At 32.8% G+C, this 57671-nt stretch carries 64 protein-coding genes; 17 read left to right on the top strand and 47 right to left on the bottom strand.

Going from position 1 to position 57671, the window contains the following annotated elements:
• Positions 1 to 120: 120 nt before the first annotated feature.
• The 9 genes from ACWNT5_RS18755 to ACWNT5_RS18795 form a co-directional block, all read right to left on the bottom strand.
• A complete protein-coding gene (locus tag ACWNT5_RS18755; protein WP_456518238.1) occupies positions 121 to 1284 on the bottom strand; it encodes an acyl-CoA dehydrogenase family protein in 1164 nt (387 codons plus the stop codon).
• Positions 1285 to 1401: 117 nt separating this feature from the next.
• Positions 1402 to 2181 carry a ComEA family DNA-binding protein gene (locus ACWNT5_RS18760; RefSeq protein ID WP_456518239.1) on the bottom strand — a complete coding sequence of 260 codons (780 nt, stop codon included), beginning with the start codon at positions 2179 to 2181 and terminating at the stop codon, positions 1402 to 1404.
• Positions 2182 to 2284: 103 nt separating this feature from the next.
• Positions 2285 to 3886, bottom strand: coding sequence for an alanine/glycine:cation symporter family protein (locus ACWNT5_RS18765; RefSeq protein ID WP_299610006.1), 1602 nt, complete (start codon positions 3884 to 3886; stop codon positions 2285 to 2287).
• A gap of 99 nt (positions 3887 to 3985) precedes the next feature.
• Positions 3986 to 4993, bottom strand: coding sequence for a potassium channel family protein (locus ACWNT5_RS18770; protein WP_299610009.1), 1008 nt, complete (start codon positions 4991 to 4993; stop codon positions 3986 to 3988).
• Positions 4994 to 4995: 2 nt separating this feature from the next.
• Entirely contained in the window at positions 4996 to 5217 is a 222-nt protein-coding gene (locus ACWNT5_RS18775; protein ID WP_299610011.1) for a PspC domain-containing protein, read from the bottom strand.
• Positions 5218 to 5240: 23 nt separating this feature from the next.
• On the bottom strand, positions 5241 to 6527 hold the full coding sequence (locus ACWNT5_RS18780; RefSeq protein ID WP_456518240.1) for a DUF2851 family protein: 1287 nt from the start codon (positions 6525 to 6527) through the stop codon (positions 5241 to 5243).
• A 480-nt stretch (positions 6528 to 7007) separates the two neighbouring features.
• On the bottom strand, positions 7008 to 7988 hold the full coding sequence (locus ACWNT5_RS18785) for a helix-turn-helix domain-containing protein (protein WP_299901231.1): 981 nt from the start codon (positions 7986 to 7988) through the stop codon (positions 7008 to 7010).
• 160 nt (positions 7989 to 8148) lie between these two features.
• Positions 8149 to 9510: a pyridoxal-phosphate dependent enzyme gene (locus tag ACWNT5_RS18790; protein ID WP_299610018.1), complete on the bottom strand. Its 1362-nt coding sequence runs from the start codon at positions 9508 to 9510 to the stop codon at positions 8149 to 8151.
• Between the two features lie 98 nt (positions 9511 to 9608).
• On the bottom strand, positions 9609 to 10850 hold the full coding sequence (locus ACWNT5_RS18795; protein ID WP_299610021.1) for an ABC transporter permease: 1242 nt from the start codon (positions 10848 to 10850) through the stop codon (positions 9609 to 9611).
• A gap of 8 nt (positions 10851 to 10858) precedes the next feature.
• On the opposite strand from ACWNT5_RS18795, the gene ACWNT5_RS18800 reads away from it, so the two are divergent.
• The 14 genes from ACWNT5_RS18800 to ACWNT5_RS18865 all read left to right on the top strand — a co-directional run bounded on the left by ACWNT5_RS18800 (position 10859) and on the right by ACWNT5_RS18865 (position 23200).
• A complete protein-coding gene (locus ACWNT5_RS18800; RefSeq protein WP_456518241.1) occupies positions 10859 to 12193 on the top strand; it encodes an exo-beta-N-acetylmuramidase NamZ family protein in 1335 nt (444 codons plus the stop codon).
• A gap of 124 nt (positions 12194 to 12317) precedes the next feature.
• Positions 12318 to 14534, top strand: a complete 2217-nt coding sequence (locus tag ACWNT5_RS18805; RefSeq protein ID WP_456518242.1) for a tetratricopeptide repeat-containing sensor histidine kinase — start codon at positions 12318 to 12320, stop codon at positions 14532 to 14534.
• Positions 14509 to 15153 carry a response regulator transcription factor gene (locus ACWNT5_RS18810; protein WP_299610029.1) on the top strand — a complete coding sequence of 215 codons (645 nt, stop codon included), beginning with the start codon at positions 14509 to 14511 and terminating at the stop codon, positions 15151 to 15153. Before ACWNT5_RS18805 ends, ACWNT5_RS18810 begins: the two co-directional genes overlap by 26 nt.
• Before the next feature lie 293 nt (positions 15154 to 15446).
• Complete coding sequence (locus ACWNT5_RS18815; protein ID WP_299610031.1) at positions 15447 to 15869, top strand: hypothetical protein; 423 nt, start codon at positions 15447 to 15449, stop codon at positions 15867 to 15869.
• A 124-nt stretch (positions 15870 to 15993) separates the two neighbouring features.
• Complete coding sequence (locus tag ACWNT5_RS18820; protein ID WP_299610033.1) at positions 15994 to 16335, top strand: zinc-ribbon domain-containing protein; 342 nt, start codon at positions 15994 to 15996, stop codon at positions 16333 to 16335.
• A 32-nt stretch (positions 16336 to 16367) separates the two neighbouring features.
• Entirely contained in the window at positions 16368 to 17057 is a 690-nt protein-coding gene (locus ACWNT5_RS18825; RefSeq protein ID WP_456518243.1) for a Lipl32 family lipoprotein, read from the top strand.
• Positions 17058 to 17184: 127 nt separating this feature from the next.
• Positions 17185 to 17385 (top strand): hypothetical protein, encoded by a 201-nt coding sequence (locus ACWNT5_RS18830; protein WP_299610039.1) that lies wholly within the window; start codon positions 17185 to 17187, stop codon positions 17383 to 17385.
• A 25-nt stretch (positions 17386 to 17410) separates the two neighbouring features.
• Positions 17411 to 18178 carry a hypothetical protein gene (locus tag ACWNT5_RS18835; protein WP_456518244.1) on the top strand — a complete coding sequence of 256 codons (768 nt, stop codon included), beginning with the start codon at positions 17411 to 17413 and terminating at the stop codon, positions 18176 to 18178.
• A gap of 20 nt (positions 18179 to 18198) precedes the next feature.
• Entirely contained in the window at positions 18199 to 19248 is a 1050-nt protein-coding gene (locus ACWNT5_RS18840) for an SPFH domain-containing protein (protein WP_299610043.1), read from the top strand.
• A gap of 28 nt (positions 19249 to 19276) precedes the next feature.
• On the top strand, positions 19277 to 20377 hold the full coding sequence (locus ACWNT5_RS18845) for a DUF6620 family protein (RefSeq protein ID WP_299610046.1): 1101 nt from the start codon (positions 19277 to 19279) through the stop codon (positions 20375 to 20377).
• A 189-nt stretch (positions 20378 to 20566) separates the two neighbouring features.
• On the top strand, positions 20567 to 21154 hold the full coding sequence (locus ACWNT5_RS18850; RefSeq protein ID WP_456518245.1) for a hypothetical protein: 588 nt from the start codon (positions 20567 to 20569) through the stop codon (positions 21152 to 21154).
• Between the two features lie 2 nt (positions 21155 to 21156).
• Positions 21157 to 22026: a hypothetical protein gene (locus ACWNT5_RS18855; RefSeq protein WP_456518246.1), complete on the top strand. Its 870-nt coding sequence runs from the start codon at positions 21157 to 21159 to the stop codon at positions 22024 to 22026.
• A gap of 50 nt (positions 22027 to 22076) precedes the next feature.
• A complete protein-coding gene (locus ACWNT5_RS18860; protein WP_456518247.1) occupies positions 22077 to 22721 on the top strand; it encodes a hypothetical protein in 645 nt (214 codons plus the stop codon).
• A 2-nt stretch (positions 22722 to 22723) separates the two neighbouring features.
• Complete coding sequence (locus ACWNT5_RS18865; protein WP_299610055.1) at positions 22724 to 23200, top strand: hypothetical protein; 477 nt, start codon at positions 22724 to 22726, stop codon at positions 23198 to 23200.
• Positions 23201 to 23222: 22 nt separating this feature from the next.
• Here the strand turns inward: ACWNT5_RS18865 and ACWNT5_RS18870 are convergent, their stop codons facing one another.
• Positions 23223 to 23741, bottom strand: coding sequence for a YkgJ family cysteine cluster protein (locus ACWNT5_RS18870; RefSeq protein ID WP_299610056.1), 519 nt, complete (start codon positions 23739 to 23741; stop codon positions 23223 to 23225).
• Positions 23742 to 23793: 52 nt separating this feature from the next.
• Here ACWNT5_RS18870 and ACWNT5_RS18875 point away from each other — a divergent pair, with 52 nt between their 5' ends.
• A complete protein-coding gene (locus tag ACWNT5_RS18875; protein WP_299610059.1) occupies positions 23794 to 24516 on the top strand; it encodes a class I SAM-dependent methyltransferase in 723 nt (240 codons plus the stop codon).
• On the opposite strand, the gene ACWNT5_RS18880 is transcribed toward ACWNT5_RS18875, so the two are convergent.
• Entirely contained in the window at positions 24494 to 25024 is a 531-nt protein-coding gene (locus ACWNT5_RS18880) for a DUF2059 domain-containing protein (RefSeq protein WP_299610061.1), read from the bottom strand. The two genes, ACWNT5_RS18875 and ACWNT5_RS18880, sit on opposite strands and share 23 nt — an antisense overlap.
• A 42-nt stretch (positions 25025 to 25066) precedes the next feature.
• Between ACWNT5_RS18880 and ACWNT5_RS18885 the strand changes: the two genes are divergently transcribed.
• Positions 25067 to 25837: a hypothetical protein gene (locus ACWNT5_RS18885; RefSeq protein WP_299610064.1), complete on the top strand. Its 771-nt coding sequence runs from the start codon at positions 25067 to 25069 to the stop codon at positions 25835 to 25837.
• Between the two features lie 73 nt (positions 25838 to 25910).
• A complete protein-coding gene (locus ACWNT5_RS18890) occupies positions 25911 to 26594 on the top strand; it encodes a VOC family protein (protein WP_299610066.1) in 684 nt (227 codons plus the stop codon).
• 22 nt (positions 26595 to 26616) lie between these two features.
• On the opposite strand, the gene ACWNT5_RS18895 is transcribed toward ACWNT5_RS18890, so the two are convergent.
• The 36 genes from ACWNT5_RS18895 to ACWNT5_RS19070 form a co-directional block, all read right to left on the bottom strand.
• Complete coding sequence (locus ACWNT5_RS18895) at positions 26617 to 28242, bottom strand: amidohydrolase (RefSeq protein WP_456518248.1); 1626 nt, start codon at positions 28240 to 28242, stop codon at positions 26617 to 26619.
• A gap of 155 nt (positions 28243 to 28397) precedes the next feature.
• On the bottom strand, positions 28398 to 28880 hold the full coding sequence (locus ACWNT5_RS18900) for a hypothetical protein (protein WP_299901283.1): 483 nt from the start codon (positions 28878 to 28880) through the stop codon (positions 28398 to 28400).
• 136 nt (positions 28881 to 29016) lie between these two features.
• Positions 29017 to 29370, bottom strand: a complete 354-nt coding sequence (locus ACWNT5_RS18905; RefSeq protein WP_456518249.1) for a hypothetical protein — start codon at positions 29368 to 29370, stop codon at positions 29017 to 29019.
• Entirely contained in the window at positions 29363 to 31786 is a 2424-nt protein-coding gene (locus tag ACWNT5_RS18910; protein ID WP_456518250.1) for a penicillin acylase family protein, read from the bottom strand. The genes ACWNT5_RS18905 and ACWNT5_RS18910 overlap by 8 nt, the downstream gene beginning before the upstream one ends.
• Before the next feature lie 86 nt (positions 31787 to 31872).
• Entirely contained in the window at positions 31873 to 32784 is a 912-nt protein-coding gene (locus tag ACWNT5_RS18915) for a helix-turn-helix domain-containing protein (RefSeq protein WP_456518251.1), read from the bottom strand.
• 7 nt (positions 32785 to 32791) lie between these two features.
• Positions 32792 to 33304: a hypothetical protein gene (locus tag ACWNT5_RS18920; protein ID WP_456518252.1), complete on the bottom strand. Its 513-nt coding sequence runs from the start codon at positions 33302 to 33304 to the stop codon at positions 32792 to 32794.
• 10 nt (positions 33305 to 33314) lie between these two features.
• Positions 33315 to 34265, bottom strand: coding sequence for an SDR family oxidoreductase (locus tag ACWNT5_RS18925; RefSeq protein WP_456518253.1), 951 nt, complete (start codon positions 34263 to 34265; stop codon positions 33315 to 33317).
• Positions 34266 to 34510: 245 nt separating this feature from the next.
• On the bottom strand, positions 34511 to 35083 hold the full coding sequence (locus ACWNT5_RS18930) for a hypothetical protein (protein ID WP_456518254.1): 573 nt from the start codon (positions 35081 to 35083) through the stop codon (positions 34511 to 34513).
• 117 nt (positions 35084 to 35200) lie between these two features.
• Positions 35201 to 35839: an alpha/beta hydrolase gene (locus ACWNT5_RS18935; protein ID WP_456518255.1), complete on the bottom strand. Its 639-nt coding sequence runs from the start codon at positions 35837 to 35839 to the stop codon at positions 35201 to 35203.
• A gap of 64 nt (positions 35840 to 35903) precedes the next feature.
• A complete protein-coding gene (locus ACWNT5_RS18940) occupies positions 35904 to 36347 on the bottom strand; it encodes an acetyltransferase (protein ID WP_456518256.1) in 444 nt (147 codons plus the stop codon).
• 64 nt (positions 36348 to 36411) lie between these two features.
• Complete coding sequence (locus ACWNT5_RS18945) at positions 36412 to 37005, bottom strand: thioredoxin-like domain-containing protein (protein WP_456518257.1); 594 nt, start codon at positions 37003 to 37005, stop codon at positions 36412 to 36414.
• Positions 37006 to 37085: 80 nt separating this feature from the next.
• Positions 37086 to 37610: a hypothetical protein gene (locus tag ACWNT5_RS18950; RefSeq protein ID WP_456518258.1), complete on the bottom strand. Its 525-nt coding sequence runs from the start codon at positions 37608 to 37610 to the stop codon at positions 37086 to 37088.
• Positions 37611 to 37822: 212 nt separating this feature from the next.
• Positions 37823 to 38344, bottom strand: coding sequence for a MepB family protein (locus ACWNT5_RS18955; RefSeq protein ID WP_456518259.1), 522 nt, complete (start codon positions 38342 to 38344; stop codon positions 37823 to 37825).
• Positions 38334 to 38756, bottom strand: a complete 423-nt coding sequence (locus tag ACWNT5_RS18960) for a hypothetical protein (RefSeq protein WP_456518260.1) — start codon at positions 38754 to 38756, stop codon at positions 38334 to 38336. Before ACWNT5_RS18960 ends, ACWNT5_RS18955 begins: the two co-directional genes overlap by 11 nt.
• A 184-nt stretch (positions 38757 to 38940) precedes the next feature.
• Complete coding sequence (locus ACWNT5_RS18965) at positions 38941 to 39486, bottom strand: NADPH-dependent FMN reductase (protein WP_456518261.1); 546 nt, start codon at positions 39484 to 39486, stop codon at positions 38941 to 38943.
• A 5-nt stretch (positions 39487 to 39491) separates the two neighbouring features.
• Positions 39492 to 39944, bottom strand: a complete 453-nt coding sequence (locus tag ACWNT5_RS18970) for a DoxX family protein (RefSeq protein ID WP_299901319.1) — start codon at positions 39942 to 39944, stop codon at positions 39492 to 39494.
• 22 nt (positions 39945 to 39966) lie between these two features.
• Positions 39967 to 40611 carry a hypothetical protein gene (locus tag ACWNT5_RS18975; RefSeq protein WP_456518262.1) on the bottom strand — a complete coding sequence of 215 codons (645 nt, stop codon included), beginning with the start codon at positions 40609 to 40611 and terminating at the stop codon, positions 39967 to 39969.
• A gap of 53 nt (positions 40612 to 40664) precedes the next feature.
• Positions 40665 to 41258 carry a Crp/Fnr family transcriptional regulator gene (locus ACWNT5_RS18980; RefSeq protein ID WP_456518263.1) on the bottom strand — a complete coding sequence of 198 codons (594 nt, stop codon included), beginning with the start codon at positions 41256 to 41258 and terminating at the stop codon, positions 40665 to 40667.
• Positions 41259 to 41389: 131 nt separating this feature from the next.
• Positions 41390 to 42043, bottom strand: a complete 654-nt coding sequence (locus ACWNT5_RS18985; RefSeq protein ID WP_456518264.1) for a CPBP family intramembrane glutamic endopeptidase — start codon at positions 42041 to 42043, stop codon at positions 41390 to 41392.
• 133 nt (positions 42044 to 42176) lie between these two features.
• Positions 42177 to 43013, bottom strand: coding sequence for a LytR/AlgR family response regulator transcription factor (locus tag ACWNT5_RS18990; RefSeq protein ID WP_456518265.1), 837 nt, complete (start codon positions 43011 to 43013; stop codon positions 42177 to 42179).
• 133 nt (positions 43014 to 43146) lie between these two features.
• The gene (locus ACWNT5_RS18995; protein ID WP_456518266.1) at positions 43147 to 43599 is read right to left on the bottom strand and encodes an N-acetyltransferase family protein; all 453 of its coding nucleotides are present in this window, start codon (positions 43597 to 43599) and stop codon (positions 43147 to 43149) included.
• 260 nt (positions 43600 to 43859) lie between these two features.
• Complete coding sequence (locus ACWNT5_RS19000; RefSeq protein ID WP_299901339.1) at positions 43860 to 44312, bottom strand: nuclear transport factor 2 family protein; 453 nt, start codon at positions 44310 to 44312, stop codon at positions 43860 to 43862.
• Positions 44313 to 44784: 472 nt separating this feature from the next.
• The gene (locus tag ACWNT5_RS19005; protein WP_456518267.1) at positions 44785 to 45354 is read right to left on the bottom strand and encodes a DinB family protein; all 570 of its coding nucleotides are present in this window, start codon (positions 45352 to 45354) and stop codon (positions 44785 to 44787) included.
• A 56-nt stretch (positions 45355 to 45410) separates the two neighbouring features.
• Positions 45411 to 45947, bottom strand: coding sequence for a Crp/Fnr family transcriptional regulator (locus tag ACWNT5_RS19010; RefSeq protein WP_456518268.1), 537 nt, complete (start codon positions 45945 to 45947; stop codon positions 45411 to 45413).
• 370 nt (positions 45948 to 46317) lie between these two features.
• Positions 46318 to 46668: a hypothetical protein gene (locus ACWNT5_RS19015; protein WP_456518269.1), complete on the bottom strand. Its 351-nt coding sequence runs from the start codon at positions 46666 to 46668 to the stop codon at positions 46318 to 46320.
• Between the two features lie 142 nt (positions 46669 to 46810).
• Positions 46811 to 47257 (bottom strand): GNAT family N-acetyltransferase, encoded by a 447-nt coding sequence (locus tag ACWNT5_RS19020; protein WP_456518270.1) that lies wholly within the window; start codon positions 47255 to 47257, stop codon positions 46811 to 46813.
• An 84-nt stretch (positions 47258 to 47341) separates the two neighbouring features.
• Positions 47342 to 47752 (bottom strand): hypothetical protein, encoded by a 411-nt coding sequence (locus ACWNT5_RS19025; protein ID WP_456518271.1) that lies wholly within the window; start codon positions 47750 to 47752, stop codon positions 47342 to 47344.
• Between the two features lie 87 nt (positions 47753 to 47839).
• Positions 47840 to 48580, bottom strand: coding sequence for a hypothetical protein (locus tag ACWNT5_RS19030; RefSeq protein ID WP_456518272.1), 741 nt, complete (start codon positions 48578 to 48580; stop codon positions 47840 to 47842).
• A gap of 181 nt (positions 48581 to 48761) precedes the next feature.
• The gene (locus ACWNT5_RS19035; protein WP_456518273.1) at positions 48762 to 49841 is read right to left on the bottom strand and encodes a toll/interleukin-1 receptor domain-containing protein; all 1080 of its coding nucleotides are present in this window, start codon (positions 49839 to 49841) and stop codon (positions 48762 to 48764) included.
• 161 nt (positions 49842 to 50002) lie between these two features.
• Positions 50003 to 51694, bottom strand: a complete 1692-nt coding sequence (locus tag ACWNT5_RS19040) for a DUF262 domain-containing protein (RefSeq protein WP_456518274.1) — start codon at positions 51692 to 51694, stop codon at positions 50003 to 50005.
• Positions 51695 to 52474: 780 nt separating this feature from the next.
• The gene (locus ACWNT5_RS19045; RefSeq protein ID WP_456518275.1) at positions 52475 to 53068 is read right to left on the bottom strand and encodes a hypothetical protein; all 594 of its coding nucleotides are present in this window, start codon (positions 53066 to 53068) and stop codon (positions 52475 to 52477) included.
• Positions 53069 to 53308: 240 nt separating this feature from the next.
• Complete coding sequence (locus ACWNT5_RS19050) at positions 53309 to 53713, bottom strand: DUF6326 family protein (RefSeq protein WP_456518276.1); 405 nt, start codon at positions 53711 to 53713, stop codon at positions 53309 to 53311.
• Between the two features lie 30 nt (positions 53714 to 53743).
• Positions 53744 to 54388, bottom strand: coding sequence for a hypothetical protein (locus ACWNT5_RS19055; RefSeq protein ID WP_456518277.1), 645 nt, complete (start codon positions 54386 to 54388; stop codon positions 53744 to 53746).
• A gap of 451 nt (positions 54389 to 54839) precedes the next feature.
• Positions 54840 to 55538: a LytR/AlgR family response regulator transcription factor gene (locus ACWNT5_RS19060; RefSeq protein WP_456518278.1), complete on the bottom strand. Its 699-nt coding sequence runs from the start codon at positions 55536 to 55538 to the stop codon at positions 54840 to 54842.
• 60 nt (positions 55539 to 55598) lie between these two features.
• On the bottom strand, positions 55599 to 56624 hold the full coding sequence (locus tag ACWNT5_RS19065; RefSeq protein WP_456518279.1) for a sensor histidine kinase: 1026 nt from the start codon (positions 56622 to 56624) through the stop codon (positions 55599 to 55601).
• Positions 56625 to 56834: 210 nt separating this feature from the next.
• The gene (locus ACWNT5_RS19070) at positions 56835 to 57371 is read right to left on the bottom strand and encodes an SRPBCC family protein (protein WP_456518280.1); all 537 of its coding nucleotides are present in this window, start codon (positions 57369 to 57371) and stop codon (positions 56835 to 56837) included.
• Positions 57372 to 57671: the final 300 nt, after the last annotated feature.

Raw genomic sequence — 57671 nt, forward strand, 5'->3', positions numbered from 1 at the left:
TGAAAACCATTTTCGCCAAAATACAAATCTCAGTTAGGCCTCTACAGCTGGTTTGTACTCCTTCTTATCGATTACCATTTTGGAAAATGAAAACCATTTTCGCCAAAATACAAATCTCAGTTAGGCCTCTACAGCTGGTTTGTACTCCTTCTTATCGATTACCATTTTGGCGATAATCTCTCTTAAGATTTCAGAAGTACCACCTCCAATAGGACCTAATCTACTGTCTCTAAAAAGTCTAGCCAAAGGATATTCTTCCATATACCCATAACCTCCTAATAACTGCAGACATTTATAGATAACTTCATCAGCTATTTTTGTAGATAATAATTTAGACATGCTAGCTTCCTTAACTACATACTGACCATCGTTTAATCTTTTGGCAATAGAATAATTGAATTCTTTACACATTTCAACTTCACTAGCCATATCTGCTACCGAATGTCTAAGTGCTTGAAACTTATCAATGGTTCTTCCAAAAGCCTCACGCTCTCCCATGTATTGTATAGCATAATCCAGAGCAAACTCCGCTCTAGCATGTGCATTAATCCCCATAATTAATCTTTCTAACGCAAAATGTTGCATGATATAGGAAAAACCTTTATCCTCATCACCCATCAGGTTTGCTAACGGGATTTTTACATTATCAAAAGCAATTTCTCCAGTATCAGAAGCTCTCCAACCGAGTTTATCTAATTTAGTTGCCGAAATTCCAGGAGTATCTCGATCCATTATAAAGATACTAATCCCTTTATTTCCTAATTCTGGAGAAGTTTTAGCAGCAACCACCAAGTAGTCACTATACACTCCATTGGTAATAAATGTTTTTGATCCATTAATTATATAGGAATCTCCATCTTTTACAGCTGTGGTTCTCATACCTGCTACATCAGAACCTCCGAATGGCTCTGAAATGCATAAGCATCCTATTTTTTCTCCTGAAATACTAGGTCTTAGATAGGCTTGTTTTATTCTAGCATCGCCTTCTTTATTTACATGAGTCATCGCTAGGTACACATGAGCCCACATTGCTGCAGCAAAACCACCTGAATTGATTTTCTGTAATTCTTCTAAAAATATAACTGTATAAAAAAGATCTAGTCCCAATCCTCCATACTCTTCAGGATAGGCAATACCAAAATACCCCATTTCGCCAAATTTCTCCCAAATAAAGCGTTCGATATCTCCAGTTTTTTCCCACTTCTCAATATGTGGAACTACTTCTTTTTGTAAAAAGTCTTTCAGACTCTCTCTAAATAATTCGTGCTCTTCTGTAAAATACATGTTGTTTAAATGATAACTTTGATTTATATAGCTAACATATCACTGTAAATAGAAGATATTTAAAATTTGCAACCAAATTCACATATTATCAAAATTCACAGCAATTTTTTCCGATTTTTAATTTAATGTCAAATATAATGCTATTCTATCTATTTTTTCTAAAGAAAACCCTTCTATTTTTCCTAATTCCTCAAAATTAGACACGCCATTGTTCTCATCTATAAAATCTTTTATTTCCAAAGCGGTTTCAAAGTCGAAATATGGTACCTCCATTAATTGCTTTACCGATGCTCTGTTAATATTGATTTTTGTAATTTTCTTCGATGTCTTCACAGTATATAGCGATAGTATTTTTTGATATTGATTATCATACAATCCTTTAATATCCTTCAATTGTATATCATTTACAAAACCTTCTAGTCGATCTCGATACTTTATAATTCTTTCAGCAATAAAATCTGGAACTTCTATTTCTTCCTGAAGTTCTTTGGATGTAACCAGGTTTAGATCCTTTTTCTGCTCAAAGGACCTTTTGGGATATTTTGATTTATAGGATTTATATTTTTTTGGTGTAATAATCCATTCAGGAAATTTAAATAACGGAGAAATTACTTTTAGTAAAGAGTCGGAGACTCCTGTAACCTTTTTAAAATCTGATGTAGAATTGATCCATTTCCCCTTTTTTCTATATTCATATAATTTCCTAAGCTCCTCTGTAGATAACCCCAAAACATACCCTTTATATTCAGTTATAAAATTGGGATTAAAAGGTTTTGATTGATATGATATTTTCTTTTCATCCGCTTTCTTTTTTAACTCATCCAATTGTGACTGGTATTCTGTTAAAGCAACAAAATTAGTTGTTGCATCCCCTTTAGTAGGAAAAAAGTATATCAATAAAATTAGACTAAATATTAATAACGCTAAAAGCAAAATCCCATTCCGGAACCTTTTATGTATCTCGAAATGGGATTTTATAAATTTCATATTTGTAAAAGTCTTATTCTTTAGATGCTTTTATAGCATCAAAATACCTTGTCAATTGTTTCTTAACTACTGGGAATAAGAAATACAATCCTATCATATTTGGAAATACCATCGCAAAAATCATCGCATCTGAAAATGCCCATATAGAATTCATACTAGCAGCAGCACCAATAATGATGAACGTTAAGAACAACAGTTTATATACTAAATCAGCAGTTTTACCTCTACCAAATAAAAACTTCCATGATTGTAATCCATAATATGACCAAGAGATCATGGTAGAAACAGCAAATAACACTACCGCTATCGTTAAAAAGACATTAGAATAAGGTATATACTTAGCAAATGCTTGTGCTGTGATTCCTGCTCCTTCGTATGAAACTCCATCGATTAATACTGATCCACTTCCGTCTCCTCCATATTGAAAAGCTCCTCCAGAGTTAAAAATGATAATTACTAAAGCTGTCATTGTACATATTACTACGGTATCAATAAAAGGCTCTAATAATGCAACCAGTCCTTCTGATGCAGAATATTTTGTTTTTACTGCAGAGTGCGCAATCGAAGCAGAACCCGCTCCTGCTTCATTTGAAAAGGCCGCTCTTTTAAATCCAACTAATAAAACTCCAATAAGTCCTCCAACTCCAATTGCTTTTGGGTTAAATGCCTCGGTTACTATCATTCCAATAGCATCATCAATAAATGAAAAATTACTGAAGATAATATATAAACAAGCTAAGATATACATTACGGCCATAAGAGGAACTACTTTTTCCGTAACAGAAGCAATTCTTTTGATACCACCGATAATAATAATACCTACTAATACTGCTAATATAACTCCAATCACAGTACCCGCTCCTGTGCTCTCAAGTCCCATTAATTCTTTTAGAACGATTGTTGCTTGATTGGATTGTGCTGCGTTACCACCTCCGAAAGATCCTCCGATACAAAAGATAGCAAAAATAACGGCTGCAATTTTACCTAATGTAGCAAACCCCTTATCTTTCAATCCTTTACTTAGATAGTACATTGGTCCTCCATATACAGTTCCATCCTCTCCAACATCACGATATTGAACACCAAGTGTACATTCTACAAATTTTGTAGACATTCCGAGTAATCCACAGATAATCATCCAAAAAGTTGCTCCAGGCCCTCCTAATGCGATAGCTAACGCCACACCAGCAATATTACCGTTTCCAACAGTTCCAGAAACTGCGGTTGCTAATGCTTGAAAATGCGAAACTTCTCCTTCTTTACTCTCGTCTCTAATAGTATCTCTAATATCTCCATCGACTCCAGCATCAGGGTCTCCTAAACTATGATTTTCTAGGTCATCATACTTACCTCTAACTACGTTAATTGCTTTACCAAAATATCGAATATTAGGAAATCCAAAATAAATCGTAAAAAACAAAGCACTTAGTACCAATAATATAATTACAAAAGGAGCTCCAGAAAAGACTTCAAAAAATATAACCTTTGAGAAAAAGTCAGATACAGGTTGAAACGCCTCATCTATTTTTTGATCCAGACCTTTTTCTGCTGTCTCTTGTGCAAAAGTTAAAAATGGAATTGTTATTGCTAAAATTGAAAGAAGAATTCTCTTCATAATGTGTGAGTTAATTGAATTTAATTTTTTAGAAGTGAGCAAGATGCTAAAAAAAACAATTGTTTACAATAATTTAACGGTTAAATCTTAGGTAATCATCTAAATATTAAATTCTTTATTTAGTTGATTTACTTGTTCCGGTCGCCCTAAAACAACAACCTTAGAACCGGGCTTTAGCACAGTGTCAGCTTCAGGGTTAACGATATATTCACCTTCAGGAGATTTATAACCAATGATTGTGCATCCTGTTCTAGATCTCATTGCTATTTCTCTGATAGTCCTTTCCTTATTATCATCAAACAAATCTTCAAATGAAACTTCTTCGATATTTATGGATCGCTTACCAACAATAGATAAATTATCTAAAAACTCAATCAAATCTGGGACTACTACTAGCGATGCCATGTGATCACCTCCTATTCTATCTGGCATGATTACATTATCCGCTCCTGCCAATCTTATTTTTTTATAAGACGCATCTTGCGATGCTCTACTAATAATCTTAAGATCCTTATTTATTTGTCTAGCGGATAATACAATGAACAAATTATCCGCATCTTCGGGCAATGTACAAATTAGACATGATGCTTTTTTTATTTGTGCTTCTATCAACACGCTATCTTCAGTAGCATTTCCTTCTAAAAAGAAACGTTCATCACTCTGATATTTTTCGATAACCGCTTTATCATTTTCAATAATTAAGAATGGTTTATTGTATGCCGATAATTTATCAGCAGCTTGCTTACCATTACGTCCATATCCAACAATAATGATATGATTTTCTAATTTACTAATCATTTTTTGCAGTTTTCTATATTGCACTCTTTCGGGATCACTCTTCCCGACGATATATTCGGTAATTACAGATAAAGAATATCCTAATATTAAAGCACTTGTAGTTATTAAAAATACGGTAAACAACTTTGCTGTATCGTCCAGTGGTTGTACCTCGCCAAAACCTACAGTAGATACCGTAATGACAGTCATATACAAGGCATCTGTCCATGAATAATCTGAAAAAAAACGAAAACCTAGTACTCCAACAGCTATAACCGTTACTAGTAGTGTTAAGGCTATATATATTTTAGACCCAAACCTTTTGAACATACTTATAAATCAAATACTGAAGTTCTTTTTGTATATACCAAATCTTTTATTTTTAACCAAAAAGCCATATTCAGGTATATTACAAAACCTAACCCTGCAGTTGCGAAGGTTAAATAAATAAAAAACAGTCGTACATTTTTTGCACGCATTCCAAAACGATCTGCTAGTCTGCTTGAAACATAAAAACCGTTTCTTTCTAAAAATTGTCTTAGATTATAAAGCATAATGCAAAATAATTATATTCTCTTTAATTACCTCTTCTATTCAACAAATAATTACCAATAGCACATTTTAAGCAGGCTTTTTGGTTACAATAATTCATCTTTAAATGAATCATCGCCTGAGAATGCAAAGCATCTTCCATAGGTACTTGTAATGATATAAATTTGTTTACAATGGTATTTCTTTCATAAGGCAATTGTGATATTAAACTAAAAATATCTTCTTCTCTATCACACCCTAACTTTTTAGCATACAAAAATTTAAGTGGAATTACCGTATTAATTAAAATTAGATGGATAAAAGACTTTGTCAACTTCTTGTTTCTAAAGGTAGATTCTTTATCAAAAGTATAATGTGTTTTCCAAAAATCAGTAGCACTTACATCAAATAACTCGTAGAATGTTGTAAGAGTATTAGTTTTTATGATATCACTAAAAAGTTGTTTATTCTTTACATAAAGGTTCGCTAGCTGAGATATGCGAATAGTTGGAAAGTTTGATGGTCTTAATCCATAGAAATAAAAAGGAGATACACCATGATTTTTTAGAGTGTATTTATGCTTCAGGAATTCATATTTTTTGACTAACCTTTGTTGATAAGGGTTATCAAATTTCTCATCTAATAGATTTGCTTGACCGAATAACAAAGCTTCCATATTTTCAACATCCTCACTACATTTTCTTACTATTTTAAACTCAAAAGAATTAGCAAGACTTAGAAAAGCATCGTTGTTAACATTCAATCCAAAACTTCTTGCCAATAATTTAAAAAGTACTGCTTCCCAGTCATTAGAAGAAGAGATCAACAGTTTATGAATTAGTTTAGATTTCTGTTCTAATCTTTCAATATATAATCGCTCTTGCCAGTTTGCTATTGTAAAAGCAGAAACTTCGGGCAATAACTTTTCGCATTGTATCCAATTGGACTCTTTATGAAGAAAAAATTTTCTAAACTTATGTAATAAATCTTTTTCTGTATAATCTTTTAATTGTAAGGTTGGTATTTTGGAGTTATCTCTTCTAAAAACTTCTACATCATGTTCCCAAACTACGTGTAAGATCACATTATCATATGCTGGATCTATCTCATGATGATGCACATACCAATCACTTGATTTTAAATGAATTTCTACATTTCCTGCCCATTTTTGATGATCAATAATTATTTGTGAATTAAAAAAGTCCGGACCAGATCTAGTAAGATTATGATCTCCTACCCTTTGTATGACCAATCTCTGGGAATTAGTGGTGAGAAGTTGTAAAAAATCTATTTTTTTATATTTCCAGAGATAATGCAGAAAATCTTCATTCATAAGAGTAACAATTTTAATATACTGATCAAAAACATCTAATGTGTTCCTATCATATTGTGTTTCTGGAAACCGAATTGTTACCTCTAATTAGTGAATATTTAAAATATTCACACAACTATTGCTTATTGTTTTAGAACTTTGAAAATTAATGACCTAGATGGTATTTTACCCAAAAACTGGAAGAATTCCCTAAAAAAACTACTTTTTTCACATAGAAATAGTGCTATTTTCTCCATTTTATTCTTAAAAAAGCCTTAAAAACAGTAAAAATGTACTATTGGTAAGATTTTATGTATTAATGGAAATTATTTCAACGTTATCATTTCTTTACTTTGTTCTAACAAAAGGGAAGAAAATTTTTCAAAAACATATATAAAGATTTTAAAATCCTAAGCTTAGTTGAGTTTGTGTTAGGTTATAGATGGTTGTCAGATGACAACCATCTTTATTTTATATATGAAATAAATGATTTACAGTATTTTAAATTTGGATATCAGGATATATATCAAATTTATTGAAAAACGCTTTTTTGAATTTTGAGGAATTAGAGTAATTAAGATTATCCATAACTTCTTTAATTGATAGTCTTTCGGTAAAAATCATATTATACGAGCTTTCTAATTTTTTATTATTAAAAAATTCTAATGGAGTCTGGTTATGAATCTCCTTAAACATATTAAAGAAATTAGTTCTACTCATATGTGCCATGGAGGCTAAATGATCCACACCTACAAAAGGCTCGTGTAAATTATCTTCTAAATAAGTACTTACCTTATATATATTACCTACCTGTGTACTATTAATATTAAATGGATTACTTTCTGTTTCCCACATAAGAACATCTTTCCAGAACGTCTCTAATAACCGAATACCTCTGGCAATAAAAAACAGGTAGTTTTCTACTTTATTTATATTCGGAGAAACAATTTGATCAAACAAAATTGATTGTTTGTAAGATAGATAAAACTTATTGATATGTTGATGAGAATGTCGGATATACCGATCCATCTTTTCAGCCATATCATTGTTTTTAAGGAAATATGGTTTTGTGTACTTACTTTTTAGAACAATCATAATAGATTTTACAACTGCTCCTTTGTTAATATACACTCTTTCGCCTTGTTGAGAATTCATACACCTCATATTACCAGGTGTATATCCATCGGAATAGGAGCTTATGATTTCATTTTTCTTTATCTGATGATCTAGGGAATATTTTCTAAAATGGAGGATAATATCTTTTTCTTCAATAGGTTCTCTTACATATTCGATATCCACATGAGCTTTATAGTTATTTATAAAAAGGAATACCTCTGGTGAGATTTTATAATAACAAAGATATCCCTCACCGATATGTGGTGGAAAATAAATACGATCTGAAGTTCCATCAGGATCTAATTGGGATCTAAAGTAGTTCCTTAATACATCTATATCAGAAAAGTCAAATGAATATTTTTGCATAACCCTTCGATTTTATACGATTCTTCTTCTTAAAGATCCCATTTTCGACAAAAAGTTGCGTTAAATAATTCTTTAATCAGAATAAAGTATAAAAACAACCCCTGTATTAGCTATTAAAACTAATAAAGGGGAAACCTTTAATGATATAAATATAAATAATTTATTTTATATTGCTGATCACATCATATTTCGTAATGATATGATACTTACCGTTTTCAAGTTCAACTAGTACCGCAGGATTACCATTTTTGATCATCCCAGAAATTTCATCTAAAGAGGTTGTAGCTTTTACTATTGGAAAAGGATCCTTCATAACATCTTTAATCGGTGTGTCTGCACTATTCTTATCTTCTAAAAAAGCGGAAAACAATGCACTTTCGTCTACTGACCCTACAAAACCTTCACTATCCGTTACAGGAATTTGCGATATCTGAAACTTACGCATACGCTCTATTGCATGAGAAACTAGCTCCTCGGTTTTTACTGTTACCAACGGTTTATCAATATGGTTCTTTACCAAATCTACGGCTGTAGAAACTTCTTCTTCTAAGAATCCGCGTTCTCTCATCCAATCATCATTAAACATCTTACCTACGTATCTACTTCCGTGATCATGGAAAAGCACAACTACTACATCATCTTTTGTAAAATGATCTTTTAATTGCAGTAACCCTTTTATAGCGGCTCCCGCACTGTTACCAAGAAACATTCCTTCTTCTTTTGCCAACCGTTGTGTATATACAGCTGCATCTTTATCTGTTACCTTAGTAAATCCATCGATAATAGAAAAATCAACATTTTTTGGTAAAATATCCTCTCCGATACCTTCTGTGATATAGGAATATATTTCATTTTCATCAAATATACCTGTCTCATGATACTTTTTAAAAACAGATCCATATGTATCAATTCCCCAAACTTTTACATTAGGATTTTGCTCTTTTAAATATTTTCCAACACCTGAAATAGTTCCTCCAGTTCCAACTCCAACAATAAAATGAGTTACTTTACCATCCGTTTGTTCCCAAATTTCTGGTCCTGTACTTTCATAATGTGCTTTTGCATTCGAAGGATTATCATATTGATTAACATACCAAGAGTTCGGAGTTTCTTCTGCTAATCGTTTAGACACTGAATAGTAAGATCTTGGATCTTCTGGTTCTACGTTAGTAGGACAAACCATTACTTTAGCACCAACAGCTCTTAGAATGTCCATTTTTTCTTTGGACTGTTTATCTGCCATTACGCATACCAACTTATATCCTTTTACAATGGCAGCTAGGGCTAGTCCCATCCCTGTATTTCCTGATGTACCTTCTATGATGGTTCCTCCAGGTTTTAATCTTCCATCTGCTTCAGCGTCTTCTATCATTTTTAACGCCATTCGATCTTTTACAGAATTTCCTGGGTTAAACGTTTCATATTTAGCTAATACCAAAGCATCTACATCTTCAACTAAAGCATTCATTTTTACCATTGGAGTATTTCCAATAGTTTCTAAGATATTATTTGCGTACTTCACAAGCTTACTAATTTATATAGTCTTAATATATGTTTTTTATGCCGTGCAAAGATACGAATACAAAGCTATTTAGTAATGGTAAGATTTAGTATTTCATATTACTGAAAACGAATCGCTTTAGAAGGAGAGATCTTCGCAATTACATAAGAAGGTATCAGCAACATTAATAAACATAAAATCATAGTTCCGATATTAAGCAACAGTATATACCCAATGTTTATATAAACTGGAGCTGTACTAACATAATATGTTGCCGGATTAAGACCAATAATCCCATAATGCTTCTGCAAGAAAAGTAAGCCAATTCCTATGAGATTTCCCCAAAACAAACCAATTAGTATTAGATAACCAGCATTATATAAGAACACTTTTCTAATGGACCAATCATTAGAACCCAATGATTTAAGTATACCAATCATTGATGTTCTTTCTAGAATTAAAACCAATAATGCTGTGATCATATTAATTCCTGCAACTAGTATGATAATACTAATAATACCAATAATATTAAGATCAAATAACTTTAACCATTCAAAAATGCTTCCATATTTTAATGTGATCGTAACAGCTTCTAAATCGGAAGGTATATTTTCAAAAATCTGTAATCCTTTTCTATCAATTTGATTAAAATCGTCTATAAACACTTCGAAACCTCCAACTTCTCCATCTTTCCATTTATTCATTTTTTGGATGTGCCTAATATCTGCTAGAATAAACTTCTCATCAAATTCCTGAAAACCTGAATCATAAATACCTACAATTTCAAATGCTCTAATATTAGCAGGTATTTTAGAACTAGAGTTTTTCTTTAAAAAAACAGTATTTGCCTTATCGCCTATCCCTAAACCTAATCGGGAAGCAGTATATGCTGAAATCAGTATCTGATTATTTCTTGGATCTGTAAAATCTGGTAGGGTACCTTCTATAATATATTCCTTAAAGTAAGACCAATCATAATCTTCACCAACACCCTTAACTACTACTCCTTCAAAATCGTTCTCTGTCCTTATTAAACCACCTTTTGTAGCAAATACCTGAACATGCTTAATTCCTGTAACATCCGTGAAATTGGGATAAAAATGTTGCTCTTTCTTAATTGGTATCAAGGATTCCAAGCTATTGTTATTATCATAACTCGTAATAATCACATGTCCATTAAATGCGGCAACTTTTTCTCTAATTTTACGTTGTAATCCTATACCAGTGGCAACGGTAATTAACATCATGATCATTCCTATGGCAATCGCAAATATTGCAATTTTTATGATCGTAGATGAGATGCTACTTTTATGTTCCTTACCTTTGATAAGGCGTTTGGCAATAAAATATTCGAAATTCAATGTTACTTATGGTTTTAATAAGAAATACATTCAAAAATACGTTTTTATTCCTTTTTATTCTGTTTATTTCTTGTGGAAGCGGAACAAAACCTTCTTCTACTCCATCACAAGAGGATGAAAAATCGATCATAAATCAAAAAAGTGTAATTGCCGAAACTCGCATTCAAGATTCTCTAGATGTTCTTACACCAGTAATAGTAGGGGCAAATCAGACTGATTTATATATCCCATTATTACAAAACAAAAAGGTAGCTATCGTTGGGAATCAAACTTCTGTAATTTTTAAATACCCAAATTTAAAACCTCTGTTACAAACGGAGGAAGTTGCTCCGAACTCATTAAGCCAATACACACATTTGGTAGATTCTCTACTAGCACGAAAAATTGATATACAAAAGGTATTTGCCCCAGAACATGGGTTTAGAGGTAAGGCGGATGCTGGAGAATTGGTTGCAGATGAAAAAGATATCAAAACAGGGTTACCTATTATCTCTCTACATGGTAAAGACAAAAAACCATCAGCTTCGTCACTTAAAGATCTGGATATTGTAGTGTTTGATATCCAAGATGTAGGAGCTCGTTTTTATACCTATATTTCTACATTACATTACGTAATGCAAGCTTGTGCAGAGAATAATATTCCTTTGTTAATATTGGATCGCCCTAATCCTAATGGTCATTATATCGATGGTCCTACATTAAAACCAGAACATAGTAGTTTTTTAGGAGTTCATCCCATTCCATTAGTTCACGGAATGACTATAGGAGAATATGCTAAAATGGTCAATGGTGAAGGTTGGTTAGGAAGTGATCTAAAATGTAAATTAGATATTATCCCAGTTAAAAACTATACACATCAAACCTACTATAGTTTGGCCATAAGACCGTCTCCAAATTTACCAAACGATCGATCCATAAATCTATACCCAAGTCTAGGTTTTTTTGAAGGCACTACTATCAATGCAGGAAGAGGTACAGAAATGCAATTTCAGATTTTTGGATCACCAGATTTTCCAATAGAGCAATATGACTTTGCGTATACGCCACAACCCAATTTTGGTGCTAAATATCCTAAGCATAAAGGAGAGGTATGCTATGGAAAAGATCTTAGAGAAACAAAAAGATTATCCAGTATTCGATTACAATGGCTTATCGATGCTTATCGAAACTCTAAGAACAAAGAAGGCTTTTTTAATACCAAGTCATTCACCTCTCATGCTGGAACTAAAGACCTGCAAGAACAAATTATCCAAGGGTATACAGAACAGGAAATCAAAAAAACGTGGAGAAAAGATCTCGAAAGCTTTAAAAAAATCAGAGCGCAATATCTACTTTATAAATAACCCCGAATTAAGATGCTAAGACCCCTGTTTTCAGGGATATCGGAAACTTCCGAAATTAATACCTTTGAGTACTCTTGGGCTTACATTTTTAAAATCAAATCTTGGGTTATTTTTAGAGTAACAAATGAAACCTGTTCGCAATAACATACTAGTCTTTTTAAGAAGTACTATAGCAATTCTTCTGCTATTACTAAGCTTTTTAGCTCATAGTCAAATCGATACAAAACGAACTTTCCCGTATCCCAACAAAACTGAAAAAGCAATTGTCGATGAACTTAGAGTATTGGCAAATACTCCTGAAAAACGATCAGAAAGTTATGTAAGAGCTCATCAAGAATTCAAAAAACCTGGAGTCAAAAGCAACAGATTTAAAGCTGATCTAAGTTTAATTTTATGCTCTTATTTCAGAAGTATCTCCAAAATTGATTCCATCAAGTACTATGCTAATAAAATCTTAGAACTTAATGAATTTGAAAATGACACACTAAAGAACAATATTCATGGACTCGCATACTTCACACTTGGTCAAGCAAATAGTTACACAGGCTTAAACAAGAAAGGAAGGAAGTGGTTTTTGAAAGGGATTGAAATTTCTCAACAATATAATGACGAAAAAGTTTATTATGTAAATGCATTTGGCTTAGCAGGTTCCTTCTTGAGTTCTCATGAATATGATCAAGCGCTAGAACTTTACAAAAAATGTCAGCAATTCAAAAAGAATGAAGAAATGGTATTTGGTTCTATCGTTAATATTGCCAACATTTATGGATATAAAGAAGAATATGGTAAAACTATAGAATATCTAGAAAAAGGAAGAGAACTTTGTATAAAAGCAGATAGAAAGAGTTGTATTGGAACAATCTCTGTCAATCTTGGTATTACTTACAAAAAACTTGGTAATTACCAGAAATCTTTAGCCTCTTTTGATAATGCTTTAGCGATAGCAAAAGCAAACAACTTTGATAGAATGCAAATTTACGGTGGTGTAGAAAAGGGTCGTTTATTAAGTGAACTGAACAGAAATCAGGAAGCAGAGGATTTATTACTCAATACCTTGGAAATTGCAACAAGAATAGGTTTTCTAAATGAACAGGAACGAATATATTACAGATTAAGAGAAATAGCTGTTGCCCAAAATGATTTTAAAAAAGCATTAGATTATCATGAACAATATGATAAAATAAATGACTCTACAAGAGCTCTTGATAAAGATAAAGAGATAAGTGAATTGGAAGTAAAATACAAAACGCTTCAAAAAGAAAAAGAAATAAAGTTTTTACAAATTGAAAATACTAATAAGAAGCTCGAATTAGCCAATCGAGAAGAAGCTATTAGTAATCTTAAACTAAAACAAGAAATCGAGAAGAAAGAGAATGAGCTTCTTAGAAAAGAAAACGAAAACAAATTACTTTCCTTTCAAAATACTACAGAAAAAGCATTAAATGATAATATCATTCTTAAAAAAAATCAGGAACTAAAAGATGCTGAACTAAAAATTCAACAAGATGAAATTAGTAGACAAAAAACATTCAAAAACATCATTTTATATTCCTTTTTAATCTTACTTATTCCTGTAATTGGATTATTAATTACGTACTACCAAAAAATTAAGGTACAGAGTGAATTAAGTCAAAAACAAAAAGAAATAAACGAAGAAAAAATTTCATCACTATTAAAAGATCAAGAATTACAGGTAATAAAAGCCGCTGTAGAAGGACAGGATAAAGAGCGTAAACGTATCGCTCAAGAGTTACATGATAGTATTGGTGGAAATTTAGCTGCTATTAAGCTCCGCTTAAATAATTCTTATGATAATCATAATGGAGTACTAAAAGGAATCAACGCACAAATTGATGATACCTATGAATTGGTGCGTGACATTTCTCATGATCTCATTCCAAAAAAGTTTACTAAAAATAATTTTTGTGACGTATTAGAGGAGTATATTAGTAATATCGAAGGAGCAAGTAATTTAAAAACTTCGTTTCATGCATATCCCCGAAAAAACATAGATAGTCTGAACGAAAACTTGCAAGTAGAAGCTTTCAAGATAATACAGGAGTTAGTAACTAATAGTATCAAACATGCCAAGGGTTCTATTATCGAATTACAATTAAATCTAGTTAAAGACGAACTCAATATCCTTTTTGAAGACGATGGTGTCGGTTTTGATGTGGATAAAAAAGTAGAAGGTATTGGATTTAGAAATATAAAAAGTAGATTAAAAAAAATAAATGGTACCATTGATATCGATTCGCGATTAAAAAGAGGCACCATCATTAATATAGAAATAACCAACGTAAACAATACGATACATGAAATACAACCTAATTATAGCTGATGACCATAAAATGTTTTTAGATGGGTTATTAAGTATTCTAAATTCCGAGAATGATTACAATATTCTTTTAACTGCAAAAAATGGTAAACATATTGCAAAATATGTAGAGATCAATCCCGACGAAAAAATTGATTTGATTATTACCGATATTACAATGCCAGAAATGGATGGTATTGCGCTAAACAAAATTGTAAAAGAAAGAAATAGAAATATTAAAACTTTAGTTGTTAGTATGCACAATAATCCTGATATGATTGATACGCTTATCGAGCATGATGTAGATGGATATGTGCCTAAAAATGCAGAAAAAGAAGAGTTACTAAAAGCAATACAAACTATCCTTAATGGAGAAAAGTATTTTTCTAGAGAAATCAAGGATATTTATATGGAGAATAAGTTCTCTAAAAAGAAAGATGAAGAAGTAAAACTTACGCAAAGAGAAATTGATGTGATTACTTTAATTGCTCAGGAATTTACTACTCAAGAAATTGCGGACAAATTATTCTTAAGTAAACATACCATAGAAAGTTATCGAAAAAATTTAATCGCTAAATTAAATGTAAGAAACCTTGCTGGTCTTACTAAATATGCTTTAAAAATGAAATATATAGAGCATTAAGAGACCTCGGATTACCATATATCTTCCTATACATAGGACAAACAACAACTAATTAATTTTAGGAGATAAATTTTAGTAAAAGCGTGTTTTGTAAAGAATTTACAAAACACGCTTTTTTTTAAATCAATCGTATTTCTAGACGTATTCTCACTGTTTTCAGGGTACTCATTTTCACCAGAAAAGGTGTTTCTAAGGGTGTATTTAAGTGACATCTTTGTACTGTAGTTTTTGATAAACAACAAATCAAATTTTACCAAAATAAACTAATTACTAACCCTATAAAACCATAAGACATGATCTGGGGAATCTCATTAATTTTATTAAGTATTTTAGCAGTACCATCATTATTACTTTCCAAAAAACCAAATGCAAAGGAACTTTTAGAAAAAATTGAACCATATCAAGGATGGATTGGGTTTATATTCTGTTTCTGGGGAGTTTGGGGAATTATTTCAGCAATTTTAAATCTAGGTTGGCTGACTACCTATCCAATTTGGTGGGTAACATTATTAGCAGGAAATATAATCTCTGCTGCACTAGGGTTTATGTTAGGATTTGGACTTATCAATAAGTTCTTCTTATCAAAAAATGAAGCAGCAAAAGAAAAAGCAGACGAATTAAGAGCAAAGCTTGCTCCTAAACAAGGAAAATTAGGAGTATTTGGACTTATCGTTGGAGGATGGATGATAGTGGCATCATTCCTTTTCTTCACGTAATATGTTAGTTAGTTGAAGAATGGAGGGAGAAATGAACATTGAACCGTTGTATTCTCTCTCCCATTCTAATCAAAAAATCAATAAACAAAATACTCTATAACCACTAACATAAACCAAGAACGTCATGATTATATTCGGGACCAGTTCTTCTACAATAAATCCATCGAAATTAGATGGCGGCCATTGTCCTTTTTGCAAGACAGAAAATCAAATGTGGGTGCAAGGATACAGAAAATATTTCCATGTGTTTTGGATTCCTTTTTTTCCTCTTTGGAAGAAACTATATGTAGTCTGTAGTCATTGCAAAGGAGCCTTTGAAAAACAAGAGATCACTAGCGAAAAGCTTATCTCCAATTTTGAAGAATTCGAAAAAAACAAAGTCAAAATCCCGTGGTATCATTTCACAGGTATTATCATCTTTTTATTACTAATCACATCGATTTCAGTAATACCATTTTTAAACTAAATAAATTATCAAATCACACAAATTATTAAATTATGAAAACAAAAATTTTATTTCTTTTAGGCATTATTGTACTTGGAACTACGTCAACAATAGAAGCACAAAAGCTTAAGAAATTTGGAAGCTCTATTGAGAAAAAAGTTGGACCAAAAACAATTAAAGTTCCGTATACGGATGTTGTATCATACCTTGGATACGCTGCTCCAGGAAATGAAGATGAAGTAAAAGACGGAAAGAAATTTTATTACATATATGTTTGGGTTCCTGCTGTTGCTCCAGAACTAGGAGTAAGAATGATGTCTCCAGTAGGGAAAGCTAAAACAAAAAATCCTATAAAATCTGAAGCATATACAAAGAATGCTAAATCAAAGGATTATTTTGACACATATATTACGTTAGAAAGATCAGACATTATTAGCGCTGACAATATCAGCCAAGATGCTGTGGATAGTGCAAATTGGGTAGTACTAGAACGTAATGATGATAGCGGAGAAATGCCAAAACAACCAAGTGGTAGTTCTTACAACTCTCTGTTAAGATACAAAAGTGACATCAACGATCCTTTAAAAGCACTTACCGTTGGATTATACAGAATCGGTTTTACTACCTACAAAACTGGTGAAGTAAAGGGTACTTTCTTAGCAGAAGTTGCAGCACCTGTAAAACTTCCTGGTGTAGTAATGGCTAAAACGATCAAAGATCTAAAAGCAGGAATGAGCAAATAATTTTCTTTTAATAGAGATGAATGAGATAGTTATTCCTTAGGCTAATCAAATTATTGGAATAGCTATCTCTATCTCCATAATAGCAACTAGCTCTCTTTCTTGAAAACATCATAAACTATTTTACAAAATGACAGATAAAACCGATAAAGATGATAACAAAGAGAAAAGTCTGCTAGATGACATATTAGGCAATGCAATTTCTTCTACCAACAAATTTGACGAAGCTACTGCCGGACTTGAAACCAAAAAATGTAAAAGCTGTGGAGCAGCAAGGCCTAGCGATACTGATCTTCAATACTGCGATTTCTGTGGAAACCAGTTTTATTAAAAAATTATAACCTAAAAACTCTACCATGTCTTTTATTGCCACACAACAAAGATGGGACACATTCTTAGCCAAAATAAAAGGTCGTTTTTATGAGGTACTGAATAAAACAGAAGCAGCATTACCGCTACTATTTGAGGCTACGGACTTCGAAACTATTACTTTTCAAAATGCCTGGCAGGGGATATATTCGCAGGCTTCTGATCTGATTTATAAAATAGAAAACACTTGGTTTGATAAGGTAGAACAAACATTTTTAGATCTTGATATAGATTATGACACTTCTAGGTTTATTCAGGAACGTAACAAAGGATTTCAATTGCAGCATGAATTACAGCAAGAATTGAAATCTTATGAAGTACGAATTTTTGCGGATGCTGCAAAAAAATTAGTATCTCAGGCAAAAGAAACCTTATCCAAAGATTTTTGTTGTACACAATGTCAAGCCAAACTACCAATTAGAGATAATTTCTTTCGATCGTATTACACCACTTGTGATTATTGCCAGACAGTAAACACATTCGAACCAGGAACAAAAGCGAGAAATGTAGAACACTTTGCAATTAATGCATTGGGAGAAGAAGCTGCGTTAGAACATTATCTAAAATATGAACATCTAAAGTTCCAGAACTATCTATCAGATAGAGACATTTTTAGCAAAGATGAATTAATAATTCCATACCGCAAATACATAGAAACCTATCTAAAAAAACGTATCGAAGTAATTCCCGATTATGAGGAACGATATGAGAAGGATCTCAGTGCGAAAATGTCATTTATAATTGATTATTCATAATTCGAAAAAAAGGAAAACATATGTCAAATTCATTTAGAAATCAATTACGTTCGGTAATCGAATGGAACAATCCAAAACCAGATACTCTTTTTGAGAAATGGACTCAGGATGGAGATGAAATAAAAAATGCCTCCAAACTTATTGTAGGTCCGGGACAAGGATGCCTTTTTGTGTACGAGGGAAAAGTAGAAGGCTATTTTGAAGAAGAAGGGCTGTATGATCTTAAAACTGGAAACATTCCTTTTTGGACAACTATTAAGAATATCATGTATAAGTTTGAATCTGCTCATAAAGTAGGTATCTATTTTTATCGAAAAGCAGAAATGCAAAACATTAGATGGGGAACCCCATCACCTATTACCTATAAAGATCCAGTATATAATTTTCCTGTTGGCTTAGGCGCTTTTGGAAACTTTTCATTTAAAATCACTAAAGCAGTGGATTTTTTCTCTAATGTAATTGCTGGTGAGGATTATTATCCGGTAAGATCCATTCAAAAGGTAATTTTATCCAGAATCACTCAGCCAATTAGTGATTTTCTTGCCAAGGCTTCTTTTAGTTACATCGATATCGACAAACACCGAAATGAAATTGCTGAATTTTCCAGAAACTCCTGTGAATCTATTTTCAATGATTTAGGATTTCAACTACTTGATTTCAGAATCGAAGGAACCAATTTCGATGAAGATACCAAAACAAGAATCGGCAGAATAGCAGATATGAGTGCAGAAGCACAAGCAATGAGAGAGCTTGGAGTAAGTTATCAGGATTATCAACAGCTTGAAGCGCTAAAAAACATGGCAAAAAATGAAGGTGGAGGAAATTTAGGAATGCAAATGGGTGCTGGTTTAGGAATGGGGCAAATGATGGGTAATATGATGCACAACCAAAATCAACAACCTCAGCAATCACAGCAACCATATCAACCACAAAATAACCCTCCTGTATCTACTCCAAACCCAGATGATCCTATTCAAAAACTCGAAAAACTAAAAAAGATGTTCGAAGCAGGACTTATCGATGAGCAAGAGTACAAACAAAAAAAACAAGAGATCTTATCTCAATTTTAATTCACCACAAATTTAAAAACCAAATACAATGAGTAATTTACATAAATTCACAGATCACGATAAAACAGAACAAGGTCAAAAGGCTATTGCATTAGGAATAAAAAATAAGCAATCCTCAGCAGAGAATAGCTACGATTATACGGTACAAGAAGCTGCAGATTTTAGCTGGCCTGATATTGATCCTGATCAAATCGGGCATATAGAACCTTGGTTATGTTATAGTAAAAACAATGACGGAACTACAGGAGGATGGGTAGATCTAAATCAATATGCCAATGGTCAGGAAAGAAAATTAAATGCTTGTTTACAAACTCTTGGTTATCCCGAAGCTTTAAACACTACTACAGATAGAGCAAGAGAAATATTAGATGAAATCAATAACAATGACAACTTTGAAGAAATTGCCGCTCAATATGGTTTTAAAAGTAACGAGCATTTTTCTTTAGAAGATCATGTAGCGTCTTCGTTAATAAAAATTGAAAAAGCCGAAGGAAAAGCCTACGATGCTGCTGATGACTTCCTAAAAGAACAAAAAGCTAAGCTAGACGCGCAGATGGACGCTCATATCGAAGCTGCTGAGGCTGGAGGCTTATTAGATCCTATTAATGGAATTGATATGGAAACCTGGGCTGCAGCCAATGCCAAAATTGCAGGTGGAATGGATTTAGAAGAAGTACTGAAAGTTGTAGGAACTGAAAAGCCAATCTGGGATGAAGTTTCTGCAGAATGGACAGCAAGAATGTCCCAGGATACAACTTTTGCTATTTCAAAAGTTTATGGAGATGCTTTCATGAACTCTAACATTGGTAAATTTGCCGCTGCTGAAACTAATGAAGCATCGGATACTACAAGCTCAAGTAGTAGTAGTTCGTTAGATAATGTAATGGAAGATTTTGATTTATACATAAAAATTATGTGTCACCAAAATATGGGCGCTACTCAAGGAAAAGATGCGGTTTCTATTCTTAATGAATACGGGCTTAATGTGAACGATTGGAGTACTATAGGCGCACAATGGACTACCAAAATGGCTACAGATACAAGACTCGCCTTAAAAATGGGAGAGTTAATGGAAAAATATAACGCAGAATTTGCAACTGCAGGAGCAGGAGATGATATTGATTTTTAGGATTTTTCTTTTTAGATGAGGAATGACCCGATGGACATCAATAATTCCATGACATTAGATTTAGATAAGACAACGATGAAAATCGGGTCATTTATATAATTAAAAACCTATATCATAAAAACTGTTAATTCCAAAATGAAATCTCTCTTTCTATTTGCCTTATGTTGTGTCTCTATAATGCATTCTCAAATGAGTGAACCAAACAAAGATGTAAAAAAGCTGCTCAATAGTGGTAGGAATCATATAATAAGTTTGGCCATAAAAGAACTAAAAAGACAAGAACAGACAACAATAAGTAAAGAGGATTTCCATTTTATATCAGTAAAAGCTAGTAATCAAAGAGTACTAGTGCAATTCGGATACAATGTAATATACCTTCCAAAAAATACTGCTTATTATTCTGATATCATTGTAGAATTACCTTCAGGCATTATCACTAAAAACATCGAAAGTAATAATACGGCATATTCATCTTTCTATGTACCAACACATACAGATCTGAAAATTATAAATGAGATTTTGAATCCTGATAGCACTAATATTGATGTTTTCAAAAAAGGAATTGTCTATCCTTTAACCACAATCAAAGAAATGGAAAACAGCTATTTAGTAGTTTTTTCCTCGCGAGATCCCTACTTAGGTGGTGTGTTTAGCGAAGAAGAAATAGATAAAAAAACTGGAGAAGTAATCTCATCAATAAACGGTCATTATGAACCCGCTCCAATCCTACCAGATGATGATAAGCATAAAGAAGAGTTTATTGAAATAACCAATTAAAAATGAAAACCAAAAATATAGTCGCAATAAAGAGCAACCTAAAACTTACCTGCTTTTTTATATTCATTTTTAACACTTTGGTATTTCCCCAAAGCAACAATCATATTGATACATCTATGAATCAAGGAGAGATAGAAAAATTTTTGAGCATAGAAATATATGGTGAAAAAGGTAGTAATATTAAGGTTCGATTAAATGATATTCCAGTATGTGAGCTTTTGATTGAAAATAAAGAAGGGTACGGAAACGCTTTTACGCTAGCTAACTATTATGCAATTCCAAATATCAATACAGTTTCGGTATATCCATTATCGAAAAAAGGATCCGCGACTATTCGTTTAGCAACTTATAAGAAAGGTGAAATTACAGGAGAGAATAATGGTAAAACTTTACTAAAAATAAACATTAAAAATGATGATACGCCTGTTCATAAGCAAGTGACATTGCCTTCTAATTTAAAAAAGTGGTCATGGATGGATACAGATATAATCACAGATAAAAGCAGTAAAGAAGAAGCCATTGCTTTTGCAAAATCATTTTATAAAACTATGGAAGAAGGGAATATAAATGCAATGGTTACTGCCGCAGATCCCATTATAGGATATGAAGTCTTGTCTAAACCAGAAATTTCTAAGGAAGATCTCATTAACGAATGGATTAAAGGTTTAAAAATGGTTTTTACAGATCAAAACATATATGATAATATTGATTCCATATCTATCCGATTGACTCCTGTAGCCAATGGAAAACTATTAGAAGTTACGAGAGACGATGGAAGTTGGCTATTTAGAACATCAGAGAAGAACGAATTTCCGGTAGGCTTTAAGAGTATAATAGGGCGTAAAAACGGAGTTTGGAAATTCTATCATTAGTAATAATTACGTAAAACATAAATTCATATTCAATTAAATAATTCAAAACTATGTGGCAACATCTAATAGAAAAGCAAGATCCAATGTCAATTAAAGAACATCTAAGTTTTATGACTAAAAATAAAGAAGACGAAGAAATTCTTGATCTTATTATAGCGCAATTTTTAAAAGCTGAAATAAGTAATGATCAACTATTACTTACATTTCAGCATAAAGAATACGAGGATGAAGAAGTAATATTAGAATGTAATGCCCCATTTGAAACTGAAAAAGGTCCAAAATCTTGGATTGAAGTAGCGAAAATTCATAATGGAATATCCTGGGAATCATTAGGTGGAGGATATCTTGGGTTTAATGGTATTCAAGGAGGAGGATCTGCAATCGAACAAAGTTGGGAATATTACTTTTTGGAAGAAGCCGAAGAAGAAAATGAAGAATTCATTACATCACTAAAGGATAGTGGTTATGGTATTGAAGATACTGAAGGCGTTATCGATTATGGCCAAAACTGGGTTATTGCCCATCCAGGAAAAATGAACCAATTAGGAGAGCCAACTCTATATTTTGTATCACATGGAGATTGTGAAGCTGTACTTATTGAAGAAGCACAAAACTTAGAAATGGGACAAGTTTTGCTAAGAGTTATTGCAGAGTACATTTTGGATGCCGATTATTTTTCTGAAACGTATAATTAGAAATGAACACTCTAAAAAAAACATGTTTTCTAATTCATGTAATACTATTAGGGAGTTCTATATACGCACAAAAAATATCCTCTCATGAGAAATCACTAGAAATGAAATATGGAACCGTAATCGAAGTCAAAACGGATGAAACGATTATTTTCAAAGATAATTTATCCCTTACTTTGGAATCTTTTTCGCATAAAACTTCGCTTAAAGGTATTACAAAAGCATCTGCAAACATCACATTAAGGCGAAAACAAGAAGAGATATTACAATTCTTATCTGTATATAGTAATGATCATCTAAAATCTGAAGAAGAATTAAATTCGTTTGAATATACTAAAGTAATAGAGCAAAAAGATGGAACTTCGGTCTCGGTAACTTCCCATAATAATGCTCGATTTATCTTTTGGAAGGGTTACCAAATTCAATTAAAAGAGTTTGAATATGACCGATTTATTAAAATTATAATTACCAAAATCCAATAATAAATAACTATATTATTTTAATCTAAGCACGTCTATTACTTTTGTGCTCCAAAGGCATGATAGCTTTCATTTTTTCTACAATATTATAGGCTGCAGGGCAAATTGCCACATTTTGCATAGTTAAATTAGAAATCTGATAAAACTTTTTCCGATCCGTATGCGGAAACTCTTTACAAGCCTTAGGTCTTACATCATAAATCAAACAATAATTATCTGCCGCTAAAAAAGCACAAGGTGTTTGTTGTAGTACAAAATCTCCATCCTCATCCTTTCTAAGATATTGCTCCTCGAACTGATGTGATTTCATTTTTAAATGCTTCGCTATCCTATCCACATCAATATCAGTAAAAAGAGGACCTGTTGTCTTACAACAATTAGCACACTCTAAGCAATCTGTTTTTTGAAACTCTTCATCATGTAGATCTTGCATAAAACGATCTAAATGCTTTGGTGGTTTCTTTTTTAATTTGGCAAAATACTTTTTATTCTCGTTCTGCTTATCTTTGGCGAGTTCTGGTAATTGATCTATGAATTCTTGCATAGTGCAAAATTACAAATTATGAACAACGAATTTTGAATTCAGAACTACAATCATGAGTAAAGATATTTTTGGAGAAGCGATCAAAGACTTTTATCATAATGAATATAAAGAGGATATCGTAGTACAAGCTCCAGACTTCGATGATGATATCATTCCTATACCGTACTTATTCAGATCCTATGAGGAAATGCCGCTAATAGAACAAAAAGCATTAGACCTCGTTGATGGAGAAGTTCTTGATGTAGGTTGTGGTGCAGGAAGTCATAGCTTGTACCTTCAGGAACATAAAAAACTCAAGGTTCATGCGATTGACATTTCTGAAGGAGCTATAGAAATTTGCAAAAAAAGAGGGATTCAAACAGCAAGTGTTCAAGATGTTTTAAAGCTTCAAAAAAAACAATATGACACACTTTTGTTTTTAATGAACGGTAGTGGAATTATAGGAAAATTAAGTAATATTGATCGGTTTTTCACTCATCTCAAAACATTACTTAAACCAAATGGCCAGATTTTAATGGATTCCTCGGATATTTCTTATCTATTCGCAGAAGAAGATGGTAGTTTTTGGATAGATGCATCCAAAGGATATTATGGAGAAATGCAATACAAAATGAACTATAAAAACCATTCATCTGATTGGTTTGATTGGTTATATATAGATTACAATACCCTACAAAACGCTGCTAACTCTAATGGATTATTATGTGAACTGATACTAGAAGGAGAAAGTAATGATTATCTAGCAAAACTTACTATGGCAACTGATAGCCTTTAGATTTCAACTTCTTCACGGTTTCCTGATATAAGTCCCTACTCCATTGTTCACTAACCTCAGCAACCATAGTACGTAAAGAATTACTTTGATTTTGGACTTTTTGGCCAACTTCAGAAGTAAAGAAATCAGACAACTCAACTTTCTGACTATCGCTAAGTTTTGACCTGTCTTTTACCATTTGCTGACCCGTCTCCGATTCATAAAAACGTATTAATTGCTTGATATCTTCATGAGTGAAATTACTGCGATAGGCAGATACTAATAAAGATTTGATATTATTTAATGATTCTTTCTTATCTCCTCTTACTTCTTCCCAAACGGTATCTGGAACTTGCTGTGCGCTATACTGTTGTTTTAGTAATGTAAACATCTGATCAATTGCTATATCATATTGCTGCTCCGTTCCGTTTAAAGAAAAGTATCTCATAGCATCTTCGTGGTATGATCTTTGTGCAAAATTTGCAGTAACTGTTAAAAATAAAGTTAAAACAAAAACTAAATATCTCATAAATTCGTTTATTTACTAACTACCTCTAGAAAATCATATTTTATGCAAATTACAAAATTCTTAAGCATTCTTTTGTTTTTATCTTTTATAGTTGTCGGATGTTCTGACGATGATGAAAACACTTTTGTACCTAATGGAGAAACAAGTAATACTCGGCCTTTAGGAACCTCTGCGAACGATCTTCTAAGTGACACTAACTTTAGAGGATTAACGGTAGAAATTGTATCGGTAGAAGGATTTGCACCAACTTCTACTGCTGTAAATACTTTTAGAAATTTTTTAGAAGATAGATTATTTAAACCAGATGGTATTACCATCAATCAACGAACAGTAGCTTCTTCAGGGTTATCCCCTTTTAACATTGAAAAAATTAGAGAGATAGAAACAGCAGAAAGAACTGCTTTTAATGCAGGTGATGAAATTACAGTATATATTTATTTTGCAGATGGCACCAGTGATACCGATAATGGCAATAGAGTAACCTTAGGAGCTGCTTATTTAAACACCTCTATAGTAATCTACGAAAGTACGCTAAGAAACCTAAGCAGTAATCCAAATGCTCCTATGCTTTCCACCATAGAAGCTGCTACTCTTAATCACGAATTTGCACATTTATTAGGATTGGTAAATATTGGAACTCCTTTACAATCGCCCCATGAAAACACAGTATCAAGAGGACATTGTAATGTGGCAAGCTGTTTAATGGAAGCGGCCATAGAATTCGAAACAGGTATGATGGGACTAATAGGAAATAGTGTTCCTACTTTAGATCCTTTATGCATAGCAGATTTACAAGCCAATGGAGGAAGGTAATAACTAACCCTAGCTTCTACTTTCCCAATAAAACGAATCCATTTTTAATCAAAATATCTTTTGTTACACAATAATGAAATTTAAAAAATTAAAACTTTTCACTACACAATTATCTTCCGAATTAAAATTTTATACAGAAACTTTAGGTTTCGAATTGCTACATTCTAATCCAACATCGTTTACGGTTAAAATAGGCTGGAGTGAACTAACTTTCGAAAAATCAGAAACATCTTATACGTATCATTATTGTTTTCTCATTCCTGCGAATCATTTACTTACTGCATTGGAATGGATGGAAAAAAGAACAGAAGTTATTGATATTGAAAATGGTAGAAAAACGCAAAATTTCGAATCCTGGAACGCTGATTCCTTTTACTTCTATGATGCAAGTGGAAATATTGCTGAATTTATAGTTCGATATGATTTAAAAAATGATGATCAGTCTACTTTCGACATTTCTAAAGTTCTAGGCATTAATGAAATGGGAATGCCTACCAATAATGTAAGGAAAATAAATGAGCAATTAGAACGTGAGTTAAATACTGAATTTTGGAAAGGAGATATTGATAGATTTGGCACCAATGGTTCTCAGGAAGGAATCTTATTACTGCCAAACTATGAGGTGAAAGATATTTGGTTTCCTACGGATTTAAAAATAGAACCAAACCCATTTGAAGCTGTTATTCAACATGGGACTACAACTTCTCGATTATCTTATAAAAATGAGGAATTAAGCATAACACCTTTCTCATTATAGAAAAAGGTGTTACGTGTTTAACTTAATATACTTTTTCTCCGCCAACATATGTGGCTTGTACTTTGATATTGGGTATCCTGTCTTCTGCTACCTCCATGATATTCTCTTCTAGGATAACAAAGTCAGCAAATTTACCAGCGGTGATACTTCCTTTTTCATTTTCTTCAAAATTACTGTAAGCAGCCCAGATAGTCATTCCTTTTAAGGTTTCTTCTCTGGTTAACGCATCTTGTTTCTGAAATCCTCCTTCTGGATATTGCTTCAAATCTTTACGAGCTACGGCTGCGTAAAATGTATAAAAAGGACTTACATTTTCCACAGGATAATCGGTTCCTAATGCTAATTTACCTGTTTTATCCAATAACTGCTTATAGGCATATGCTCCTTTGATTCGCTCTTCTCCTAATCGTTCGTCTGCCCAATACATATCACTCGTAGCATGTGTAGGTTGTACACTCATTACCAAGTTATCATTTAAAATTTCAAACTCCTCAGGTGCTACCACTTGGGCATGTTCTACACGCCATCTTCTATCCTTTTTATCCTTTAGCACATCATAGTAAGTATTCATTACAACAGCATTTGCAGAATCACCGATCGCATGTGTATTCATCTGAAAAGGAGATGCTGCTAATCTTTTGGCAAGATTCTTAAATTCTTCATTTCCTATGACCATCGCTCCATGGTGATCATGCTTATCCGAATATGGTTTTTTAAGTACAGCTCCTCTAGATCCTAAAGCTCCATCTGCATATACCTTAAAAGATGATACATTAAGCTTTTCTGTTTTATATACTCCTTGTTTCAAATAGTAATCCACATATTCAGGAACATTACTTACCATAGTATACATTCTGATTTTTAATTGTTCGGCTTTCTGTAAACTATCAATTACTGAAATCACTTGTGGACTTAATCCTGCATCATCAACCGTGGTTAATCCATAACTAAAGTTAATTGCTTGCGCATCTTTTAATGCTGTTACTTGCTCTGCTACGGTTGGTTTAGGAAAGATAGCTTCTACCAATTCCATAGGGTTATCGATTAACACTCCTGTTAACGCTCCATCTTTCTTAATAATTTCTCCTCCAGAAACTTCAGTATCTATCGTTATTTTTGCCAGATCTAATGCAGCTTGGTTTGCTAACATTGCGTGACCATCAACACGTGTTAATGCCACAGGTGTTTTTGGAAAAAGACTATCTAATTTTTCTTTAGTAGGAAATTCTTGTACCTCCCAGTCGTTCTGATCCCAACCTCTACCTGTTATAAAGGGTACATTTTTCTTTTCCTGAAATTTTATGATACGCTTTATTACATCTTCATAACTGGTAGTCCCTACCAAATCTACTTTTTGCTGCTGCATTCCTAATCCATAGAAATGACAGTGCGCATCGATTAATCCTGGTAGCACAGTTTTACCTTTTGCATCAATAGAATCTGTAAAGGTATATGTTTTACTTAATGCTTCTAAAGTTCCAATGGCTTTAAATTTTCCATCTTTTACTATAAAGGCTTCTGCTTTAGGTTGTGCTTCATCGACTGTATAGACATTGGCATTAAAAACGAGTAAATCTGCTGCTTCTTTAGGTTCTTCACAAGAAATAAAAAGAACGACACAAAGTGTACTTAGAAGTAATTTTTTCATAATGTTGAGTTTGAAATGTGCGAAAGACCAAAAATAAATATAAAAATGATCTTGTAAAGGTTTTATCGTTTTCTTAACTTTTGTTAGAAGATAAATAAGTTAGTTGTTTTAATTTTTAATCAAACTATTTCTTTTCTTCCTCCTTTTAAAGCAATCTATTTTCTTCTTAATTTCCGTAGGTTCTCTTCTATTAATTTAACTTTCTTATTCCAGTATATTTGTGCTTTTTGAGAATCGTATTCGGGTTTATTTGGGGAACCAGTCTTTAATTCCTTTGGAATACGACTGAGAAAGCTCCAATTTTGATTTTGATCTTTAGCAATCTCACTTTGTTCATCTGGATCTTCTTGTCGTTGTGCCCAAAAGTGTTGATGTGCTAAATACTGTTTTTTAATTTCTTCAAAATAATTCACCAAAGCTTTAGAATCATTTGGAATGTAACCAGGTCCATTACAACCACAAGAATGAAATGTAATTCCTACTTCATACAGTGTACACATATGTTTCCAAGCTTTTACATCTGTTTTCTTTGGAGATTTAAAATCTAGCCCCATATTAGCCATTAAGTTACCACATTCGGGACATCTTGCCAACGATGCGTTCTCATCTTTCTGAGTGCCTTTTCTAATATCCCTCAAAAGTCTTCTTTTAAATGTTTTTCTACAGTTAAAACATGCATAATGAGGTTTATAATTTGCCATCGAATATCGACACATGCTATATTCTTATCTTTTATTTTATAAAATACTTCTTACTATATCCCTAAAGTCTTTATTATTGCTTTCTAAGGACAGCAATTTGTTTTCCAAAAATAGCAGCAATACCTGCTGCCAATCCTCCAATAATTCCAGTAAGTAGAATGAGTATATAAGGATTTCCTCCCATTTGCAATAATTGAGAGATTTTTTTGGCTAAGGTAAAATCATTAGCACTGCTAATCGTAAAACAATAGATAGACCAAAATACCAATATGGCTAAAAAAGGTATAAAAAACACCGCTGCCTTTTTTAACGGAATACTTATAGCTGTAATACCAGCTGCAATCATTATAGACCACCATGGCAGAAAAAGGGATAATACAAACGCTAATAAAATGGTTATAATAAAGTTGATATTATTCTTAGTCATGATGAGTTGGCTTTAAAGTTTGTGTTCCTATAATGGCATCCGTAGCTTCGTTAGATTGTAAAAAGTTAAGACTGTAATAGTCTCCAGCTGCCCAATCATCGATAAAATTATCATAATATTGACTGCCAGGATTCCCAGATTGACCACCTGGATATATCCCTAACGCAGTTGGTGGAGAGGTCATCTCTACAATCATTCTCCAAGAAGGTCCATGATCTTCGGAAGTAGCATTAACGATATTACGATCACCACCGATTGGAATATCAAATCTTGAAAAGGCTGGCAAGCTTTGTAACAAATGTCCCGCATAAGTGCCTTTATAGTTTACCCAAGTGTAATCTCCATCTCTTTCTTTTATTTCTTTTAAACGTTTGGCAGCTTCTTTAAAAGCTAATAGAAACAAATCTTTGGATGATTCTGTTCTATCTTTTGTTTCCACAATATCCATAAATTTATGATTTCCACAATTCTTTAATAAATAAATGGTCTGATAGGTGTATGGCGAAGTCAATGCCATATCCTCCACATCCAACTCGTCCCAAAGCATATTGTATAATTTCCCGTACCACTGTCTCCAAATACTCGGACCTACTTCGTCGATATCATTATTAAAATTCCAGGCTTTGATTTCTTCATAAATAGCTTTTTCATCCTCAGATAAAGATGAGGTTTCCATATGTTCTAACATATGTGGAACTAATTCGGCAGCTTTCAGATTATAATTATTGTTATGTAACTCTTTAAAATCCTGTACGCTAAACTTATCTTTAGAATTAAAAAAGTCATTAATCACTCGATTTCTGTAGGTTTCATATCCATCATTAAAAACATAATAAGGATAGTTTTCATCCACAGGATGTTGATTGGCAGAACTCACAAAACCACGTTCAGGGTTTTTGGTATGCGCATTGAATTGCTGTGGTATAAAGGATTGCCAGTCATTTTCCGGATTACTCCCATCCATCAAAAATTTCCCTTGTCCTTCCCATTTATTTGCAAACTTCCCTTGTATCCATAATGCAATATCGCCTTCTGTTGATGCAAATACAAAGTTCTGCGCCGGTGCATTCCAATATTGTAAAGCATTGACATAATCATCATAATTTTTTGCCTTATTAAGCTCAATAAAGGTTTTTTGATTATTACTTCCGTCATGTGCAATCCAACGCATCGCATATCCAGAACGCTGATTTTCTGACTTAAAGTTTTTATCATATACCACAGGACCATGATGCGTATAAAGCACTGTGTCTTTATAACTTTCTTTTCCTCTTATTTTAATCTCTTCTACACGTGTAATAACATCTTTCCATTGGTTATCATATTTATATTTCGAACGGTCTTCATTAAATGCTATTTTATACCAATCAATCACATCTCTCGTGGCATTTGTTTCTCCCCAAGCGATATATTGATTAAATCCAGAGATAACACCCAATGCTCCTGGAATGGTAGCTCCAAAAGCATTATGATCTGGTGTACTTAATTGCATTACAAACCATATGGATGGCAACTTAAGACCTAAATGCGGATCATTGGCCAGTATTGGATTACCCGTTACTGATCTTGCTCCAGAAACTGCCCAATTATTACTTCCGTTATCTGGATGAGGTTTTTCTATAGTTTCTGCAATTGTATCCAATACAGCTTTGCTAGCTGGCAAAGGGGTTTGTGGTACATCTATAAAACTCCAGTCTGTCTCTTTAGGAATTACTGGATCCGTGATATCGAAAAAGTCTGGAAATAATAACTCAAAGTTATCCTTTCCTACGAGTCGTAAAACATTAGTATATTCTAGATCATCATCATAACCTGCTAACATCTTAGTCATATACATTAAAAGCAATGCTGTTTTTTTAGGGTTCCATGCTTCAGGTTTGTAATCCAACAATTTATATTCTACCGGATATTGATCAGGATTAAGTTGATCGATATAAGCATTTATCCCATCTGAGTAATTCTGTATAAAGCCTAAGGTTGCTGGATCATATTTTTCTAGATACTCCATCACTTGTTCTGCTCCATAAACCATTCCACGCCTTCGCTCTGATCTATCGTAGTCCAAAGCTCTTTCTCCAAAGAGTTCTGATATTCGTCCTGCGGCTGCATGCGTTTGAAACTCTAATTGCCACAACCGATGTTTTGCAGTAATATAGCCTTGGGCTTTGTACAAATCTGCTTCGTTTTGAGCAAATACATGCGGAATCATCAATTCATCATAATGAACTGTTACTTCATCTTTTAATCCAGGAATAGAAATATCACCTATTATAGCTTCATTCGTTTCGTTTTGCCAAATTCCAGATACAGGATTTAAAAACTTGCCCAAAGGCGGAATGTTACCAAGTTGTGTATTTAAAACGTAAAAAATTCCAATGGTGAGACCAAAGGAAATGAGAAGTTTAAAGTATTTCATTAAGTGTATTGTTATGAGTACTTAAAAATACCAAATATTATTGTAACCTAATGAAATAGCTGGATCTCTTCAATATTTATTTGCTATTAATTCATTCTATATTTTTCTCTGTAGGCTGACGGACTCATACCTTCTTTCTTTTTAAATACTCTTGAAAAATATTGTGGATATTCGAATCCCAAATCATAGGCTACTTCAGAGATACTTTTATTCGGTTTCAATAAAATATTTTTCGCCTCATCAATAAGATATAATTGTAGATGTTCTGTAGTGGTTTTACCAGTTTCTTTTTTTAAGGTATCACTAAGGTAACGTTGAGAAATGGACAACTTTTCTGCTATTTGCTCGATACTTGGAATTCCTTCTTCCTGTAATCGTCCAGATTCAAAATATACCGTTAACTGATCATTAAATTGTTCCAATAGATTATTCGACAGCTCCTTTCTATGTATAAATTGTCGCTCATAGAAACGATTGGCATATTTTAAAAGGGTACTTAATTGCGAAATGATGATTTCTTTACTAAACTCATCCTGGTTATTATGATATTCGGTTTCTATATTCTCGACTATGGATTCTATGAGTTTTTCTTCTTTTGGAGAAAGGTGTAATGCTTCATTCACAGAATACGAAAAGAAACCATATTTTTTTATTTGCTGTACTAGTTCTGTTCCTTTGATAAAATCTTCATGAAAATTTATCGAAAAACCTTTTTGTTCGAAAACTACACTACTATCCCATTGCAAAACTTGTCTGGGCGCTAAGCAGATTAATGCTCCATTGGTGAAATCGTATTTTGTTCGTCCGTAGTTTAAATCGCCTTTTACAATTTTCTTTAAGCTTATAGTATAACATTCGTTTGTAATGGGAGCAGAACTTTTTCTAGGGCATGGGAGAAAACTTTCTTCATTGGCAAATAATACGCTCAGCATCGGATGTTCTGGACGTGGAAGTTCCATATACCCTAAATACGCCGCAAGTGTTTTAAAATGTTGCATCCCAGTTTTAATTTTTTAATTCTTTTTCGGCTTGTAATAATTGTTGGTGATACGCTTCAATTATGGCATTGGCGTTACTATCAATAAGCACCACCACAGCTAATAATGCGATGGTAACCATACTACCGACTCTCCAACCTGATTTATCTATAAAAATAATCAACAAAGCAGCAACAATACTCATTATTGGAATAACTTTGAAAACTATTAGTTGATACTCTTTCATGGTTTTCTCCGTTCTTGAAATTTCTGATTGTACAAAGGTAAAAGCGTCATTTTCATAGGCATCTGGAAAACTAGCAATCCTCGATTTATTGGAATATACGAGTCCAAATCCAATAATCAAAAGTAACGTACCAGCTATTAATGTTGGTATAATAAAAGCTTTTGAGAATTCGGTTTTTCCTAATTGCCAGAAACCAATGGTAGCACATAAAAATATCATTCCGAATAGAATAAAAAATACTGATGAAAAAACTTCAGCTTTTGCCCAATTTATCGCTGCTTTCAAAATTTCCATGTCTTTAAATTTAAAAATTCCACTTAAAATTAATTGCTTTTTCCGAGACTTCCCATAACTTTTTAGCCACCACTTTATCTTTTGCGTGAGGTTCTAGTTTACATGCTCCAACGGGACCTGTCCAGTAACCCCTTCCAGTAGGACCATAAAAACCTCTTTGATCTAAATCTGGTTCTGTAGCACACATCAATTGCGGATAGGCTCCTCTTTCTGCAGATTGTACAAATGGAGAAAGCTTCATCAATTGCCAAACAAATCGTGTCATGAGACCTCCGCTTGTTTTTATGAGTGAAGTTCTAGAAGCTCCTGGATGACAAGCATATGATTTAACATCTGTTTTTCCAGCTTCTTTTAGTCGATCTTGTAATTCGTACACACACATAATCTGCGCCAATTTACTCTGACTATATACGCTATTAGGACTGTAATTCTTATCCCAATTCATATCATCAAATTGTATGGTTTTAATACCCATATTGTATCCCATACTACCTACAACAACAATACGACCTTTCGATTCTTCTATTCTCGGGTATAATAGGGCTTGTAGCAAAAAGTTCCCATAATGATTCACTCCCAATTGGCTTTCGAAACCATCAACGGTCAACTTTTGTTGTGGTACTTGAGCAATGGCAGCATTACAAAGTAAAGCATCAATACGCGGAATTGTATTTAATACTTCTGCTGCTGCTTCCTTAACAGAAGCTTGTTCTGCCAAATCCATGCGGATATTTATTACATCTATATGACTTCCTAATGCTGTCTTTAATGTTGAAATGGTATCCTCTGACTTTTTAGGATTTCGATTAAGCATCACCACTTTCGCTCCTTTTGACAACAATATTTTCGCTGCTTCAAAACCAGTACCACTTGTAGTACCCGTGATGACATATGTTCGTCCGCTTACATCTTTAATCCTATTCGGAGTCCACCCTTTTTTACCAAACTCTTCTGTACTCATTTTTTTAATATTTTATTAAAAAGAATACTGCAAAGTTAAGTGTCACAAGATGTTACTTTCGTATACAAAATTTCGAATCTTGTATATTTTTTAGGCTTAGGAATAATTGAATTCTATAACAATATGAATAATATGTTACGTTTTCCATTATTTAAAGCAGATGAATAAATTCTTGTTATACAAAAAAAACCGAGATGTTTATGAACATCTCGGTTTTTATAAATATTTGTATTACTAATGATTTACTATTGATTAAGGTAATTCGCTACTTCTTCGTAACTATTAATATCAATACCTTTATCCCATAATTGTTGTACTTTCATCTCTCTAGTAGAAGCACTTCGCGCAGTCGCATCACTTGTTGGAATAATGAAATAACGAACTTTTGAAATACTAGCATTTAATGGACCCGTAGTGGAAAGAGCATAAATGGTAACCAAATCTGGTTCATAGGTATAGGTGATTACTTCTTCATTACCACTATCAAATGGAAATGCATACGTCATAGGATACCAAACATTATCACCAAAAAGTTGGAAATAAACTAAAACTAAAGCATCGTCAATAACTGCTTCTGTTAATGAGGTCTCTGTAATTTCTACAAAATTTGCTTCCTGACCTAAGTAAGATCCTGATGTCCATGAAGGAAAAGGATCTACTGTTACACCTGTTACATTTGCATTCCCATCTTGTCCAGGTTCTCCTTGTACTCCTTGTTCCCCGTTTAATCCGTCCATACCATCTTCTCCTTCACAAGAAACAAATAGTGATAAAGAGATTATAAACGAAAAATAAAATAGCTTTTTTAAAGTTTTCATAATTTAATATTTAAAAGTGTTTTCCTATTAATCTTTCCACTTTTAAAAAGGTTAACATAGAAAAGAATCTTTTTTTATAAATTATGATTTTAATACTCTTACAAGTGATTCCTTATTTCATTTATAATTTCCTTTTGCCCATTGAATTGTAGGGGCTATCCATTCTTGTAAAGGCTTGAATAAAAATCCATGCCCCATTCCTGTATTTAATTCTATTTCCTTAAAATTCTTGATCGTACAAGTGGAGTTTTCTTTTCGTTTACTTGCAGAAACACCAAAAGGATCCGACTTTTCGTAAATAGTTAAAATATTTCCGCAATAATTAATTTCAGGAATTTGCTCGATATCACTATCCCGAAAACTTGCTACAAATACAAAGTTCAGGTCTTGATTATTCGCTAGAGTAGACACATATTGTGCAATATAACCACCTTTGGAAGTACCAACAACCGTTATTTTATCAGGTGTGACTCCTTTTTTTAGTAAACTATCGATTTGATTCACGACTCCAATCGCGTACGTACGTGCATTTACATTTCCATTCCTTTGTTCGCTCATCACCTTGAACCCACTCTTTTTAAAAGCGTCTAAAATCTCTTTATACGCTACCTTTCCATATTGCGGATGAGATTCTTGTAATGTATGCTCTTCTAGAAAACGGTTATGTAAAAAGAATATAATACGATCATCTTTTTGTGCTTTACAAGCATAAAACATAACACAAAATAGTATTCCTAAGAATCGATTTGTTTTCATAAATTTCTATGTATAACTGAGCAAGTATTAACAATATTGAAACTCAATAAATACATTTTTTTATCTACTTTCTTAATTCCATATGAAGTATAGGATATGGTTTTCCAGTACCATCCAACTCAGAACGACCAATAACCTCAAACCCTTCATGCTTATAAAATCCAACAGCTTGCTCATTTTGTTCATTTACATCAACTTTAATTACTTCCATTTGATCAATGGAATATTCTAACAATGTTTTCCCTATCTTTTTACCGCGGTAATTAGGATCAATAAATAGCATTTCTAAATTTTGTTCTGCTACTCCTAGAAAACCAACTATTTTCTTATTCTCGTTTCGTATACATCTTAAGGTTACCGCATCCAAATATGTATTTAAGATCAGTGGTCTAAAATATATTATATCTTCCTCTTTCAAAAAGTGATGTGTTGCTCTTACTGATGATTCCCACACCTCGACTACTTCTTGATATTCGGATTTATCAATAGTATCTATATTATATTTCATTTTGTTCTATTTGAATATGAATTGATCCTTAATTTAGATCGACATATTAATCATACGTTTTTAACTACAAATATTTTTTAATTTCAGTTTCAAAGCCTGGTTTGCTCGGTCTTAAATCTGCATTACTTAAGATCTTACCTTCAGGAGATATGATCACATATTTAGGCAAACTTATCCCTACTACTTCCTCATCTTTCACGTTAAATTTTGAATAAATTAAATATGCGAAAGAATCTTTGTTAAATCTACCATACCAGTAGTTATTTCCTTCCCAATTATTTTCTGTAACATACTCTTTCCAATTGGAGAAATCACTATCAATGGATATAGAGATAAATGTTACATTCTCATCTTTATACTTCTTCGCGATCTGCTTGAACATTGGAGCTTCTTTTATACATGGAGAACACCAAGTCGCCCAAAAATCAATTACTAATAATTTGCCTCTAAATGTATCTGTTCCAATAAAGGTACTATCTATTGTGGTGATTGTGGCAATACCAACCTGCTTACCTTCCGCGGCCATCGCTAGTTTTTGCTCATCGCTTATAGAGGCTATTTCGCTTTGCTCTGTTTTGGTGTTCTTTGTTTCTATAGCCTTGTTGCAGCTAAAACATCCTAATACAACAACAAGTAAGAATGGTAGTATAGTTTTCATATCTATGGTTTGATTTAATATAGGTATCCCAGACGAGTAAAATGTTACCTTTATTTTTAATTTTTCAGCAACATTTTTGATTAGCTAGGAGGTGTTGGCAAACCTTTAAGCCAAGCGATCATATCGGCTGCAGCATTCTTCATTTGAGTCTCTAAATCACCACCTGCTGGAACATTTACGTTGCTTTCAATCCAATCTCCTTTATCATCTTCATTATAATCTATTCGATTATAGACGCCTCCTTTTGTATCCTTGCGAACATGAAAATGAGTAACATCAGGGCCACTTTTCCGAACAGTTATATGAATCCCATTACCAGGATTATAATTGTAAGTATTTCCTTTGTTGGGTCCAGTTAACCCGCCACCTCTTAATTGACTAACACTTACTCGTCTCATTTGTACTGTTTGAGAAGCCATTTTTTGAAGAGCTTTCAATTGCTTTACTTTTGGACTAGTATTAGCCATCTCTTGCAATTTCCGTTGTGCCGAAGCCTCTGGTTTGTTATCTAAAAACTGCAATGTAGATTCTCCACTGCTCTGTTCCTTAGCGCTAGAAGCTGTCACCGATGTATTTTCTTGTGTTTTATCAGCGTGAGTATTCATAGTATGCCCTTTTAGAATTTGATCAATTGCCTGTATAGTAAGTATATATCTCCCACCGAAAATATTCTTGCTCTATTTTATTCCCCATTGCAAGAATCATCAAACCTTCTTTAAAGTAACGCAAATTTCCCCAGATAAAAAAACTAGATGTGCTCTAATTGATCTCTATAAATGTTTGATTGCCCTCGAACTATTTCGTGTAATCTTTAGATTTATTTGAAATGGTATAATTCTACTACTTTTTGTACATCGGTTTTATTAGTAATCTCATAGAAGTAATGTAGTTGCCATTGTTGGGTTTTGATAGCTTGCTTGCTCTGTGGGTGATCCCAAATTGGATATACTCTAAAACCTCTTTTCCCATCTTTTGATTCAGTAGCTACTATTCGCTTATTAATCAACTCTTGTTTTGGAAAAACAAACTGTCCTAATCGGTTTTTGTTGGTAACTTGTATGATATAAAAATCAAAAGGATCGCTAGCTTCATAAGGTGCTGTGATCCCTTCATTATTTCGTTTCCAAAAGGTTACAAACTGCCCCACTTTTTTAGGAGTTATCTTTGCGCTTCTACTAATCACGTGCTTTCCGTTTAATAAAAAGGTACAAGCATCATATTCCGTTCCTTCAGATTCAATACTAAGATCAGAAATTTCTAAATCACAGTGATCGTAAACCCTATTTTGTATAGCAAGTAAATTTTTATTGAGTTTTGTGTTTCGTGAATTAACTCCCAAATCTGGTCATGGTTATAAAAATTAGTAGCAACGTTAAGATACCAATGATCGTAGTAAAAAGGCCTACTTTTTTGGATTTAGTCCAACCAGATAAGGCGATCATAGTGGTAAGAGAAAAAAGTCCTATAATAAAGGTGATCATCCCTACTATCCTAGCAACTTGAAAATCGTTTAATGACACATCCTTAATATAGCCTCCTGGTGTGGTTGTCATCACAATATTGACCATAGCAAATACACTCACTAAAAAACATCCAGCTGCCAGTGTTGCAGATTTTAAAATACGATTGGTGAGTTTATCATTTTTATCAGCAACTAATAGGTTTGCTACCACAGTAATCGAAAAACCACTTAACAACGAAGTAATTAAAAGCGTTTGTTTTCCTAATTCATTCCAATATTCTAATGTCATTTCCATCTAATAAAGCCAATTCTAATGATTGTATCTGTATCTGAACACTCACTTTTATCTTATGATCATCTTGAAAGTTCTTTTAAAGAAACACAAATTCCTACAAATAAAAAAACCAGTATGAATATCTACCGGTTTTAAATTAGGAGGGTTGTATGTATCTACACTTCCAAAGACACTATCCTTATCTTATGGAAGGGCTTAATTGTTGTTCAAAAAGTTGGATTTTCTCCCTTAATTCTTCTTTTAATTCGTGATCAGTGATTTCATTTTCCAAAAAATTATCATAGAAACTAGGCAATGAAAAATCCGCAGCAATATGAGCTCCCAGATATGGGAAATACATCTTTGCAGATTGCAAAACGGTTATACCTCCTCGATCGCCAGGCGAAGTAGCCATTAGCAACATGGGCTTTTCTCTCCACACTTTCATATGTACTCGAGACAACCAATCGAGCACATTTTTAAATACTGCTGCATAAGCTCCATTGTGTTCTGCAAGAGAAATGATAAAACCATCTGCCTGATTGATCAGTTCATCGAGTCTCTTAACCGCTGTAGGTATTCCATTTTCCGCTTCGTAATCTACACCATATATGGGTAGGACGTAATCGTTTAAATCAATAGAAATAAATTCTACTTCTTCTAAGAAACTGGTGGTATAGGACAGTAAACTCTTGTTGATAGATTTTTGACTATTGGTTCCTGCAATTGTGATTATTTTTTTCATGATTCTTATTTTTTAGAGATTAGATGATCTACGGACCATTTTCCGCTACCGTTTATTACAATGCTTAGTGCCAGACCAATGATTAGAAGCGAATACTCATACCCTTCACCGGCTTGATTGCCAAACCAATTCATAAAAAACCCGTGTTCTAGTTGTGTAGTGACAATAATACCCGTAAACATTCCTGCTAGTGCTAATGCCCAAAATCTACTGCAGATTCCCAGTAGTAATGAGATAGATCCAAAAAACTCAATTATGATTACAGCACCAGCCACAATACTGGGCAACCCCATTTGGGTAGTTAAGGATTCCATAGTTGCTGAATATCCATAACCGCCAAAAAGTCCTAATAATTTTTGTGCACCATGCGGAAATATAACTACCCCTAATGTTAACCGTGCGATACTAAATCCAATATTGGGATCTGTTGTTAAAAGTTTGTTTACTAAATTTTTCATACTGTTTAAGATTTAAAAATGTTTATAAAGTTTTTCGATAATACACACCAAAAGATGTTACTTCTATAGGTTTTGGTCCATACTGATCAAAGTCGAAACCGATACCAAACTGATGTCCTTTCCGTGATACTCCAGCTCGTAATTGCTGATAGCTTCTGGAGTGTGTTTTAAATTTGTCCCAGATCGTTACAAACTGTCCGTTTAACCAAAAAGAGAAATTGTCATTTATAGGTATATTGTATTGGAACTGTAGAAATGCTTCGGTATAGCAAGCATCTTTTTCCTCGGAATAGGCAATGGTAGGAATCGCTACGAATAAAAACCGCGAATTCTTGAACGTAATATATGCTGATAAACGTTCTGAAAACCCAGCAAAGCTGTTGTAATATATCGATGGACCAATGCCTACATTCTTATGGACATTCCAGAATAGTGTGGGCTGCACACCGATCTCCTCAAAATCCTGGTTTTCTTGGTTATGAAACTTCTGGAAAAAGGCAAGTGTATTAATCCTTAGCGTTTTGCTGTCATTAATCGTATAACTGGAGTATATGGTAAAGTCTGTTTTATCTAATCCAGAAAACAGTTCGATTTGTGCGAATTGTGCTTGCAAATCATTTGAAAGCCAAACTATTAGAAACGAAGTAATGATGCTTATTTTTTTCATGTTTCAAAATTCCGACAGGAATGCATGAAAAAAAATGAACTAGTTTAAGACTTTTACATTCGATTGACTTTCGAAATAATTTTACTCATAAATTCTGGAGTAATGCCAATATACGCTGCCAAGTCTTTTTGGGTAATTCTATTAATGATTTGTGGATATTTCTTTTTGAACTCAATATATCGTTCTTCGGCAGTTAAAGAGATACCATGATTAGAACGTCTTATATAACTTACTAGCGATCTTTGGTATAGCATACGATAAAACTTCTCGAACTTTGGAATTTCCTGAAATAACAATTCATAATTAGCTTTAGAAATCCCTAATAATTCCGAATGCTCGGTAGCCTCAATAAAATAACGCGTCGGTTCTTTAGTCATAAAACTAGCCATATCACCTGTCCAAAAATCCTTTACGGCAAACATAGATATGTGAGGCACTCCATCTTCATCTAATGTATACACTTTTAAGCATCCTTTGGTGATGAAATACTCGTAGGTCGTGATATCACCCGCCTGCATCAAAAACTCTTTCTTTTTTACTTCTATTTCTGTGAGTAAAGAGAGGTATTTTTGCTTTTCCAGCTCAGTTAAATCAATAAACCTGGCTATATTATTAAGTATAAGTGTATGTGATTCTTTATATATCAAAGTGTGTTAAGTTTGAATGACTTCAATGTAAAGAATAAATTGATATATAGCAAAGCTCAAAAAGCACCCATAACGCACTCACTATGCACAAGGATCATAAAAAGTTATAGGTGCTATTCCTTTGTATTTTTTTAGAATAAACCAAAGTAAACACAAATTAAGGCTATGGTATCAAAAAAACCGTGTACTGCAACAAGGAACCACAAATCGTATTTACGTAAGTAGAATATCGTCGCTAAAATTGCTCCAACAATCCCTGTAACAAGCTGTCCTGTGATTCCTTGATAGCTATGCATGAATCCGAAAAAACAAGCCAGAAGCAATATATTAAGTAGTATACTCATTTTACTTTCGCCAAAGAATTTCACCAACTGTCGCATAAAATAACCACGAAAGATAATTTCTTCTCCAAATCCTGCTGATGCCCATACGATCAATAAAGCCACCAAACAAGCTGGAAGGTTTCCTTTTAATTCATTAAAACTCGAATAGTCTATCGGAGCTCCTGTGAGTTTTGTAATTCCGGGAACTAATAAAAACACATAAAAAACAAAAAGACCTAGTGCTACCAATGGAGCAAGTACGAATATACTTTTGGTTGTAAATTTTTCTCGTTGAAACCCAAGTGCCAAATATGGTTTTCCTTGGTATTCTATATAATTAGCAATAATGATTAATATCGAAATAACGATGTTTTCTACATAACTAAGGGTAATCGGTCCGAACCATAAAAAGAAGATAATTGCAGTAGTAACTAATGGAATTCCTATTTGTCTTAAGCTCATTTTGTTCATTGTTTTTGATTTTAAATTCTAAACGAAATAATGAACAAAATCTCTGAAAACCCCTTTAAATACTTATGTTTTTACTGAATGGTCGTAAATTACAACTGAATAGTCGATAATTTCTAGCCATCTTTTATAGAAACCAATCCATGAATGCTTTTCGTTTGTAACGACTGATAGTGATTTCAGCGATTGCATCGTTTTTAATAAAGGGTTTTAATAGAATACGTAACTTGCCGTTTTCAATCTTTTCAACTTGATCTATGGTATCTTTATGAACGATCATTTGCCTATTGGCTCTAAAAAACAACTGATCATTTATTTTTTCTTCGAGCTCGTTTAAGGTAAAATCTGTATTCATGGTTGTCCCATCATTCTTAACGGTATATACAATTTTGTTTTCGCTGTAAAAACAAGCAATATTTTCATAACTCAGCTTTGTCATTTTTATACCATTATCAATCGTAATTTCAGCATCTTTTAGAGACAATTTATATAATTCGTAGAGATCCTGAGCATACCATAAGCCTATCAAAATAAAACATATTAGTAAGGTAATTAGTAAACCAATTATGATATAATAGATATGTATATCTCCATCTGCAAGCGCTTCTATAATAACATTTGTGGGAATATAAATTATTGTAATATATCCCAAAGTTGAGGCCATAAACCTTACTATTTTGGCGATCTCTACTTTTATGGAAAAATACTTTTTCTTATAAAACTTAAAATTGAAATGTGCTATTATGGCTACTAGTGTAGAAAAAATAATAGTGAACAGAAAACCTTCTATAGGAAATCTATATGTCGTATCATCCTGAAAATTATCGCTTGCTGCTATATGATTTACGACTAATGAGAAGAGGATTAACACCATGGCTTTCTGTAACCAACGCCATGCTGAACTGCTCAGAAATTTTTGCCATACTGTTCCTTTTTTATGTTTGTTTACTTGTTTAATAGACACGTATGAAAACCTTTTTGTACAGGCCTAAAAGTAAGGAATAATATCAATTGCTGTCATTTCTTTATTTTTTATTCTTGGTCGTACTATGCGATCAGTAAGGTAGGTATGGAATATTAATAATGAGCTTTTTTATTCAGAAATGTAATTTCATCCCTTCATGGGTAGCTTTAAATCCTAAACTTTCATAAAATCTGATGGCATTAGGTCTTCTTTTGTCACTGGTAAGTTGCAATACGTGTGCTTTTCGCTCTTTTGCTCGCTCAATTGCCCATTCAAACATAGCTTTTCCGATTCCAAGTCCTCTTTGATCTTTTTTAATTCTTACTGCTTCTATTTGTGCTCTAATTCCTCCACGATATGTCAAATACTGAATAAATGACAATTGCAGCGTTCCTATGATTTCTGCATTTTCATTTTCTACAACAATTAATTCCTGGTTTTGATCCGCATCTATATTTTGGAATGCACGTAGATATTCATTGGGTAATGGTATTTGGTACTGTTCTCTACTTTTTCCGAGCTCATCATCCGCAATCATTTCTACGATTTTGGCGACATCATTTATTGTAGCTTTTCTAAATATCATTGGTATCTATGCTCATTTATAAACCTTCTCCTAAAGAAACACAAATTCCCTTAGATAAAAAAACCAGCATATATGAGTTCCTGATTATGTATTGCTACGAAATTGTACACTTTTCAGCACAGATCTATTATGCATTATTGGTATGTATTTAGGCAAAACTCTTACAGGTACCTGTAACTAAAAGAACATATTTGTATATAGAACATAGAAAGAAAAAAGGCGTTGTCCTTTCGGAATAATGTAAGGTCGGATGTATGTTTTTAGTGTTTTTTAGCGTCATTAAACTGCCACAACACATTTACCAATTGCCATTTGCCATTGAGTTTTACAATGTGCATATAGTCAATCCAATCATCTGCAATGAGTTTTACAGAAGCTACTTTGTCATAAATATCCAAAATAACAACTTCCTTTTTAGGATTTTCGGGGAACTTATCTTTATCCTGATTATAGGTTTCTGCCAGTAGGATCATGGCATCAGTGAAAGTTTCTCTTAAATATTCCTTTCCCGTTTTTTTATTCGTCCAAAAAGTTCTTTTTACCATTCTCGGATGCGCAGCTTGTTCGAATTGCTCAGGTTTTACATTATGCTGAGCTTCAATATAATCTAATGCCACTTGCTTGATTTCTAGAGAATCCTTTTTGTTTTGTCCGTAAAAAGAAATACTCATTAGGCAGAATAGGAAACTGAAAGTAACTATGCTTTTTTTCATCATTTTATTTTTTTGTGCAATGCGCTATAAGGTTGAGTATATACCAAGCTATCGTTTTATTCTTACTGTATTATATTGTAAGTCTACTTACACATTAAAGAAACACAAATTCCCCTACATACAAAAAACCAGCAGTTGTTAGTTGCTAGTTTTTGCTAAAAATTAACGTTCATTTATTTTTTTAGTTAAAAGTTTGCTGTAGTTGGTACGATAGCCTTTGTTTACATTTTTCTAATTGCAGTTTTTAAGAAACTATGAAGTTGCAAACTTCGTAGCGCTGCAGTAATTAACCTGCATTCGACGTAAAAAAATTTACGTCAGTCAGCGTGTCCGCCGAAGGCGAGATGTATCGAAGACAACTAAATTTTAGGTAAAAGCCTAATTTCGATACTATTTTTCTTCATTTTATTGCGAAAAACCACTCAATTTGACGGCTTTTAAGAATTTAAAAATCACATCAAACTCACTTTAATTAAACATGCAACTTCTTACCTATCGACATGTTTATTGCCCTTTCTGCTTGCTTCATATGCCTTTGATTATGATATATAACTACTCTAAACGTATCTCCTAATCTTAATTTGATGAATCGTGAAATTGAAATTGCAGTTTTCGTTTTGTCGAGATTTACATCTTTGGACTGATCTAAAAGTGCTAGTATCTGATGTTGTTGATCTATAAACTTGTCTATGGTTTGAAAATCTAATTCTGAGTGTAACGGATTCATAGATGTAAAGGTTTTCATTTTCTTTACATTCTCATTATAAGAAACGGACTTGCTAAAATATCTACCCAGCCAATTACTTTTAAAAATTTCAGAAGGCTTGTGTGTAGAAGTTTGTATTTTGGCTGTGATTTCTGGAATATAAAAATCTCCATACCTATTTAAATGTTCAATACATTCTAAAGCACTCCAACTTTCTGAAGCTGGTTTCCAATTTAGCGCAGTGATAGATTCCTTTTTTAATTGTTCTGCACTGTTTAAGTTCTCTCGTGTAATTTCTAATAAGTCTTGTAATAATTTTTTAGTTGCTATTGCCATTACCTTTATTTTATTACAAATATCAACAGAGATTTTTAAAAAAAAATTGATTGAAATTAAGATTTTTTAATTCTAGAAAGTGTTTCTGGTGTCATTCTTAAATACGAAGCAATATATTTATTCGGTATCTCTTGAAACAGTTGTGGACTTCGTTTTAAAACTCTCTTATAACGCTCCACAGGAGATGATGTTAGAATATCTCTTTCTCTTTCCATTTGCTGTAATACAAAATTTTCTAAAACGGAAAGCCATAGTTCTTTATTCTCGGGTGATGATTCGATAAAGGATGTATACTTTTTTTTACTGATGACATTAACATTCGTCTTTTTTAATGCTTGTATATAGAAATCTGAAGGTTGTTCATTTAGGAAAGAATCTAAAGATGCTATTAAGTTATTTTTATACCCAAATCTTATGGTATGTTCTTCATATTCATCGATTACAAATATTCGTAAACTTCCACTTTTTATCAAATAAATATTGGTATCAATAGTCCCCTTTACCTTTAGATATTCATTGCGTTCTAATACTATTTCTCTATCCCAAAGCTTTTGGTTATTTATTTTATCAATTAAGTTTGAAATAGGATTCATATTAGCTCGCAGGTACCATAGCATGATATCAATCTATGGATATATGGGTATGATAATTTGTTTCGTTTGTACTTATTTTACATATGCTCTCTAAAGAAACGTAAATTCTTCTATTTAACGTGAATACGACCTAAGAAAATTTATATCAGCCAGAGTGTCCGCCGAAGGCGAGATGTATCGAAGAGTAAATTTTAGGTAACAGCCTAATTTCGATACTATTTTTCTTTATTTTATTGCGAAAAATCACACAATTTGACGGCTTTTAAGAATTCAAAAATTACATCAAACTCACGTTATTAAAAAAACCCGCATTGATGAGTTGTTGGTTTTTGGGCTATGAAGTTGTAAACTTCGCAGAGCTTATTTATTTTCAAAGTTCAGTAAAATATAGCATTCGCATTCCAACAGTTTTAGTTTTCATTAAACTTCCAGGAGCGAATCCAGAAAATGCGTTTTCAGCATACTTATTGTATTTTTTGTTTTTGAATTTAAATTTACAATTCTGCCATAAATTCTCATTAAATACAATATTTTTTAACTCATCATTTATTGGCACTACTTTATAGGAACACCAAAACATATCGGTAAGTTTCCAATCAACAAGTTCACCAACAATTTTACCTTCGTATTCAATATACCATCCATAATCTCTTCCGAAATTAGATTTTTTCAGTTCTTTTTTATTTTTATACTTTTTAAAATATTTTGAAAAGAAACTCACTTACTACAATTAAAATTGTTCTTTTTGGATGATATACCAAATAGGTATATCTACAAACCTTCTCCTAAAGAAACGCAAATTCCACTACATAAAAAAACCAGCAATGATGAGTTACTGGTTATTTGAAGTTATTGATGACAGTTTATATTCTTTTAGTCATCAATTTTCTATCGTTGGAACGATAGCCTTTGCTTAGGTACAATTTGTTTGCATGTACATTATGAGGTTCTACTTCTAGATGTAGCGCTTTTACCTCTAGTTTTTTGGATTCTGAAGCTATAAAATCTAATGTTAAGTCGCCAATTCCTTTATTTCTATATGCTGGTTTTATATAGAACTCATCTATAAACGCATCTCTACCTTTGTACTCAAAACTAAATCCAAATGCCAGTACTAGATATCCAATGGTTTGTTGTTGGAGTTTGATCAAGTATAATCTTCCCAAAGATCCGTTTGAAGTAAATTCTAATAGGTTCTTTTCTCTATTTATTGAATCAAAAGCATAGCCCTCCATCTTGTTAAATGCAGCCATCATTTCCAAAACCTCAGCTTTATCCTTGACTGTATAGGTTGTAAACGATATTTCCATTTTATTGATTGTAGTTAACATTTAACATTAAGGAGCAAATTGCAGAATTTGGCACATGTAATACACAAATTATTCCAAGCAGTTTTATTTGGCTTTTATGTAAAGTATTTTCCTGTCGAATTTATCTTCAAATAAATATAGATAATCTAATTCACCTTGAATTTCATTGTATTTCTTCCAAGGAGTCAATTCTTCAGGTGAGTCCAAAAACAATTTGATTCTCTTTAAAAGAACCTCATGAAGTTCATCAGATATTGTTCCCTTAAAATGGTCAATTCTATAATATTCTTCATGGTTTATCAAAACGTTATAAAACTCAAGGAGTTGATTTCTGAAATTATTTTTAACGTATAATTCGATACAAAATTCAATATCACTTAAAGCTTCATTTATCGACATTTCAAATATTGGTGTAATTTCAATATAAGGCTCACCCCAAGCGAATTTTTTCTCTTCAATCTGACATTTAGGAATAGTTGAACTATCAATTTTCATTTTAATGGCAATCCTTGATATTATTTAAATTAATTTACAACGGCAATTATAACAAACGTTGCTCTCGCGAAGGGCAACTATGTTTTGTTATATATTGTTGCGTGCAATTGGTTTTAATTCTTTAAAATCGGTTTTGAATGATATAAATGAATTATCTGAAATATAAGCTTCCAATATTTTAGGTTGTCGCCCCCAACTATCAGAGACACTTAATTTTTCTTCTGCTTTATACCATTCAATTTTATCAAACCTATCGTCATATTCGATCCACTCATGAATCATATCGATTCTATTGATTATTTTAACTCTTTCGCATATTAATGATTTAATGTCCTTATTTGAATTAAGACGTCCAAAATATCTAGGACCTCCTGCGGTTCCAAAAATTTCGATTGTACCGTAATTTTCAGATTTAAAAAATAATGACGGTTCATATTCGTCATAAAATTCAATGAATTCGTGTACGCCTACATATTTTAGAATTTGTTGTCTTTCCCAATCTTCCTTTTTCGGAAACTTCTTATTTAACTCTTCATCAAGAATTAGTTTTTTTGGAGCATATGGGTTTCTACCTTTATTAAATTCATAATCAAATTTGAGTAATTCTTGAATAAGCTTTTCATATTCTTCTTCAGAAATACTCATGCCATTCCAAGTGCATCCAGGAGACATTCCTCCACTATCTCCTCCACTTTCCAAAAGTTCATTTATAACCTCAATAGGAGGAATCAGTCGAATGTCTTTTTCTTGATTAGCATATGGAAAAGAGTATGGGTAATCCAATAGCAGTGAACTCAAATCTCCATTAACCTTTTCTGGTTCGCTCATTGACCAGTGCCTAGTATATTCCATACTTGTTTAAAATTGTTCATAACGGTCTTGTGTATGATTTTGTTGCGTGTTTAAGCACTAAATTTAGCAAATAAATCACAGATAGAAAGTCCGCGAGGGCTTTCGTAAGTAGGCTATAACTAGCAATGAATTATACACGTTGTTGGCAAATCGTTTTTTAGAAGTAATCTTTTTCTTCATATTTCACATCCCCAATTATAACTTTTCTGTCTTCTATTAATTGAGCACTTTCTCTAGAATTAATTTCAAAAATTGTTGAATTCAAACTATCAACATAGCTAGCTTTTATCGCCAATTGATGTTCATAAAACCATTTTGGTATAAATCGTTTAATCTCTTTTTCTGAATATAATCCAGCATCTTTTAAGTTCTTTGTGTAACCACCTGATAAAGGCGACCACCAGACAATATGTTTAGAACTATACTCATCTATTTTTCTTTTGGCGACAAAATAATATGCATCTTTATAGTCAAAAACATCTAAAGAATCTATGTTGTCTTTTCCAATCGATTGATATGTCTTTTTCTCAAGTTCGTTTGATGATAGATAAGATTTAAATCGAACCGATAAACTAATTTCTCCTAATCTAATTACAGAAATGTTTCCAAAAAGATTGTTTAAATATTCTATAACCTTCGCAGGTTTATATTTTTCTTTAACTAATCTGCAAGTGAAAATTATATCATTTTGATTTAGATTGTCTTTACCAATATATTTGATAATTGTATCAAAATTTGAATCAATGAATTGGTCGTCTTTCAAAACGATATTATTCATATCACATACAACTTTGAGAAAATCAAGTAATTCATTTTCTACTTTGTTAAATATATTTATTTCTTCTAGCAAAGGAATTGATTTTTCTGAATCCAGTTCTTTTTGAATTTCCCTTAGCTCGCTTATTTTTTCAGTCCAAAATTTTTGTATAGTTACTTGATATTTTATATTGAAAATTTCACTTGATTTTATAACCGGAATTATCTTGTCTTTGAATTTTTGTTCTTTAACAAATTCTAAAACCTCATACATACAATTTTTAGATTTTAGATAATCCTCGGATATTATCATAATTACGAAGTCAGCATTTCTTATTGACTTCATAAATTCCTTAATACTTTGCTTGTATTTTAAATCTCTTACATCTCTTTTTAACTTGATGTTGTTTTCGGAAAACCATTCGTCAATTTGGTCAGCAATATCTTTGTTTTCCCAATTATATGATAAGAATATATTCAATTTCTAGTTTTTTTTAAATGTTCACCAATGCTCTGGCCTATAAGTAGTTGCGTGGATTATCACGATACTTTGCAAGTACACACCAAGCTAAAAATCCACGTGGATTTTCAGAAGTTGCCGAGAACAAGCAATTACTCACAGTAATTGTTGGCATTAGTTATTTAATAGTTCAATCTCCAAATTTGTTTCGCTAATTTAGCTTGTTTTGATTGTCTATGTTTTAATTTATTTGGATTCCAGATATCATAATCAAATTCATTGGTCAATGAATATTTTGATTTAGAATATTTTATTTTTTTCTCTTCAATTAGTTTATTTTCACACTCTTTATTTAATTTACCTTCTAAAATTGTAAAATTCCCAATTCTATAAATAAATTCAATTTGAGTGTCTTTTACAAAACTGTTATTCCAATCATCACTTGGGTTTTCGGGAAGAATATGTTCTAATGTTCCACTGTCTTGTTCAAAATCAAATGTACTCCTATTAGAGTTTTTGTTTTCTAGATTATAGATAATATATCTAGCAAGTCTATTTTTTGATTTTGTATTTATTGTTTTCAATGTAAATTGATTAGTAAATATCTCGTCAGAAACATATAGTTGGCTTAAATCACTAAATACTTGCGAAGCATTTGTGCTAATCCCCTTAATAATATTATTTGCAGCTTTACTATATACTTGTTCTAATATGTTAGTTTTTAAACCAGAAATAACTGTGTATCTAAAGGCAACAACAGAACAGATCTTAACAACTTTTGTAAATGTTATAATGTCAAATTTTTCATAGGCGGATAGTAATAAAGGAAAAGGTTGTTTAATTCCAAAAATTTGTAATTCGGTTAAATGATAAATTAAATCTGACTGTCCTTTCCATAAATCATCTTTTGGGTCTGATAACGCATTAAATACTTCAGCGTGAACTTCTAAATTTGTTATTATATCAATAACGTCTTTTTGGTCTGAAACAGTTCTTTTAATAGCTTTAAATAATTCTTTTTCGGTTATTAATCTATTACGTGAAATCCAATAATACCTTAAGAAGTTTGAAAAGTCTCTGTGCCTTACGTAGCTTAGAATATTATCCCATTTGTTTTTAATGTGTTCTTGGTCATCTTCTGCTACTTTAGAAAAAAGGTAGTTCTTAAATAAGTCAGTTACGGTTAATGGAATTCCTCTATCATTTAAAGTTTCAAATACCAAATAAGCGTTAAGTTCATCGACAACTGTTATCTGAATGAATTGTAAGTTATCTCCAATGAACTCAATAAAATCTATTAGATTGTCTGTGTCATTATCTTTAAAAACTTCTTGTTTAAGTTTTTTATAGAAATATTCATATGCTTCAAGTAATGCTTTATTAGATTTAGCAAGTTTACTTTTGTTTGGAACATTGTGAAATTGAATTAAATAAGAGGAGTAGGTAGGATTATTTAGCTTATTTAATTTCAATTTTGGTGAAAACATTAATGATTTTGCAGATTTAAAACCTACAAATTTTCTCATCAAAATATCTTTTCGTTGTTCGTTATCACTTTTATTCTCATTGTTTTGAATTAGCTCTTCTATTATTCTAATACAGCTTAAGGCTAATAAACTCAATGTTGTTAATCTTTGTTGACCATCAATGATTTCAAGTTGCTTTTTTTCTTTCTTTATCAAAACAATTGAGCCCATATAATGCCTGGTATTACTCTCCAAAGCATTGTTAATATCTAACCATAAATCATCCCAATTTTCTTCTTTCCAAGAATAATCTCTTTGAAAAAGAGGAACTTGATAAGTGTTATCTCCTGAAATAATATCACTAAAAGATATTGTATTTGCATTCAGTAAATTTTCGTTTCTATTCATATGGTTGTTCTAATTAATGCCAAAGTAGGTGTATATCTACCTATCGTTGTAATCTTACTATATTTTAATCTATTTGTACGTATTTACAAACCCCACTAAAGAAACGTAAATTTCCCCGAATAAAAAAACCAACTTGTATGAGTTGCTGGTTTTGTTGTATGACTGGTTGTGCTTCGAGGGCCTCAGCATACCATACTTCGACACTTCGACAAGATCAGTGTGACATCTCAGTGTCCGGTTTTGCTTTTTCGCTTTGGGAACACTTCGACAGGCTACCATTGCCGTGTTTTATAAAACATTGTTTTTCATATCGATACCATGAATTTAAATTTTATCTAATTCACTTTGATGGAGCTTCTTTTCTTTTTTTCATTGCCAATCCTTCAACAGGCGCTGTCCTGAGCTTGTCGAAGTGCTCAGTGTGACAAAACAAAAAAGTCTAGGCTTACAAAAAGAACTTAAGAAAATGCTACGCCACCTTCAGCCACGGATGAAAAAAACTCGCTATCGCTCAAACAGTTTTTCACCCCCAAGCCCTCGCTGCTGCCTTGATTTTTAAAGTTCTTTTTGATAGGCCATTTCAAGCTCATTACGTTAAATACCTATACTGAATAAAACTTTTATTGGATGTCTAAGTGTGACACCTCAGCACGACGCTTCATTTTTGTTATTCAAAATTTACTTGTCTTCGATACAATCCGCCCAAAGCGGATCACTCTGACTGACGTAAATTTTGTGTCAGCTCAGTGTTACACCTCAGTGATCGATTGGTGGTTGGAGTTAGAATTGATAGCCGATAAAAAACCAAAAGTTGTTTACGAAGCGATGTGCGTTGATCGTAGCGCCTTCCCACTGTGTTTCTGGGATGTTATTAAAATAGTACCGAAAAGGGATAGAGATATTGGTATATAAATGTTTGATGCCAAATATATTTTCTTTTCGGTATCCAATCGCAACTCCTACCGTGGCAGTTTCATTTACCAAGCGATTGGTAGAGATCAGATGGTTATACTCATCTTTTACATAGGCAACACTGCCACTGTAATAAAAGTTCTTGCGCTTTCCAAAATACCGATCATAGTACAATTCGTAAATCCGAAAATAGCCTTCTACATTGTCGCCATCCACCGCTGCAGATTCCCATTTACTAGATAAATGCCTTTCGGTTAGATTCACCTCTCCGATCATCAATCGGATTTGGTGTTTTTCATTAAAACGATAGCCTACTTCTCCGGCAAAATTCTGGAACTTGTTCATCGTCATTTCAAAGGTTTCGTATCCCACAAAAAATGAGGAACGATCTTGTTGTTGTGCATTCATTGCTATCATCCATAGCAGTAATGCGATTACTAATAGTTTCTTTATATGTATCATATGATTGTTTTTTGTTTGTGTTGATTACATTTCTTCGCGCTTCGAGAGCACTTTGACAGCACTTCGACAAGCTCAGTGTGACACCTTGAGTTTTAAAGTTCTTTTTGATAGGCCATTTCCAGCTCAGTGCTCCGATTCATTGTTTGTTTTTCAAAATTTACTTGTCTTCGATACAATCCGCCCGAAGCGGATCACTCTGACTGACATAAATCTTGTGGCATTAAACTCCTATTAAGTTTATCATAACAACTCGTTATTTGGTTTTGAGAGTGGATTGGATAGTTTCCAGGAAACTCTGATGATTACGAGTAGCAGTATATTTTCGATCACTACAAAAAAGATATCATCCATATCTGCGTTAGGTAATGTGCTTAGAAAACCCAGTGATGTGATAACCGCTGCAACAGTATTGTACCACGTATTGGCTTTGTCTTTTAATATTCTGGATAATAAGATCATTAAAATGGGAATCTGAGATACGAAACCATATACCAACATATTCACTTCTGGTATCTGAAGTGTCATCATATGCTCGATATATCCTTCACGCAAAAATTCGTGTAGATCTCTTACGATCATATTAAATAGAATGACAATCCACAAGGTGGATAATAATATTCTTGGGTCTATAGTGTTTGTTTTCATCTGTTTGTATTTTTTAAATGGATTAAAATGTTAGTGTATGGCTGAGATGCGATGATTCGTTATAAATTTGAGATCATCTAATACGGCATTAGATTGCCCCCAATAAAAACTATCATCGCTACCGGATATTAATTGAATCGCAATGGTGACATAGGCATTCTTGTGGATCTCGTCGATCTCCAAATAGAACCTATCGAATTGTGCATTGGGCGTGGTGATATCCAAAATATGAGCATCTTCCAAATCTTTATCTGAGATCGTGTGGATCATCTTTTCCGAAGAAATAACAATGATTCGCAATACATCTTCTGCCTCATCGATATCCGATCCTGAAAATTTATAGCGTCCAGTCAATTGTAGGTATTCAAAATTTTCAGTAACAAAAAAACTAGTCATAATTTCATTGGTCTGTGCTAGATATTCTCTATGCAATGCCAAAGCAGTTCTATTAGCATCTGGTAATTCATATTTGTAGGCAAAACCTTCGTTATACGTTTGTCTCCAACGCTCATTTTTAGGATGCTCTTTCCATCCTACTGGCAGTTCATATTCCTGATCTTGACAATGGATCATTTCGAACTGATTAAAATCTCCGTTTGGAATTGATACCTGCGCTGCCAACTCGGATACTGTGGCGATGATGAATAACACTAATTTGATTCGTAAAGTTCTCATTACTTCATTTTTTAATGGATTACACAATTAATACTGAAGCAAATATCTAGTGAAGTGAATGGTTATAAAACTTTACTATGCAAGACGGAGATATGTCTCTGCAAAAGCGGATTTTCTATCTGCAAAAGGTTTTGGGATTTATGACAATTATCGTTGAGAATAAAAGCTATTCTCGATACAATTTTTCTTCACTCCATTACGAAAAATCACTCGAATTGACGCTTTTATGAATTAGTTATTAAACATTTGGAATTCGTTTTAAATTCAACCTCTTGTCATTTCTTTTGCGATGCATTCCTCTCGTTACCTCGTCGGATGCAATAAAGAAACGAAACAAATCTTACACTGATGAAAAAAAATTCAAAGCGCTGCTTTGGAACGTCAAATCCCAACGCTGAAAAGGGTTTTTATCTCTAGCCTTAAATTGATATGAATTCTAATCACCACAACCTTACCATTTACTGGTACTGATTTGCTGAAAAAAGGAAGCTTTATAGGTTTCGGAAATGGGAATGAGTTGCTCACCGATTCGTATTCGGTTTCGTTCGATGGAATCAATTTTACTAATAGAAACCATATAGGATTTATGAACCCTACAAACCAAACTAGCAGGAATGATCTGCTCAAATTCTTTAAAATTTTGCAGTGTCATAATTCTTTTATCTGGCATATGTATTCGGCGATAATCTCGCATTCCTTCGATATATAAAATATCTGCAAGATTGATTTTTTCTAATCGGTTTTCGGTCTTTACAAAAATGAAATCCGGTTGTTGCTTTTGGGTTTTATTTTCTAGATTTTCCTGCGCTTTATTCACCGCTTGTAAAAATCTATTGAAGGTAAAAGGTTTTAATAGGTAGTCCGTAACATTAAGCTCAAAGCTTTTTAAGGCATATTCCTGATAGGCAGTAGTCATAATTACTTCACTCGCAATCTTTGAGCTTTCTAACAGTTCTATCCCCGATAATTCATCCATATTGATATCCAGGAAGATCACATCTACAGTATTTGCTTTTAAAAAAGCGAGACCATCTAATGCATTATCAAAAGTAGCTGCAACGTTGAGAAAAGGGATTTTCTCTGCAAATTCTTTAGTTCTTTCGAGTGCTAAAGGTTCGTCTTCGATAATAATGCATGAATATGGTGTCATTCGTGATTCAATTCTTTAAAATGTTACTCGATAATTGAGTTTTACATGCTACTCAATAGTTTACTCGTTGATTATCAAACGTACTTTATATTCTTCTTTTTCTTTTACGATAGCTAAAATGTGTTTTTCGGGATACAGCAGTGCTAATCTTTTTTCGATCAGTGCATTTCCTAATCCATGATTCATATGAGTTACTTTCCTATTAGGATTGAACTTGTTTGCGCATTCAAACCGAATGCTTCCTTCTTCTATAAAGATATGAATCGTAATGGCATTGTCTATTTTTTTATTAGAAGTATGCTTAAAAGCATTTTCAATAAAAGGAAGAAACACCATCGGAGCAATTTCTTTACCCTTTGGTGAACCTGTTATCTGATAATTGATATAGCGCTCATTGGCTGTTCTTATCTTTTGTAGTGCCAAGTACTTTTCGATATACTCTAGTTCTTTGTTGAGAAGTATTTTATCCGTTTTTGTCTCAAAGAGCATAAAACGCATGATATCCGATAATTTATTTAAATACTTGGAAGCTTCTTCTGCATTTTTAAGAATCAGAATATCAATATTATTAAGGGTATTAAATAAAAAATGGGGATCCAGCTGTGATTTTACCAAAGCCATTTCCATTTCATGGTTTTTTTGCTTCAGCTCTTCTTTCACTTTTAATTCTTCATACCAAGTAATAAATCCTTTGGTCACTAATCCGATCACTCCAACGATAAAACTGACAAAAGAAATAAACACGATACCTACGGTAACCGATTCCTGAGCTCCTGTTAAACTCTCTTTTCCTAAGAATACATAGATCAATACATTTCCGATGAAGGCTGCGCCAATCGAAAAGGCAATGGCATATATGATCGACAGCAGTATTCTTTTTTCTCGAATTTTGGGGAATACCAAAAAATAAAATGAGTAATAAGAAATAACGGATGGAATGATCGAAAAATAAAAAGATCGCACCATCATTTGCTCCACGATTTCATTGCCCTCACTTGCTACTGAGAGATACACCAAGATAACGGTTAATACCAAATAGCATAACCAAAATCCAATTTGTAATCCAATAATGATTGACTTCTTCACGATGAATAGCTAAAAGTTTACTCGATAATCCAGATCTAAATGTTCCAGGCTTGCCTACACCTCTACATCTTTTTTTCAATTCAACTCTACTTGGTTTTACCACTGAGGTGATTTACTACTACAAAAATCATCTTTTAATTTATAACTATACATAATATTCTGCAAAGTGGCATTATTTGTCTGCAAAACTGGAAATAAGAGTTTGTATGACTATTCTAAAGTATATTCTTTGGTATTATCATCGATTAGTTTTTTAAGCGCTGCTAAGTTTTTATCTTCTTGTGCTTTCATACCACTTTTCATCAAAGCGATCATGGATTTAGCCATCAGACTGTTTCCTTTTACCATTGATTTAGAAGTTATGGTAGTTTTACCATTATCCTCATCAAAAGACATTTCATACTCCATATCCATAAAATCCATTGAAAAAACCATGGCCATAAGTTCATTTGGTTTCATAGCGGTAATGGTTTCTGTCATCATCATTTCTTCTCCACCTTCATCGATATATACATTAGAAACCGCAGCTACTGTATTAGGTGTGCCACTAACATGTTCTGTTCTTAGAAAACCTTCGATCCATTTGGGTAGATTAGATTCATCAGACATTACGGCCCAAGATTCGTTTGCCGGTTTATTGACAACAATTTCATTCTCGTAAGAAACGGAAGAAGTAAAAAGTCCTATTCCAAAAAAGATCAATACGATGGCTACTACAGCAATCAGTAGATATTTTAAATACTTCATAATGTTATGTATTGGTTAGTGGTGGTGTTATGTATAAGAAAGATTCTCTTTATAAATATACTGATTTTCTGAAGGTTGAAGAAATGAGGTCCAAAAGTAAATGAATGTTATATGTTGATATTTAATAAGGCACTTAAACATCCGAACAATGACAAACATGCTCGACAAACATTAGTTAGAATAATCACAGTCATCAGGAATATAGATGTACTTATTTGTGATCTTTCTCATTTCGGTAAACTTATACACAAACGCTTTTTCCTTTCCTTTTTTAAGACTATACTCCTCTTTTATAACATC

This window comes from Aquimarina sp. 433, assembly GCF_054054605.1.

What these genes read in the sequence shown, in the direction of transcription:
- ACWNT5_RS18915 (WP_456518251.1), bottom strand. Translation starts at nt 32,784, where the DNA reads ATGCAACATTTTAAAACACTTGCGGCGTATTTAGGGTATATGGAACTT.
- ACWNT5_RS18865 (WP_299610055.1), top strand. Translation starts at nt 22,724, where the DNA reads ATGAACACTCTAAAAAAAACATGTTTTCTAATTCATGTAATACTATTA.
- ACWNT5_RS18960 (WP_456518260.1), bottom strand. Translation starts at nt 38,756, where the DNA reads ATGACATTAGAATATTGGAATGAATTAGGAAAACAAACGCTTTTAATT.
- ACWNT5_RS19045 (WP_456518275.1), bottom strand. Translation starts at nt 53,068, where the DNA reads ATGATACATATAAAGAAACTATTAGTAATCGCATTACTGCTATGGATG.
- ACWNT5_RS18820 (WP_299610033.1), top strand. Translation starts at nt 15,994, where the DNA reads ATGATTATATTCGGGACCAGTTCTTCTACAATAAATCCATCGAAATTA.
- ACWNT5_RS19000 (WP_299901339.1), bottom strand. Translation starts at nt 44,312, where the DNA reads ATGAAAAAAAGCATAGTTACTTTCAGTTTCCTATTCTGCCTAATGAGT.
- ACWNT5_RS18925 (WP_456518253.1), bottom strand. Translation starts at nt 34,265, where the DNA reads ATGAGTACAGAAGAGTTTGGTAAAAAAGGGTGGACTCCGAATAGGATT.
- ACWNT5_RS18935 (WP_456518255.1), bottom strand. Translation starts at nt 35,839, where the DNA reads ATGAAAACAAATCGATTCTTAGGAATACTATTTTGTGTTATGTTTTAT.
- ACWNT5_RS19020 (WP_456518270.1), bottom strand. Translation starts at nt 47,257, where the DNA reads ATGGAAATATCGTTTACAACCTATACAGTCAAGGATAAAGCTGAGGTT.
- ACWNT5_RS19040 (WP_456518274.1), bottom strand. Translation starts at nt 51,694, where the DNA reads ATGAATAGAAACGAAAATTTACTGAATGCAAATACAATATCTTTTAGT.
- ACWNT5_RS18995 (WP_456518266.1), bottom strand. Translation starts at nt 43,599, where the DNA reads ATGATATTTAGAAAAGCTACAATAAATGATGTCGCCAAAATCGTAGAA.
- ACWNT5_RS18890 (WP_299610066.1), top strand. Translation starts at nt 25,911, where the DNA reads ATGAAATTTAAAAAATTAAAACTTTTCACTACACAATTATCTTCCGAA.
- ACWNT5_RS18875 (WP_299610059.1), top strand. Translation starts at nt 23,794, where the DNA reads ATGAGTAAAGATATTTTTGGAGAAGCGATCAAAGACTTTTATCATAAT.
- ACWNT5_RS18755 (WP_456518238.1), bottom strand. Translation starts at nt 1,284, where the DNA reads ATGTATTTTACAGAAGAGCACGAATTATTTAGAGAGAGTCTGAAAGAC.
- ACWNT5_RS18800 (WP_456518241.1), top strand. Translation starts at nt 10,859, where the DNA reads ATGGTTTTAATAAGAAATACATTCAAAAATACGTTTTTATTCCTTTTT.
- ACWNT5_RS19050 (WP_456518276.1), bottom strand. Translation starts at nt 53,713, where the DNA reads ATGAAAACAAACACTATAGACCCAAGAATATTATTATCCACCTTGTGG.
- ACWNT5_RS18945 (WP_456518257.1), bottom strand. Translation starts at nt 37,005, where the DNA reads ATGAAAACTATACTACCATTCTTACTTGTTGTTGTATTAGGATGTTTT.
- ACWNT5_RS18870 (WP_299610056.1), bottom strand. Translation starts at nt 23,741, where the DNA reads ATGCAAGAATTCATAGATCAATTACCAGAACTCGCCAAAGATAAGCAG.
- ACWNT5_RS18780 (WP_456518240.1), bottom strand. Translation starts at nt 6,527, where the DNA reads ATGAATGAAGATTTTCTGCATTATCTCTGGAAATATAAAAAAATAGAT.
- ACWNT5_RS18905 (WP_456518249.1), bottom strand. Translation starts at nt 29,370, where the DNA reads ATGACTAAGAATAATATCAACTTTATTATAACCATTTTATTAGCGTTT.
- ACWNT5_RS18885 (WP_299610064.1), top strand. Translation starts at nt 25,067, where the DNA reads ATGCAAATTACAAAATTCTTAAGCATTCTTTTGTTTTTATCTTTTATA.
- ACWNT5_RS18765 (WP_299610006.1), bottom strand. Translation starts at nt 3,886, where the DNA reads ATGAAGAGAATTCTTCTTTCAATTTTAGCAATAACAATTCCATTTTTA.
- ACWNT5_RS19005 (WP_456518267.1), bottom strand. Translation starts at nt 45,354, where the DNA reads ATGGCAATAGCAACTAAAAAATTATTACAAGACTTATTAGAAATTACA.
- ACWNT5_RS18810 (WP_299610029.1), top strand. Translation starts at nt 14,509, where the DNA reads ATGAAATACAACCTAATTATAGCTGATGACCATAAAATGTTTTTAGAT.
- ACWNT5_RS18965 (WP_456518261.1), bottom strand. Translation starts at nt 39,486, where the DNA reads ATGAAAAAAATAATCACAATTGCAGGAACCAATAGTCAAAAATCTATC.
- ACWNT5_RS19060 (WP_456518278.1), bottom strand. Translation starts at nt 55,538, where the DNA reads ATGACACCATATTCATGCATTATTATCGAAGACGAACCTTTAGCACTC.
- ACWNT5_RS18785 (WP_299901231.1), bottom strand. Translation starts at nt 7,988, where the DNA reads ATGCAAAAATATTCATTTGACTTTTCTGATATAGATGTATTAAGGAAC.
- ACWNT5_RS18850 (WP_456518245.1), top strand. Translation starts at nt 20,567, where the DNA reads ATGAGTGAACCAAACAAAGATGTAAAAAAGCTGCTCAATAGTGGTAGG.
- ACWNT5_RS19070 (WP_456518280.1), bottom strand. Translation starts at nt 57,371, where the DNA reads ATGAAGTATTTAAAATATCTACTGATTGCTGTAGTAGCCATCGTATTG.
- ACWNT5_RS18835 (WP_456518244.1), top strand. Translation starts at nt 17,411, where the DNA reads ATGTCTTTTATTGCCACACAACAAAGATGGGACACATTCTTAGCCAAA.
- ACWNT5_RS19055 (WP_456518277.1), bottom strand. Translation starts at nt 54,388, where the DNA reads ATGAGAACTTTACGAATCAAATTAGTGTTATTCATCATCGCCACAGTA.
- ACWNT5_RS18940 (WP_456518256.1), bottom strand. Translation starts at nt 36,347, where the DNA reads ATGAAATATAATATAGATACTATTGATAAATCCGAATATCAAGAAGTA.
- ACWNT5_RS18845 (WP_299610046.1), top strand. Translation starts at nt 19,277, where the DNA reads ATGAGTAATTTACATAAATTCACAGATCACGATAAAACAGAACAAGGT.
- ACWNT5_RS18830 (WP_299610039.1), top strand. Translation starts at nt 17,185, where the DNA reads ATGACAGATAAAACCGATAAAGATGATAACAAAGAGAAAAGTCTGCTA.
- ACWNT5_RS18770 (WP_299610009.1), bottom strand. Translation starts at nt 4,993, where the DNA reads ATGTTCAAAAGGTTTGGGTCTAAAATATATATAGCCTTAACACTACTA.
- ACWNT5_RS19030 (WP_456518272.1), bottom strand. Translation starts at nt 48,580, where the DNA reads ATGAGCGAACCAGAAAAGGTTAATGGAGATTTGAGTTCACTGCTATTG.
- ACWNT5_RS18840 (WP_299610043.1), top strand. Translation starts at nt 18,199, where the DNA reads ATGTCAAATTCATTTAGAAATCAATTACGTTCGGTAATCGAATGGAAC.
- ACWNT5_RS18860 (WP_456518247.1), top strand. Translation starts at nt 22,077, where the DNA reads ATGTGGCAACATCTAATAGAAAAGCAAGATCCAATGTCAATTAAAGAA.
- ACWNT5_RS18825 (WP_456518243.1), top strand. Translation starts at nt 16,368, where the DNA reads ATGAAAACAAAAATTTTATTTCTTTTAGGCATTATTGTACTTGGAACT.
- ACWNT5_RS18985 (WP_456518264.1), bottom strand. Translation starts at nt 42,043, where the DNA reads ATGAGCTTAAGACAAATAGGAATTCCATTAGTTACTACTGCAATTATC.
- ACWNT5_RS18920 (WP_456518252.1), bottom strand. Translation starts at nt 33,304, where the DNA reads ATGGAAATTTTGAAAGCAGCGATAAATTGGGCAAAAGCTGAAGTTTTT.
- ACWNT5_RS18775 (WP_299610011.1), bottom strand. Translation starts at nt 5,217, where the DNA reads ATGCTTTATAATCTAAGACAATTTTTAGAAAGAAACGGTTTTTATGTT.
- ACWNT5_RS18975 (WP_456518262.1), bottom strand. Translation starts at nt 40,611, where the DNA reads ATGAAAAAAATAAGCATCATTACTTCGTTTCTAATAGTTTGGCTTTCA.
- ACWNT5_RS18805 (WP_456518242.1), top strand. Translation starts at nt 12,318, where the DNA reads ATGAAACCTGTTCGCAATAACATACTAGTCTTTTTAAGAAGTACTATA.
- ACWNT5_RS18930 (WP_456518254.1), bottom strand. Translation starts at nt 35,083, where the DNA reads ATGAAAACTTTAAAAAAGCTATTTTATTTTTCGTTTATAATCTCTTTA.
- ACWNT5_RS18855 (WP_456518246.1), top strand. Translation starts at nt 21,157, where the DNA reads ATGAAAACCAAAAATATAGTCGCAATAAAGAGCAACCTAAAACTTACC.
- ACWNT5_RS19025 (WP_456518271.1), bottom strand. Translation starts at nt 47,752, where the DNA reads ATGAAAATTGATAGTTCAACTATTCCTAAATGTCAGATTGAAGAGAAA.
- ACWNT5_RS18910 (WP_456518250.1), bottom strand. Translation starts at nt 31,786, where the DNA reads ATGAAATACTTTAAACTTCTCATTTCCTTTGGTCTCACCATTGGAATT.
- ACWNT5_RS18970 (WP_299901319.1), bottom strand. Translation starts at nt 39,944, where the DNA reads ATGAAAAATTTAGTAAACAAACTTTTAACAACAGATCCCAATATTGGA.
- ACWNT5_RS18815 (WP_299610031.1), top strand. Translation starts at nt 15,447, where the DNA reads ATGATCTGGGGAATCTCATTAATTTTATTAAGTATTTTAGCAGTACCA.
- ACWNT5_RS18895 (WP_456518248.1), bottom strand. Translation starts at nt 28,242, where the DNA reads ATGAAAAAATTACTTCTAAGTACACTTTGTGTCGTTCTTTTTATTTCT.
- ACWNT5_RS18880 (WP_299610061.1), bottom strand. Translation starts at nt 25,024, where the DNA reads ATGAGATATTTAGTTTTTGTTTTAACTTTATTTTTAACAGTTACTGCA.
- ACWNT5_RS18950 (WP_456518258.1), bottom strand. Translation starts at nt 37,610, where the DNA reads ATGAATACTCACGCTGATAAAACACAAGAAAATACATCGGTGACAGCT.
- ACWNT5_RS19010 (WP_456518268.1), bottom strand. Translation starts at nt 45,947, where the DNA reads ATGAATCCTATTTCAAACTTAATTGATAAAATAAATAACCAAAAGCTT.